The sequence below is a fragment of the Bacillus cereus group sp. BceL220 genome (genome assembly GCF_051776965.1).
Taxonomy (GTDB): Bacteria; Bacillota; Bacilli; order Bacillales; family Bacillaceae_G; genus Bacillus_A; species Bacillus_A cereus.
This window is the reverse complement of the sequence record NZ_JBPWBC010000022.1, coordinates 1-48,921: the sequence shown is the minus strand read 5'-3', so window position 1 is coordinate 48,921 and position 48,921 is coordinate 1. Positions and strand designations below refer to the sequence as shown.

Genomic DNA, 48,921 nt, shown 5'->3' with positions numbered 1-48,921 from the left:
GGTTTGTCCCGCTACCTGACATGGTACATTAATTGGACATTGTTCGCTCATGTTTTATGCTCCTCTTTTTATAAGATTTTAGAGTTTATGAAATTTTCAAACTCATAATACCTGTATATGTCTTTCTTCTATTAATGTTTGGGTTCTATAGTAGTCTCTTTAATCATTATCATGAAGTTGGTATAATCTATATCATTTTTATTGAAAATTAAGAATATTAAGAAAATTAATGTTTTTAGACAGATACTAGATTATAGTAATTAAAAAGCTGACTAAAATTATTTTCAGTTTTTTAGCTTGCGAAGCTGAAGCTTCAATGTACTTAGAAGCTTTCACCGTTTTTATCATTGACCAGGCTTTCTTTAATTCTTGCCAAGATGTTTCGATTACTTGGTTTAATTCATCATTTTTACCACTTTTCATCGTATTCCCATTTGTTGATTTTCTTTTTAAATATTCTACCGTGTTCTTTATTATGGCGATCCACACAGATTGTTTCGAGATTATCTATATCAAGTGCAAGCTCTTTGATATGATGAACAACTAGTTGTATCTTCTTACGCTGGGCACTCTCACTGTACTCATTCGTATCAAAACGAACCTGACCATTACGTTTACATTCTTGATATTCATAGTTGTCACGTTTCTTTACTTGTTCAAGTATACTCTTCCAGTCACCACTGTCATAGAACTTACGCTTCTGTTGTTTAGTTTTATATTCATTCATCTGTCTTTACCCAGAGTATTCAATTCCCTCTATCTCTTTCCAATAAATCTTTTATTGGCGTTTGTGTGAGATATTCTACAGAATAAAACATCGGCTTCTGTTCATATAACTTATAATATTTGAATTGATTAACATCAATCCCAGACTTCTTGTACGCTTTCTCATGAGGTTTAATGTATTTGATATATGTTTTTTTATCAATAGGTATAAGACCGAGTGCAGCAATCTTACCGTTTAATACACTTTCCAATTATCCTCATTCCTCTCTTAATTTTCTCCAAAATAAAAAGCATCCAATTATGGATGCTTAGATATACTTTAGACGTATATTCATTCTTTTTTATTAAATTGTGATCTATGTCTTTCAATGTCAACTCTTGGTGTTTTTACTCTTTCAGACTAACAGCACATATTAATTACATGTAACCTTTTCAAATTATAACAATGCATATTATCCTGCACTTTATTACAAAAAATTAATATCCTTAGGCTTTAGCAATTAAATAAAATTCAATTGGTCTTGGGCTCCCTGTTCCTGGCGTTGGATTAAACGTAGTAATTACCCATTGATCTATTCTTCTAGGAAAACTCTCCATTGCATACAAAGGAGCGTAGTCCTTTGGTGCCCATCCTCCATTTATAACTTTCATTCCAGGCGCATTTAAAAAAGCAACAAGATATTCGTCTGTATTAATATCATAGCCTGCCCATCTAAATGATATAAAACCATTTCCAAGGTCGGTTTGTGACGCTGAACCAGGTGATAACTGAATTTCTCTTCTTGTAGATCGTTCATCTTTATATTTAGTACCAGGATTTGAATATAGATGGTAATCCTGTTCAACAGTCGACATATCATTTTGGTAATACTGGTAATCAGAGTTCACACTTGAAACAGGGTTTTGATACAAATTATTATTAGCCCCTACAACTGGAACAGGATTTTGATTCCAATAATTATTATACATACTTAGTCACTCCCCTATTGATATTTACAATTTTCATGATATTAATTATCATTATTAATGTGCTTTATCAATGAAAAATAAGGCTTCTTTATAAGAAAACAGCCTATTTGGGGTAACCATGAATTAAATAAAGTTAGTTATTAATTTATGCCTTGATTTACGTTTTTTACGTAATAAAAAGCACTCCATAAGGAATGCTTTTATAATTTTTACTTATTTATTTGTTCACACCAAAATGATAGCTTTAGATTAACACACGTAATATATGGAGATATAAACCCTCTACTATCTATCTTATATGCATAGCCTTCAATGTATACAATTTCCCTACATCAAGAATAGGACCTCCAAAATTATCATAGACTCTTTCTTTTTCATATACTCTCGTCTTTGACATATCTAGAAATTCTAATTCCACTATCATTTTTAACCTCTCTCTTCTATCTACATATCAAAAGGCGACTAACCACCAGTGTTCCTTTCGTCAAAATTTTATATTATTTTTATAAATGCGGTAAATGAATTTTTATTCTTCTTCCAACTACTTAATGTTTTTTATATTTATTCACTTCAATAATATTAAGTAACTGGAAGAAGAGCGAAAGCACTCCTTAATAGCGGTATCATTCAGTCGCTACCATCTGCTGGTTTCGGATTTTATGTGCCGGCATTATGAAACCGTTTAGACAAAATATAAATTATAAAGGAATGTTTATGAGTTGTGTTTTCCGCCACTTCTCACAGTACAAATATATCATGTTGATTCCAAAACAATGGGCACATTTTCTGCCAAAAAGCGGCCAAAACTCTGCCAATATTATTTGAATCTTTCTATAACCCTTCTCACTAATCTATATCTCTTGTCCTTTTTCTCTGTTTAATATATATTTTCGTTCTGTAGCTTTACAAGTAGAATCATAGGATAAATTCAAATCCCTCCACTTCATTGTATTCATTTTGTATTCTTGATCAACTAATGCGGTTAGCCCATTTATCTTTTCATTATATTCTTCGAATTCACTACTCTTTATATCATTTAAAAAGTTATAACAGTCTGTACATGCTTCCATAAACTCAAGTAAACTTTCCTTACTAATTGAATCCACCTGTTTTTGATATTTATCAGCATCGGTTGGTTTGGGGTGGATAAAAGAATTTCGCAGAGTAATTATTGGACGAATTTTACCCCATCCTTTTTGCTGCAAAAACATTTCTCCACATAAAATTTGTAAAAACCAATCCAGCTTCCCTAATATATTTGTTGGACCGTGATATCTTACCTCGCTAGATGCTGTAACCTTCATCTCATGTCTAATCATCCCAAGTTGTCTATAAATAGGAACATTTTCAAGAATCTCTTCTAAACGAGTCTGCTTTGCGATCAATTTTAGGTAAAAAAGTTAATTGCGCCATATATAAAAATACCCCTTATATATTTTGTTAATAAAAACAAAATAGCGGACACCAAACTACAGAGCAATATCACTAATGCTCTTATAGTTCGATGTCCGCTGGTTCTTCCAGTAGGACTAAATGTTTAATTTGGATTATTATATCATTTTCTCATATTTTAGTAACCTTTTATTAGAAAAGGATTATTTTGTTAAAAAATTTATTTCGATTTATAATCGCTATCTTTTTCTTTAATTTTCCAGTAAAATCAAATGTAAATATTTTAATTATATAGGAGAAAGCAATGAAACATAACATCAATCTATGGTCCTTTATTTTTTCTTTTATTTGCATTGGTTTATTCCTCTTATATCTTGAAATGGGTTCGATAGCCTCATCTGAAACGAAATTGTTTATTATGAATTCGCTACCTGTCCATCCTTTATTTTTTTTACTAGTTTTAACAATAGGAACTTTTTTTGCTGGTATGAAAGGCTTTTCTAAAATAGATAATTGGGTTGCTATGCTTAGAAGCATAGCGACAGTTCTACTAACACTTTTATTATCAGTGTTTTTAACACTAACTTTGATCGTTGGCTATGCATTAAGTTAAACGTCATTCTTTGTGTTTAAAACTCAATATCTCGTCAATAATGTAGACACATGGTTATCTTTCTCCGATTTCCTTATAAGAGCAGTTAGCTTTTGCTAGCTGCTCTTTTATTTTCAAATCATTGCTGTCATTACCACTGGCGGCCCATTGGTTCCGTATTTCATAATTTTAGAGATTGATTTTAATTGCTGAATTCCTTCTTTTTCATTACGTTCACCTGGGATGATTACTGACGAACAATATAACGGTTGAACTGAGTCGCTATATGGAGACTCTTCAAATAAATAAAACTGCGAGACCATAGGAAGATCTTCTCGTTTACATATTTTTAGGATTCGTTGCAATAAAGGTGCAATTTCCTCATCGTATACTTTCTCTTTATCGTACATATCAATCCATTCCCCTTTTATACAAAATGAAATTTTTATGCTAATTTCTTTCGTCCCTCACAATCCAATTCAATTTCATAAGTACATGGTCTAAAATGCCTATTTGTTTATTAACACCCTCTCTATATTCCTCGCTATGGATTCTTGAAAGACCATTTTGGATCCGTTTTAACCTTGATTTTCTACATTCTAAATCAGTGATAAGCTGATTAACTTCTTCCGATTTCAATCTGCACATCCTTTTCTACAAAGTGAAGTTTTTGTTATACTCCCTCTCAAAACCCACAATATGTTAATATATACATAGATTAACAACACTTATCATTTAGACATATAAGAAAGGATGATAAAATGGTTATTTTTCAATGGTTAGAATCATGGTTATCTAGTGACATTCTTCATTTTAATTTATTTGTAGGTATAACAACCTTTCTTACTCTAGCATCTGTCATCTTATTCTCTATAACATTTAAGAAAATAGGTACCAACGACACAGAAAGGCTTAGAATCAAGCTCCAAATCTCTTATACAATGTGTACTTCACTACTTGTCTTATTAGCCCTCTTTATTCTGTGGATGCCTACAAATACTATCTATTCAAGACAGTATCTCATCATGATAATCTCCATCTCACTTCTTTTGGGATCAATATCTGGCCTGTACAATTATAGAAAAGAAGCACTCACACAGAGTTAAACTCTTTTTTAGAACTCGTTGCAGTTAGCGGGTTCTTTTTTTATAAAAAAGCGTTTTTGTTAGAAACTCATCTTTTTCGTTGCCATACATTGAACCTCTTATATATGGTAAAATATAGGAATAATATATTTTAAGGAGATTTTAATATGCCACACGAAGTTTGGTTTCCTATATTCCTAGCAATATTCGTCGTATTTTTCCTTGATAAAGAGGAAAAACATAAACGATAACTTTATTTGTTTGTTCCAGCTTAAATGTATGTACGCAATATTTAAGCTGGAATTTTTTCAAATAACGATTTTATTTAAAAATTGCACAGCCATAAAAAACATACATACAATACCATGAGGTATTCTTTTTCAATTTTAATGTTGACCAGAGCAACTTTTTAGGTGCTCTTTAACTTTAAAATAAGGATCTTGTTTGAAATTCATTAACATTATTGGTTCCTTTGCATACAGTATTATCCCAAGGAATTTTACGGGTTACTCTGGTCAAGTTACCTTGAATTTCTTGCACACCTTAAGGGAAGAATCCATTTATAAAAAATGGGTTCTTTTATTTTTTTCATACAATAAGAATTTTGTTCAGTTTCACTCTAAAAGTAAAATTTTCATTTTTCATTCAACCAAGTTCATAACATATTCTTTTCTTCCAATAAAATAATGATTAGAAGCCCCACACGCATTTTATCCAATGGAAATAATACCTTTTACGTACTTACGTATTAGAAACTTCATTTCTGCTTCTCCTGCAATAGCAATTTTGTTCACTTTTTTGATACATTTATGAAACATTCACATGTTATCTTCAATATGTTCTATTCTTTTTGAAAAACCATGTGAGAATACCAAAACAAGAAGCCCTATCTCTAGGGCTTCTTGTTTTTATATAACGATTTTGTTAAAAACTCTCTTTTTTTGTTTTCTTACATTTCAAAATACAAATGTAGTAGTATATAAGAACACATAGTTTAAGGAGGTGCAAAAATGTCAGTTGGAGCATGGATTCCCATTTTATTAGTATTTGCTGGGTCAATTCACTTTGCTTGCAAGAAAGCAAAAAGTAATTAATTAAAAGAAAATTGTTAATATATATCAGATGATTCACTGTTTATTTTTTAAGTACATATACTTATACAGACTATAAAAATAAACACTATAGTTCTTGGTCCAAGAGAACCATACGCCCTAATGGTTCTCTTTTCGATTAGTTGCGATAAGTAAGACTTTGAAGTTATCTCCATCTTTTCCCCCGCTTAACACTGTACGTGCGACTTTCATCGCATACAGCGTCCCATCTTATTCTTCTATACTAAAGTACCTAGATTACAAGCTTTACGGAGTTTGTTTATTTTCTTCAATTGTTTATCATTCAATTGAAGGATTTTCATATATGTTTTAATCGTCTCTTCATTTGTAGCGTGAATCAGTCTGTGAACAAATTCATATACTATGATTAGGTTATTGAACTCATCTGTTCCTTCAGTTTTAGAGCCAGTGTTAGCCTTTATACTAGGATGATCGGCAGTCTATTTTTATTTCACACTTAGCTTTTCTTTCACTTTCGCAGGTAATTCATCTTTTTTACTTCTTCCCAAAATTTCACTCCTTATCTTCAGAATAATACGCGAGAAGGAAAGCATCTTTACGAAGGTTTTTGGGGGCGAAAAATTCTAATTCCTTCTCTTTATCTTCCTTATCATAACCTACTAATTTATATGTGTAGTTTTTCCCCATCTATTGTCATTCTTATTTTTTGTTTTGGATTTGCTGTTACTACCCAAGCATTCGGTAAATAACGATCTTCATGGGATAAAGTAGAAGGTGAATTTATAACCTTTCCACCTAAATATAACGTAGCCGAAGATCCTCCATCCATTGCCATTGCATTTATAGCTCCTTTTTCATATAGAATATCTTGACACTCTTTTAACGTAGCTCCTATACTATGCGTCTGCCTACCGTCAATGACTAGAAACATAATTGTGCCATCTTCTTTTTGGGCCATAATACTTCGCGGAGCAGAACCCCAGCCACCGTCTCCTTCTGTAATCATTTTTTCTCCATTTACAATTAACTGTGGCATAAATCCTGCTGCTGAAACGACTTGTTTATCCAAAAGTTGTTGAGTAGAATAATTTCCTGTTATCATTTGTCCAAACTTTGTTAAACCTGTAATAATTGTAGGAGTATTTTTATCTATATTTGTATCAATAGCTTTTCCACTTTCTATTACTATTCCAGTTGCAACATTTCCTCCACCCCTTCCTGTTTCATCAGCAAATCCACTTGCATTTACAGCAACAAGTGAATGATTTCGTTTTGCCATTACACTAATTTTTTCTCCTCTGTTAGCACCCTGTGTTCCTTGATGGCTAACAAGTTTAACATTGAAAGGATTACTAATAGTGACTAACTTTCCCTCAAAAAGAAAACGACTATCTTTATTACTTTTAATCGTTTCTACATCAATTTCTAATGGCTGATTTTTTAATTCTTCTAATCTTTTTCCTGCTATTTTCTTATAGATATGCTCATCACTGTTTGACCATTTCGGATGATTAATTCTAGCTTGCAGTTTATCTAGTTCCTTTTGGGATAAGAATGTATATTTCGCATATTGTGGATGCTGAGAAGTTAGTATACTCCCAGCCATTGTTATACGAAGCTCTCGGCCATAGCTAGTACCAAATAATATTCCTATGCCAATAAGCATGAAAATAGACAACAGTAGCAAAATTCGTTTGAAGATTTTTCTTAGATGTTTCATAGTTTTATCCTCCAGCATTAATTACATTCAATAAATACATTAAAATATTATTTATCTCAAGACATAAGTGTTTGATTTTCTCATTCCTGAATTCTCCACTAGATTTTAGCAATCAAGGTAAAATACTTATTCCCCATTTCGCTTTTACTTCAGTGTATATTTACAAATTTAATAACGTTTTTGCAACCATGAAATAAATTACTAATCCTGTTCCATCAACAAATGTTGTAATAAATGGACCTGAAACAACTGCAGGATCTAGTTTTAATTTTCTTAGAATCAAAGGTAAAACAGCTGCTACAAGGGAGGCCCAAATAACAATAAATAATAAAGTAATTGCTACAACTTGTGCAACTTCTGTTCCAACTCCTAATATATAAGCACGAGTGAGCCCAGCTACCCCAAGTGCAAGTCCGAGAAGCATACCTATTGCAAATTCTTTTTTTATTACACGGAAAATGTCTTTAAATTTCACCTCTCCGATACCAATTGCACGAGTAATTGTTGCTACAACCTGTGTTCCTGTATTCCCACCAGTACCTACTAATAACGGAACAAAGAAAGCAAGGGCAACTACAGTTTCAATTTCATCTTCAAAATACTTTAATACTGTACCTGTATATGCCTCAGCAACAAAAAGAAGTAATAACCATGGTAGGCGTTTTAAGAAAATGCTCCAAATGCTAGCTTCAAAGTAAGATTGATTCAATGGCTCACTTCCGCCTAACTTTTGAATATCTTCTGTAGCTTCTGCTTCCATAACATTCATTACGTCATCAAAAGTGATAATACCAATCATTTTATTATTTGCTGTTGTGACAGGTATTGCTGCTAAATTATAATTCAGTAGCTTTTTTACAACTTCTTGCTGGTCAACTTCAGCGTGTACTGAAATTACCTCTGGCATCATGATAGTAGATAATATCTCTTCATCTGCTGCTAGTAATAACTCATGTATGGAAACGATTCCCTCAAGATAACCATGACTATCAAGAACATAACTATAAGATATTGATTCTACATTTTCAGAATGTTCCCTAATGTACTTCAATGTCATTTTTACTGACCAATTTCCTCTAACTGCAACAAAATCACTTGTAACAAGACTTCCTGCCGTTTCAGGTTTGAAAGTCATTAATTTTTTTACGTTATGTTTTGTAATTTTATCTAGATACGCCATTAATTTAGCCTGTTTTTCCGGATGAACCGCTAGAAGTAAATCTACTAATTCATCAATCGGTTGTAAATTTAGTAACTTTTTAGCCTTATTTTCAGATAAGTGAATTAAGATATTATATTTTTCTTCTGCACTCATATATTGAAGAACTTTAGAGCTTTTTAATACAGGAATCGTATTTAGTAATATGACTTGATCTTCAATTGAAAATCTTTTTACTTCTTGCGCAATATCATACGACGGAAGACGTAAAACTTTCTCTGCATGCAAGTTATTTTTGGTTATAAGTAATTCCTTTAATAATTTCTTCATGTTAACTCCTCCTCATATTGCTAAGGGAGACTCTAGAGTTTCATGAGTGGTTTTGTTTTATTTTATCTGTCTTAAATTTTTTATTAGAGCAATAATAGTTACATTGCAATCAATTCATTAGTTAGAATTACCTCCTTTTTGAATATAGACAAGATAAAAATAAATAACATTAAACAGAAAAACCTTTACTCAAAAAGGAGTAAAGGTTTTATCACAATACAAATAAATGATTATTAAGACAGCTCTGCCGAAATCACAGAGGTGCCTTTCTATCAAATCGTATACCACTCCCTCGTTGAGTTTTAGCACTGTATAGCATAGGTTTTTATAACCAGCTACATTAAGAAGGGCCTTAATCCGACCGTTCCTGTTGACCCATTGGCGTCTCTCGACATTTTTGGGCAGCAGCGTTTCTCTATACAGGAGCCTCACCTAACAAAGTTTATTGAATTACTTCAAAATTTAAACCAGAATTTAATATTTGTCAACTGACTTTCAATTCCATTCATAAAAAAATCTTTTATAGAAAATGAAATTATATTTTATTATAAATTTAAAATTCCCCTTAAAAAACATAGAATTCAAATAGATTTAATTCGAAGAAACGTAATAAAACATATGAAACTTATTGTTTTTAATCAAATTCCAACTTTATAACAAAAGATGAATAATTAGTCATTCTGTATATCAAAAGAACATTCACAAAAAAATCTTCTTTTATGATTAAAATCTTCTTTACTGTTTATCAAATTTATATGGTTAAACTACTTAATCAAACTATACACTACAAGTTGAAAATATATACTTATACAGAATGATTACATATATTTTCTCATATCATTTCTCAAAGGACTATAAAGCAATAAAACAGATAAAATTAGCAATATGGTTACTTGACAAGCAAAAAAAATATATTTATGCTTGCTACACGAAACAAACACATAAAATTTATATTGCTTAACCTGTTAGGTGAGGCTCCTATGCAAACACAGGCTATTGCCCAAAAATGTCGAAAGACGCCAATGGGTAGAACAGGAATTGTCGGATTAAGGCTCTTCTTAAGATAGCTAAGTAATGAATTTTCATTACTTTACGTTGTATAGTGCCAAAGCTCTACTAGGGGGAGAAAAGCTTTATTTAGTCATGCCATTTTGAATCCCTCTAGTTACATACTAGGGGGATTTTTGCGTAAAAAAAAAGGGAGTAAGCAATAGAATCTTCCTAAACAAAAGTCATATTTAATAATTGACGAGAACAAGATTCTATTCATTAGCAAATGTAATATTATGTTTTGTTTTAAATCAGGAGGATATTAAAATGAAAAAAATATTAAAACTCGATTATCTATTGCTCCTTCCTCTATTCATAACATGTACTTTAGGTATTATCATGATGTATAGTGCAAGCTCCATTGTCGCTGTCCAACATTACGGTTATAACAGTAGACATTTTGTTGATTCTCAATTAACAAAGCTACTTTTAGGAACGATAGGGTTAATAGTTTGTGCTTTACTCCCATATGAAATATGGAAAAAACGAATAATCTCAATCTCTATTATGGTTGGGGGGATTTTTTTATTAATTATGGTTTTATGGAAAGGAAAAGTGGTAAATAATGCTCAATCATGGATCTTTGGAATACAGCCAGCTGAATTTCTTAAATTAGGAACAATACTTGTAACAGCCCGTTTTTTTGCATTACGACTAGAACAAGCTAAAAATAACTGGAGTGGTATCGGAAAACTTTTATTTTTTTTAGCTACAATTTTTTTTCTTATCTTTAAACAACCAAATTTAGGATCTGCACTTTTAATATTAGGTATAGGTTTTAGCATATTTCTTTGCTCAGGAATAAATATAAATCTACTAATCAAAAGAACTACCATCGGTTTTATTTTATGGTTACCTATTTTATATTATTTGATTCAATATAGTTTATCAGAAGTTCAAAAGACACGTATTACTACGATTTTCAATCCCTTTGTTGATGCGCAAGGAAATGGATACCAGCTTGTAAATTCTTTTATTGCCATTGGCTCTGGAGGAATCACTGGTCGTGGGTTTGGAAATAGTATACAAAAAACAGGTTATCTGCCAGAACCGCACACTGATTTTATAATGGCGATAGTTTCTGAAGAACTAGGATTTATTGGTGTATTTATTATATTGGCTGGAGTTTTGACTATAGTACTTCGCTCCTTAAAAATTGCACAATTATGTGTAGATCCATTCGGCAGTTTTATAGCAATTGGTATAGGATGTATGATCGGTATGCAATCTGTTGTAAATTTAGGTGGTATTACAGGACTATTTCCTCTTACAGGTACTCCATTTCCATTTGTAAGTTTTGGTGGAAGTTCTTTAATGGTCAATTTAATAGCAATAGGAATATTAATTAACATTTCAATTTTTAATAAAATTAAGTTTGATAATATTAATATATAATTTTTATATTTTAACTTAAAATTTTTTAAATGTATGAATATAAATATTTATGTTCCTTTTAATACGAAAAAAGGCAAGCATAAACTTATGCTTGCCTTCCGTTCTCAAAATCAATTAAACCTAAAACAACGTGAGGTTAACCTAATCTAGATACTGTCTTCTACGCCCTATTTTTTACTTTTCTAAAACAATTCCTGCTATTTCATTAGCATATTTTTTAGAGTCAAATTCATCATAGTTACTTAGTACCACAACAGACAAATATTCTTTTGGAAACCGCATGAAGTGTGAGCGATAACCTGCCCAACTTCCTGAATGTTCCAAGTATCGACAGTTAAAACCTTCAACAAGCCTTAACCCAAAAGCATAATCTTCATTGTCAATAATTGTATCCCCAGTTGAAGAAATTTTCGGACCTATTTCGCTCATTCTTTTAACAAGATTTTTTCCACCAACGGTACCTGTAGTTAAATTTTCTCCCCATTTTACCAGGTCTTCAACTGTTGTATGAACTGCCCCATCCCCTGTATGTTCCCAAGGGCTTTCATAGATTTTATATGTTCCTTGCTCATTCCTCGAATATCCACTAGCAATTGAAATAGTAGTTGGATAGCAATCCACAATCGTTGTGTCTTTCATGTGTAAAGGATCAAAAATACGTTCCTTTGCAAACTGACGTAGGGACTTGCCACTTACCTTCTCTACCACTAGTGACAATAAAAAATATCCTGTATTGCTATACTCAAATTTTGTGCCAACAGGGAACCTTGCAATTTGATGACCATTTAGGTGTTTTAGTGATTGTTCCACAGTTAATGTATCAGTAAATTTAATATTTGCTGCTTCAGCCAATGCCATATAATCAACTAGCCCACCAGTATGATGAATTAGATGTCTCAATGTTACAGGTTCAGCATATGTTCCTATAAAAGGGACAAACTTTACAATTGAATCATCTAAACCCAATCTTCCCTCTTGTTCTAAGAGCAATATAGAAAACGCTGTAAATTGTTTAGAAACTGAGGCGATATTAAAAACGCTCTTTGTGGTTGTCGGCAGATTTTCCTCTATAGAAGCTAAGCCAACTGTACCTTTATACGTTACTCCGCTATCAAAACTAGCAATATATGCAAAGCCAGGAGCTTTTGGTGAAAACTTTTTTAATAATTGTTTAATCGCTGTATGCGTCTTTTCATTATATGTATTATTCATCTTAATCACGTCCCCTTTCTTTTAGATAATTAGAAATAGATTACCTTATTATCTTTCTCATATTGAGTCCAATTAACCTTCATATCCAATGTTTGATATGGGGAATATCTCAAGATATCTCTTTTTGGTTTCCAAGGAAACTAAAATGGAGTATAATTATATTTGCACAATAGATATCGTTTACAAATCCATTGTGCAAATTCTTGTATTAGCTCTTAATTACGTAAAAAAAATGGAGGGCATGACATGGAAAATTATTATGATGTAGCGGTAGTTGGCGGTGGTCCGGTTGGACTTATGACAGCATGTGAATTAGCTATTCAAGGTGTAAAAGTTGTCGTTTTAGAGAGAAGATTAAATCGGATAAGAAATTCTAGAGCACTCACACTTCACCCCCGCTCCTTAGAATTAATGGCTATGAGAGGTATTGAAAATCGCTTTTTATCTAGAGGGAAGAAATTAGATACAAGCCATTTTGCTGCCCTAAATACAAGATTAAACTTTAAAAATTTAGATACCGATTTTCCATATACACTTTTTATTCCCCAATCTATTACAGAAGAATTATTAGAAGAGCGTGCGTTAGAATTAGGTGTAGACATTAAACGTGGTCATACTTTAAAAGATTTAAAACAGTATGAAACATTCGTACAACTAGAAATAGAACAAGGAGAAACAATATATAAAATAGAAGTTCCATATGTAGTAGGCGGTGATGGCGCAAGAAGTGTAGTTCGTGAGTTATCACATATACCTTTTAATGGAACAGATACAACAACTACCGCTATATTAGGCGATGTTATTTTAGAAGATGTACCAAATAACCCATTTTTTTCTACATCTAATATAAATGGGATACTAATAATGGTACCTATTGCACCTAATGTATTTCGCTTTGCAATTGTAGATCCTAAGAATCAGACACTACCTGTTCATGTTGCTGTCACAGAAAAAGAGCTTATAGATAGTATTTATAGTATTACAGGTGAACATATTCAAATTAAAAGCTCAATATGGCTTTCTCGTTTTGGAAATGCAACCAAACTAGCAAATACTTATCAGCATAAGCGTGTATTCTTGGCAGGTGATGCAGCGCATATTCATTTCCCTGCAGGAGGACAAGGTTTGAATGTAGGCCTACAAGACGCTTTTAATTTAGGATGGAAATTGGGACTCGCTATAAAACAAAAAAAATATGAAAGCCTATTAGAAAGTTATCATATTGAACGACATGCTGTGGGAAGACAATTTTTCAGGGAAGTACAAGCACAAGAACAATTAATGATAAACTTTTCAAATGCAGGTATAGAATTAAGAGAATTATTCTCGTATTTACTCACATACCCAGAGGTGAATCAAGATTTAGCTGAAAGAGTAAGTGGCTTGGGAGTTATATATACTTCTATGTATACTAGAGAACGGCACTCATTGACAGGGAAAAGATGTACAAATTTAACTATTTCTTCTCAAAATAAGAAAACTTATAAACTCTTTGAATTGATGCAAGATGGTAAATATATTTTATTAATACATCCGTCTTATAAAGAAGAAATAAATAAAATGAACATTGATTCGCACACAAAGGTGGTTGTAGGAGAAATACAGGATTCTCAGTTGAAAAATATAGATGTCATTTTAATTCGCCCCGATGGTCATATAGCTTACATTGAGTATGACAAAAGAGATAAATGTAAAAAAACAGAAATAAAATTGAATAATTTTTAAAAAATCCTATTTATTAGCATAGATGGTTTTATACTAAACCATTTATAGCATAAATTTAGAAGTTTCTAGTATGAACTTTAAAACACTAGAATATAAAATGACCCCTACAACTATTAGCGGGGGTCATTTTATATTAAATAAAGTGCATTGAAATCACTTTCTAACTAAATCTTTCTAATTAATTCTCTATTTCGGATATTAATACTGATATCTAGCCCGAATACTACATTCATATTTTTTCAACTCTAAAGTTATCGAGAATACTACACATCGCTTTCAAAATTCTTCACACATTCCAATAATGTATAATAATGTTAATGTAGGGCATTCTCATCTGTTCCAACTGGTGATTTAAAAAAGAGTGAAAGATGTTCCATTATTTCTACTTCCCCTAACCAATTTTCAAAGTCAATCGTATCCCATACCCCTTTCCCATCTCCTCGAACAGGAAATTCATCAATTCTTACTTTATAATTTGTATGACTGTTAGCTATCAAAAGTAACGACTAATCAAGTAAGCTCGTAAGAGCTACTAAGTGGCGGGTGGTTCACTTGAATAACACTTATTAAGTTAACAGTGAGATTTAGTATGAATAATCAAATCCTCAATAAAATATAGAGGAAAAATTATAATTATATTGAATATAATAACGTGTTTTTAAGTATACCTTTAAAGGGGTGTTGTCGATGAGAAAATATTTCTATCTGATTGGGCAAAAAAACAAGAGGATAATGTTTCACTAGCCCATAAACTACGTGGTTCCTCCTCAATATTGGAAGGAGAGTATCAGATTGAAGAAACTTTATTTAAAGGCTATTGACAAAAATAATTGGGAAGAAGCAATTAGACTGTCTGTTAAAGAAGAACAACAAACATTTATTGCATCCAACCTTTATTCTATCGCAGAAGTTCAATTTCTAGATAATTTCTATGCAAAAGGGATTTATTTTGATGAGAAAATGATAGGATTTACTATGTTTGGAATAGATCCTGATGATAATAATTATTGGATTTATAGACTTATGATTGATGAAAAATTTCAAGGGAAAGGTATAGGTAAACAAGCTATATATCTGGTAATTGATGAGATAAGAAGAAATAATAATGCAAACATTTCTATAATAATGATTGGATATGCTCCTGAAAACCTTACAGCTAAATTTGTATATAAAAAAGCAGGATTTATTGAAACGGAATTATCATCTTGGGGTGAACAGTTAGCTAAGTATTCCTTGTAAGCACTTGAATCTTTTAGACTTATTAAAGAAAAGAGTCTGATAGTATAGTAATGCAGATAGGAAATAATTAAACTTTTTTCAAACACGAATTTTTCTATTCTTAATGGTTCTAATAATAAAAAGTAGGAGGAGTCTATCTTAACAGACTCCTCCTTAAAATAACCATTCTATACATGTTAGAAATGAATTTATTTTACCAATAATGAATATTCACCATTTTTATCATCAAATTTATACACATTCAGATAATATTTCCCTGGTTTTGCTACGAATTTTCCCTTTATAGTATTTCCTTCATCTTCACCACAAGCTACGTAATTTTGCATGTCTGATTCATGATAAAGTACCCATGTCATCCCAATATTTTGTTCATTTACCACAGAAATATCTACTTCTTTTGGATCTGTAACATTAAACGTATAAACATCTGTTTGATCAGGAGTAACCAGATTTCCTTTTACAAGCGTATTAAATGGGAGTACCTTCTCTTCTTCAAGGGACCCGCCTGTTTGCGGATCTTGTTTTACAGTAACTTTTGTCTGTTCTTTACTTTCTTTTCCTCTACTATCTTTCACAGTTAGTTCCACAGTATATGTTCCTTTTTCTCCATATACGTGGGTAGGATTCGCTTTTGTACTTGTTGAACCATCCCCAAAGTTCCATAGATAAGAAATAACTTTTCCATTTTCACTTGTTGTACCATCGCTATGGAATTGAATTTCTTCATTTACTATCCCGCTGTATGGTCCATTCATATTTACTATAGTAGTCGTTTTTTCTTTTTCCTCTGTCGCAACACCATGGAAAACAATATCATATTCAAACTGATTAGCTGCATTCACACGATAGTTTACAAAATAGGCTGTAACTGTTTTATAGCCGCTCCACCCTTTTTGGGATAACTGCTCTAAAGTTTGGTTTACTTTTTTACTCATCGTTTTCCAATCTTCAGACTCACCTTTTGATGTACCACCTGTGTACTTGCCTTCCACGGTAAATGTATTAAAGAATTGCGACTCGTGTTTGGTAATTTTTTCATCTTTTATATTTGCTACATCCACAATTTCGTTTTTCACTTCCGCTAACGGCTTTGGTGCGTGTTGAATTAAATAATCATTTGTTACTTGCGGTACATTATATTTATCTTGATTATCAATCAACTGTTGCATATACGTTTGATATTCTGCATTCAATTGTGTATTGTTGCTTAATGCTTCACGATACGAGTCATAATTTTTCACATCGTTTGCACGGATTAAATCTTGAAGCTTATCAAATGTTTCAAATTGATGATTATACAAATATGACTGTAGTGCAAAGGAATACTTATAAAAGTCCCATGATCCATATTTTGCGAACAAGGTTTGCTTTGCTGTATAACGGCTTGCAGGATCAGGTGACAAGCCACTTATCATACTTTTACGCGGAACAACATTATTTGTACGTGTAGATCCTGCAAAAAATTCTGCATTCCCTTCTTGGAACCAAGTTAATCGTTCATTTTGATACATTTCTCCACTTCCAAATAAACCAGGAACCTCATACCTTCCTTGTAAATAATGAGTGAATTCATGACGGAATAACTCTTCTAAACTATAGATACTCTGCTTTGGCGTACGCTCATATGTAAAGAAGGTTCCCTTCTCTTCAATGTAAATTCCACCGTTGTTTGTTTCGTATCCGTATAATTGTCTATTTAATTGATATTCATCGGGATCATTATAAATTACTATCGTCAATACATCGTCTGCATTCCCCGGTTTTAATGCTTTATCATTCCCAATTACCCGGTGATATTGTGCTTTTACTTCTTTGGCTGCCCAATATAATCTCTTAATTTTTTCTTCTGTTACTTTATCGCCCGTCTTAAAGACAATAGATCCGTCATCAAATGTATATGTTTTAGGTAAGTATTGTTGTTTCCCTTCTTCACGTATTTTCTGTAAATCTACTGTATTTCCACTATAATCTTTTCCACCATAGTTTGTTTTAATTTGTTCTACTGCTACAAAATAAGGCCCACTTAGATGAGGATACAGGCTCATCGCTTGTGTAATAACTTCCAATCCTTTGTTTGAATTACTATGAAATTTCCCTAAACGACCTGCATAATAAATGCCATTATTAATTAGCCAACTATTTTCATTTGTTATATTCCCCACGAGAGCAATTCTATTAACCTCATTTATAAAGTTATCCATCTTTCCATACCACATTGTTTCATTAGGTTTCTTATTCGTATCCTGCAAATAAGACTGTATATCATAATCAATTCCTTTTACAATTTCATATACAGCTTGTCCTTTCGCATAATCACTTACATACGTAGAAAGGTTATCATTATACTGTTTTAAAATATTTACCGCATACTGTACTGTTTCAGTATCACTAGAAGCATTACCAATTAATTTTCCATACGCAGCAACTACTCTATCTTGCTCGGCTGTACCTAATGCAAAGTTTAGATTTTTTGCAATCGCTTTTAATGCTGGTAAACATTTGTCATGGAAGCTTCTCTCTTTTAAGTAACTTAATTCATTATTATAATATCCCACATAAAAAGCAGAACGTAGTACTTCAACAAATGTTTCAATGCCCTTTGAGTCCTCTTTAGTAAACGATTTTCCTCGTTGTCCTAATTCATTAATGATAACGTTCATGCGTTCTTTATTCTGATAAAATGCTTTCGTATCTTGATTAAATTGAAATAAATCAGTAATTTGATTCCAAGAAATTTTTGAGAGTGTATCAATGAGTTCTCTATCAGGCATTTTATTTAGTTCTGCCAGAGTGTAGCTTTGCTTTAATTGACTTTCATCACGTTTCATAGCCAGAGTAGGTCGTTGCGAAAAATCACCTACCTTTAAACGCTCTTCAAAAGTCAATATTTCGTCAGTTTTTGTAGCATGTACCATTTCATCTTTTGAAGTTTCTGTCCCAATGGGTTTCATCTGTAAGATATTATAGGGTACTTTTTCTTCTGCTGATACCTGTGTTTGAATACTTCCAAATGATAATGCCACCGTACTAATCCCAATCATCATTTGATTAAATTTTAAATTCTTGTTCATGATGTTTCCTCCAATTATATATTCCATCACATAATATAACATTTCGCATACATCAATTATTTAAATATGTAATATTTCATATTATATTAAATGTATTTATAAATAATATAATTCAGAAAGTAACATTATTGAATTACTTTCTTTTTCCCATCCTTTCATATGAATTAATTAAATTTTTTTGTTTGGGATTTACATATTCGTTATACGAAACTAATATCTCTAGTAAGATCTCGCTAGATATTTGAAGATAATAGTTATAATTCATCAAATATAAATATACCTAATTAAATATCTATATAGCGAGATAATACCACATGTTTGTATACACAATTTTACAATATAAATACTACATTAAGAGTCAACCTATGACATAGAAGTCTTAGTCACTTACTCAAAAAAATCAACACTCACCCACACTTACCAATACCTCTGTAGGTGTGGGTGAGTGTTGATTTTTAACTTTATTTAGAAATGTAAAATGTTTAAAAATTCTACCTATGTAATTTATAAACTTACAAATTATAACGTAACTAATCCTATTCAACACATACATAGGGTATTAGCAGTTTTAAATTTTTTATCATCTAAAAAAAGAATTATGTACTTTTATACCGATACATTCTAAATAATGACACTTACAATTATTTAAGGATGTGAAATACCGATGGGTATAACTGCAAATATTTTTTAGTAATTTCATGAATCGGGAAATTGAATCAGTTGTAGATTCAGTTTTAAATAAGGGATATTTTATAATGTAGGATTATGTATTAATGAAGAAATAATTCTGTTTACAAGATCATCTGTTATCCACTCTGTTTGCATATCATTGGAATCTTTTTGATTCATCGAATCAATAAACTTTTTGAATTTGGGAAATAAGACAATGGAGGTAATCCAATAAATTGCATGGTTTGTCGAAAAGAAATAAAAAATCCCTTGTTCTTTCCCTTCCAATAAGATTTCTTTTAATTGTTCAAAATTCCCAATAATATATGGTTTGATTTTTTCTAATTGTGAACTTTCGTTGATAATTTCCTCATATGCAAGAGTTCCAATTTCAGGATGTTGTTTTATATGTGTAATAAAGAAAGTTAAATATTGTCTGAGAGCAGTTTTAGGATTATTTTGCGTTTCTTCAAGAAAATTGGGTAGTTTTTTTCCAAAACCATATTTTTTAAATACCTCTAAGTAAAGGTTCTCTTTTCCGTTAAAGTAATACGAAGCCATAGCAACATTCACTTTTGCTTCTTTTGCAATTTCATGGATACTTGTACCATCATAGCCACGTTCTCCAAATTTTTTCTTAGCCGCTTCTAGAATATTTTCAATTGTTTGTTCGCGAGATTTTCCCATTCTATACACCTCAAATAATAAATGATTTTAAAAAAAATATGTGATTTAAATCACATATTTTTGAAATTCAATTATATATTTAAAATGATGATTTAACAACTGATCAGATATTAAGTTCTTTTTATAAGAACCTTTTCTCTCCATTAATGAATAGAGATGGAGAGAAATAAAATTTGTCTAAAAAATATTAAACTTATCTTTAAGTATTTGATAATATTGTTTCTCTGTTATTTCTTTTTTAGATTTATTTCCATGTTGGGTTTCTGTAAAGCTTTGTTTAGTAAGTGCAATATGACCATGATCAATCAATTTACAAATAATATTCCCCTTATTTACTGGCGATTCCGGATGCTCTATAACCATATTTTGTATAGCATTCACTTTTTTTTCATTAATTGCATTTAAATAAAAAGCATAACCAATAGACCAGGTATCAGTAAGATCAGAATCCAGAAAATGAGAAGTTTCTCCATTTTTTCCTTTCTTCATTTCAAATACGTGAGTCCCTTTCTCTGTGTTTTTTTTACGAACACGATATTCTCCCGTTACAGAAGTTACACTGTCACCATGAATAGGAACAGGTTGTAAAGGAAGATACGATGCAAAACCAGCATCTATTATATAGTTTTCATTTTTGTGCTGTAAAACGATGAGTACATGGCCATCATCAGGATTCCATTTTCTTATTTTCGGATCATATAGAGTTCCAGCTACTCGATACACATTAAATCCACAATCACATAAAAAATAATATAATAAAGAATTAATCTCATAGCATAATCCACCACGATTCTTTAAAAGCAGTTTTTCTTCAATATTATTTCTAGAAAAATCTTGCATGTTTCCTTCCATGACATCTATGTTTTCATACGGTAATAAGTGCCCCATCTGTAAAAGAATTGTATGCAAATCTTCAAATTCCACATTTTCTTTTGGTTGAATTCTCAATTTTGAGAAAAACTTCTTTTGTAACTCAGTTAACATAATATATCCCCTTCCATTCATAAAAAAACATCATTATAATAATATATTAAGAATATAAATTATATATTATGCAACTAGAATAACAAATTTTGGGTAATTATGCACATCGTCAGCGTGCACAAAAAGTATATATGAATTTGATTTTCTGAAATTTCTAAGACTACATTATAGATGTGCATAGCTAAAAACTATTAACTCAAAGAATTTGAGAATATGGACATTTTAAGCGAGATTGAGATAATTATATTCACAAAAGAATTGATGCCAATTTTATGATTTTGAAAATAAAAGTCCAAACAAAAATAAAGGACGCTCAAATGAACGTCTTTTATTTTTGTATAATAAGAGTGCTCTCACATTTACGACAAGCAATTTTCTCTTCTTCAAAAATGAATAGATTCTCAGCATCACATTCTGGGCATACAACTGCAAATGGTGTTTTTATATTTTTATAGCATAGGAAAGACATAGCTGCCAGGAATAGAGCAGGTATAACAAGCATCATAAGTAAGAATAAGCCTGCAAAAACGCCTGCAATTATGGAAAGTGGTTTCATTAGTTTTCTACCCACGGAGTTTACTTGATTATCCTTCTTACGAAAAGCAGTAACAAGGTAAGTATTGGTTTCTCTTACCGGCTCAAATACTTTTATCGTATTGTAATCTTGTTCATTCATAGTGGGATAGGAAGTGTTTGGTCTTTGAAATCCTCGTTGTTTATAATAGTTATTTGACTCTGCTATTCGTGGTGTATACGAGATTCCAGTGCCAGGTACATAAGTTGTTACTCTTGATTCAGGCGGAACGGTTCTTCCTCCCGAATCAGTGTATGTAAAGTTAATTTTCACACCCGGAGAAACTTGGATAATTCTACGAAACTTATAACCCATAATATTGTATCCTCTCAATCTAATTATTAGAAATCTTTACTAATTATAACATTTTAAAATTTATCATTAATATATTAAGATTTAAATGAATAAATAAAAAAGGGGAATACTGCGCTTTACTAATTTAAGGCACCTTAGGGAGTCTTCCTCAGATTTGATAACCACTTTAACTTAATAATATGGATTTATATTAATTACCATTAGTTTAAGTATTTTTTACTTTCCAACATAACCCATAAAAAGAGAGCACTCCCTGTAAGTGCTCTCTCATAAAAAGTATCGGTAAATGGATTTTTAGCCAATTTGCACACCGTTTTTAAAATGGATTTACAAAACGGATTCTTTCTAAAATGTTTTTAATGTTTACTTTCTATATACCAAAGAAAAAACATTCATTAACGAGCATTTTGTATTACTTTTATTAAGTCATTTATATTTTCAACTTTCTGCTGAAACTGACTAAGTCTACTATGTAGTAATGAAGGATTTTTATCTTCTCTTGAAATAACTCGTTTTAATTCGTGTTCTAATTTATCATACACATCAAAGAAATTATCAAATTCTACACTTGCAAGTTCTTCATTTTCACGATAAAATCTTTTAGCTTCTAAATAAGTTATATATGATTTATTTAAAAATCCTAATGAAATTAGATATTTAGAATTGTTTTCTTGATAAATAGCAATATCACATGCTGTTTTAATATCAGAATAAGTTTTTTGAATGAATTGTTGTAATTCGTAAATATTATACTTTAGTTCGTTATTCATTTAATTCCCTTCCATCCCATCTATTCTACAAAAATTTTCACTTTGATAAAAATAAGAATATATTATTGTTACTGTATCCACATTTATTAATTTTTTTCTTGTTCCGTAATAATAAATCTTGAAAGCAATTCAGTTAATGCTTCTACCTTTTCTTTCATCCTGTTGGATTGAATTGAAATTTCTTTGATTGAAACTGCTTGTGATTGAATTGATTGTACTGTTTGAATTGTTTCTCTTTCTACTTGTGTTGCAGTATCAGATACTAGTGAAAGAGACGCATTTACTTCTTCTGTGCCGGCAGACATCTCTTCTGTTGCTGCAGAGACTTCTTGAATTTGACTTGTAATTTTATCAATATCTCTCATAATAGATGAGAATGTTTGATCCGCTTTGTGGGCCGCTTCTTTTCCTTCTGCTGCCTTTTGTTCTCCTTTTTGCATGACTTGAACTGTATCTTGAGTATCTTGTTGAATAAATTTAATTAAATGGTTAATTTCATTTGCGGACTCTTTAGACTTTTCAGCTAAATCTCTCACTTCTGCTGCAACCACTGCAAATCCTTTCCCATTCTCTCCAGCACGTGCCGCTTCAATAGCAGCATTTAGAGCAAGAAGATTCGTTTGCTCAGCAATATTAGTGATTGCATCCAGGGCTGTATCAATCTGTTGTGTACGTGTAACAAGTCTATCTATTACTTTTGATGTTTCCTCGACAACATCATGCACACTGTTCATTTGAAGAATAGAGTGCTTTATCACTTCACTACCGGTATGTATTTGTTCAGTGGTTGTTACTGCTACTTCAGCAACTACTGCTGAAGATTCAGCTACTGTTTGCACACCAATTGTTATTTCTTCCATTGAGGATGAACTCTCTTGAATGCTAGTTACCTGTCCTGCTATTTTTTCTTTTACTTCAGAAATGGTCTGAACAACCTCATTTGAAATATTAGATGCTCGCTTTGTGTCTTGTAAAACCCCCTCCGTAGAAGAGATCACCTCTTGTGTTGTCACCTTAACATTCGCAATTAATTGTTGTAGGTTATCTAACATACTATTGAACGACTGTACAATAATTCCTAACTCATTATTTGCTTTATAAGACGTACGTATTGTTAAATCACCTGCAGCTACTTTTTCCATATCATTTTGCAATAAAATAAGCGGTTTTCGTATAGTAAATTTAATAATATATCCAATAAATATAACTATGACAATTGCTAAAATTGATATAACCACAAACATTATCATTGTATTTTGAGCACTATTATTATTAACTTTCTGTAACTGGTTTGCATTGTTGCTGTTATATATAATTAGTTCACGAATTGACTGAATTGTTTTTTGCATATTAGGCTCAATTTCTTTTAGATAATAGGCATATGCTTCCTCATTATTGGATTTCCCTAATTCTTGCGCTTTTTTCATCAGAGTTCTTAATTCATTAAACGCTTCATGAAATTTGCTATATAGTTCTTTTTCTTTATTAGAAATAACTTTAGTTTCAAACTGCTTTAATAACTGATCGTTTTCCTTTCGAATTCCATCCATTTCTTTTATTAAATCGTTCATTCTTTTTTCATCTTTGGACACCATTATTTCCATAAAATTCATATTAACATGATAAAAGTTAGATTCTACAATTCCTATCCATTCAATTGGCAATAAGCTGTCCTCATACATATTAGAGGAAGCATTCTTTCCTTTTTCTAGTCCCGAAAAACCTATTAGGGATAATACTATACAAGCGATACTTGATATAGCTATTAATATGTTTAATTTTGTACCAACCCTACTGTTTCTTAATAATTCCAATTAAAACTCTCCATTCTTATATATAATTCAATTGATATATTGTATAATAATAATCTAGTATATACGATATTTATTTTTAAAATATAAAAAAATGTATAATTCTTAAAAATAATAAATATCGAATTTTTCAAGAAGTATATTCTATTGACTCGATAACTATATATTATTTAATTAATACTCCCCTAGATTTTATAGCGTTTGGCTAATCTAATCCTTCGTTTTATGTGTAATTAAAAAGACACCTTAATTTAAGGTGTCTTTCAATTTATTAAACAGCAAGAAAATAGCACAATAATCATTTTCTATCTTTTTGATATCTGTTTCATGGTTATCTTTCTTGTATTATGTAACATTAGTAATAAATAGAAATATAAAAACTATTGAATTGGTCCTAATAACCCCATAATTTCTTCAGCTTTTGGATTTTTAATGCTGTAGTAAATTTCTAACCCCTGACGATTTCCCTTTAAAACCTTCCCTCTCATTTTAGATAAATGTTGGGATACTGTTGATTGTGGAATGTTTAAAATTTCGGTCATTTGGGTTACATTTAGTGTTTTATGTTTAGAAAGCTCACTGATCAGTTTTAAACGCATTGGGTGTGCCATAACTTTTAAAAGCTCTACATCCTCTTCTAAAATTGTGTTCTCTACGTTGTGATTTACAAATCTCGTCATAGTATCTTCTCTCCCTTATTTGTTTTCTTCTGTTGTAGTGTAACTTCCGTATTACATAATATTATTATGTTTGAATGTTTATCGTTAAATATATTAAATTAATTATACAACTTTAGTTTGTGCCGTTAGTGGAGTTAATGTGTGGTTCGTATGAAGTTTTTATTTACTATTTTCTATTTAAGTGTGAATGCTCCTTTGGAGAAATTAATTATTAAGATGACAACTTTTAAAGTGACAAATGTAGCCTTTCAACACTTTGAGCGTAACTTCGGGGTGTACCCTCCTAAATGTCCAACGCTTGGACGTTCTCTTGGTACGATTGATATTTTACGCAGGAACCGAGTGGTACGGTTTTCGCACTCTATTTTCTCCCCACCACCTCCTATATCAAGTTATCAAAGAACTTCATATAGCTAGAAAAAAAGTTATGTACATTATCAAAAAAAGACAAACTCTCCAAGATGAAAAGTTTGTCCAAAACCGTGACCCCTTTGGTTCAACACTATAAAATTCAGTTCCGACAAGAATCTTTCTTTTTTCATATCCCACGATTTTTGCATCAATACTAACAATAGTGGATTAGAATAGTGACTTAATACTTGCTAGTACAGTAAGTATACCTATTATAATGACAAATACATTGCTCATCTTACCTCTATATTTAGCTAGTACAGGCACTTTACGAATTGCATACATTGGTAATAGACATAAGATAGCAGCAACTAGCGGACCGCTAAGGGCATCAATGATTCCAAGAATACTTGGATTTGTATAAGCAACATACCAACATGTTAATACAACAAAAGTAAGAATCATTGTCTTAACTGTTTTTTCTCCTATATCTTTCCCACGTTTTTTACCGGACTTGATAATCATGTCACGCATTACCTCATACGCTCCTATATAATGGCCAAGGAAAGACTTTGTAATAGCCACAAATGCAATCATAGGAGCTGCAATAGTGATTACTGGCGAATTAAGCTCATTAGCAAGGTATGATAGGATTGACAAGTTCTGTTCTTTTGCCACCTTAAGATCATCTGGAGTCAAACTTAAAGTACTGCTCCAAACAAAGAACATAACAACAGCGAATGTCATGATATAACAAACTTTTTGTATTTGGGCACATTTGGCATCAGTAGCTTCTATTCCATACGTAGCTCTCTGTTTCATAACAAATGACGAAATCATAGGCGAATGATTAAACGAAAATACGATGATTGGAAGTATCATCCATATCGTTCCTAAATATCCTGTTCCTGTTGAGGCAGTAGAAACACTTGAAAAACTAAGCATTGACGTATTCCACTGTGGAATCAAAGATATTGCGATAAAAAGTAGAGAAGCTATAAAAGGATACACTAGCATGCTCATGATCTTTACAGTTATATCTTGACCAAAATTTAGTATAGCGATAAGACCGAGTACTAAGACAAGCGATAAAATGGCCCTTGGAGGCTCCGGCATGTGCAATTGATGCACGATAAAACTACTAGCGGTATTTGTAAGTGCGACCGAGTACATCAGCACGATCGTATAAATGGAGACAAAATATACAATGTTAAAAATGATACTTGCCTTATTTCCAAAATACTCTCTTATAGTACCTGTAATCCCCTCATCAGCAGAGTTCGAAGCGTAAATCATTTTAGCAAGCGCCCTATGTGAATAATACATAATAGGATAGGCAAGTATGGTAATTAACAGCAATGATAATAAACCACCTGAACCTGCATTAATCGGTAAAAAAAGTACCCCTGCTCCAATTGCTGTTCCAAAAAGGCTCAATGCCCAGGTAGTATCCTGTTTATGCCACTTTTTAGGGTCTAGATAATTCTCATTTTTTACTGCAGTATTATCAGCTTGAAATTCTATGTTTTTTGCAGTATTCCCATTCATATAATAATTCCTCCTTGTGTCCTATTCTCAATTCTCTATTTAAGGTATAGGAATATAGACCGTTCTTGAAAAATGAATTGCTTATATAGTGCACCACAACGAATATCCCTCTTCTAAATTAATCAAAATTAAAAAATTAGCGAAGCATCAACCTGAAGGGTTTGTTACCACTTACAAAACATTTTAATTATATAGTAGTATATTTTATTGATAATTCCCCCAACATACAGGCATCCTTAAGCGAACAATAGAGTATAGAATGTTAAATATTTCACAATATAATCGATAGCTGTTTATTAATTGGATTGTTTCTCCCCAAAGATTTTATTTTTAATGGCAATCCCTGTAGGTGTAGCCGCAATTCCACCTAAACCTGTCTCTCTTAATTCGCGAGGCATCTGTCTTCCAACTCTATACATCGCTTCAATAACTTCGTCAGCATTGATGATATTGTTTACGCCAGCTAATGCGATGTCCGCTGCTGCTAAAGCATTTGTCGCTCCAATGGCGTTTCTCTTTACACAAGGAATTTCTACCAAACCAGCGACCGGATCACAAACTAAACCGAGTAAATTTTGTGATGCAGTCGAAAAAGCTTCAGAAGATTGCTGTGGCGTTCCACCCGCAGCTTCTACCGCAGCTGCAGCCGCCATCGCTGAGGCACTTCCTACTTCAGCTTGACATCCTCCGTACGCTCCTGAAATACAAGCGTTGTTTGCGACTATAGTTCCAAATAACGCTGAAGTGAATAGAAAATGAATCATATCTTCATGACTTAACTGCAACGTATCTTTAATACTAAATAAGACCCCTGGAATTGTCCCACTCGCACCTGCTGTTGGAGTTGCACAAATAGCTCCTAATGCAGCATTTACTTCATTAACACCGATAGCACTTTGGATCGCTAACACCATCAAATCTCCAGAAAGAGCTTTCCTATTTTCTCGATAGTTTTTAATTTTAACAGCATCACCTCCGGTTAAACCGGTTGGAGAAAATACACCGTCACCCTCAATACTTTTATTTATAGCATTTTGCATAGTCGTTAAATTTCGTTCCATTTTACTCCAAACTTCTTCATAAGAAGTTTTAGTTTGTTCGATTTCCTGTTCGATTGCTAATTCATAAATTGGCTTTTGGCTTTTATTAGCTGCATCCACAATTTCTTTTATGGCCATATACATATTTTTCACTCCTTAATGTAATTAAAGAATAATAAGATTAGCTATATTACTGAAATTTCCTAATTCCTTCTGAGCATTACCAGGCAATAGCGAATCTAAAGCGAATGCATATAAATATTTTGTTTTATCTTCCAAACTATGAAAGTTGTTAATTTCCACATCATATTGTTTAAAGATCCTGCGTAAGACAAATTCAAAGTCAGCTCTTTCTGAAATCGCAATAACAACTGGTAATGGCCCCTGCAGATCTAAGCTAAATCCATCAATTTCAACATGTTTGACTTCAATCAATCCACCACCGACCGAAATACCCATCGTTCTAATACTGCGACTTTCATCCTCTACATATACATCTGCCGTATTTGGATGACCGGCAGGACTATCACCCGATTTTTCAATAAAGGTAATGTCAATTCCTTTAGATTCTGCTATTTTAATAGCATCTGGCACTTTACTGTCATCGGCAGCAAAGCCTAATATACCAGCAATAATTGCAAAATCCGTTCCGTGACCTTTATGGGTTTCAGCGAATGATTCATAATACTTTACTACAACTTTTTTTGGAAGACCTTGAAATAATTTATTAGCAACTGTTCCAATAGCCAATGCACCTGCAGTATGTGAACTTGAAGGACCTATCATAATGGGTCCAATCACATCAAAACAACTTTTGTATTTAATAACCTTTTTTTCTTTAATAGATGCTACATTTATATTCATATAAGCACCCCCATAATTTATTATTTTTAATTGCAGTTGTATCTAAGTTATTAGAATGCTCAATTCAAAATAAGATCCGTTTGATAACGCTTTCTTTCTTGAGTTGAATAAACTTCCCTTCTGATCCACAACCCTCCGTATAGCAATCATATCAGTATGTCCAATTTTAGAAAATTACTGACAAGGTTTGTAGAATTTTCGAACCAAATCGAGGTTTGATTTTTTCTCTAGAGGTAATATATTATTTCTCGACGCCCTCATTATAGCTTGTATATTTATAAGTTTAATCTTTTTATATTTTTAGAAAGATCGAATAGACAGAATTTTGAATGGGTAATAAATTACACTTAGTATGTAGCAATTGTGTCCTTTGTTTGAAGCTGTATTAGTTAGTAGAAAAGCAAAAATAACACAGAGTTCCTTTCATAAACATATTGATTATATTGGAAAATCATTATAAAGATACTTATATTGTCCTTTGTCGGAACATCTTATTTCGGACAAGAAAGCTGTTGCAATAAATAATTCATGCAAATGGAAAGGAATCCATTAGTGAAATATAAATCCACTTAAGTATATTAATCATATAAAATGTATTAATATTAATTATCAGAAAAGATGAACTTTTTCTGCGGATCTTAACATAAAGAATATGTTCCAAATAAAAATGGAGATTCCTAGTAGAATCCTTTTTATGCTGTTTTTATATGAAAAATCCTCTTCAAAATGCAAATAAAAAAGGGCTATTTTAGCCCTTTTTTATTTATAAATCCTCTATATCATATTCGGTATATCCCTCATATTTTTAAACACAACTATTTCACTAATCGTATGAAAGGCTTCCTAACTATTTTTACGGCACTTCTATGTGATCAATTAATAAGGATCGGATTCATGGCTTTTCTTTACTGCATCTTTTGTTGCTTCATTTGCAGCTAATGATCCTTGACCATATTTTGATTTACTTACTTCGCGGCCAACCATGAATTAATACAACTGACTTACCTATACCATAATCTTTATAATATAACTTAATTGACGCTTAATTTTCGATTTATTATCATACCCCCAAAAGTAATTATTGGTAGCCTACCAGTTCTAGCTTTAGGAGCTGAAGGTGATAATTTTTGAATTTTATCTGTCCCATAGACAATCTTTCCACCTACTACTATCAATGCAGACTCGATATGCTTGTTTTTTACCTCCAAGACTAGGAGGTTAATAGCAGAAAGTATGGATAAATGTGCATATTGTCTCTTTTTGATGTTACCTTGTATTTCTTTTTCTGTAGAGAACCGTGTATTTCCTGCTGTATATAGGAAGACCTTGTTCTCAATTCAATCGGTTAAACATAAGATTTAAGCGATTTTCAAGATAAAACCTCATCATTACCAATATTTAAAAAACATCTCAAATTCGAGATTATTTGTATAAAAACTGAAATATTAAATCAATAATACATTTAAGTTTTAACAAACTACTAATATATTATTTCTCAACATAGGAAGTATAGAATTATAAGAAACCAATTGTTAATATATAGATATCTCAATTGCGTTATTTCTTTTTAAAGAGAGTTTGTGTTTTTACACAAGCTCTTTTTTATTGCATTTCATATATATTCAACAAGGTGAGTCTTTTCCACTTACAGCAATAGAAAATAAAAATTTGCTTCTTATACAAAAACTCAATACAATTCACAAATAATCTTTAAAACTCAGATATAACAATGAATAAGCAGTCTGTATCCTGACTGGTAAAACTAAGTTATAGAACTATTTCTCTGTAGCAAAATAAAGTAGAGCTATGGTCGGAAAAGCGATTCCTATCCATAATGCTAGATTCCACTCTCCTAAGGCATATGCCCATCCTCCAATAAAGGATCCAACTGCACCTCCTAAAAAGAAAATAGCCATAAATAGCCCATTTAATCGACTACGAATTTCTGGACTCAACGAGAAAATTAAACGTTGGCTAAGCACAAGGTTTGCAGATACTCCCATATCCAACAGAATTGCAGCAATTACTAAAACAGCTATTCCGATGGGCGAACTACTTTGAATAATAAGTGGTAATAATAAAGAAATAATAACAACAGTGAGAGCTATCCCAGTGGCGGGTCGTGTCCAGCCAAGATCAGCTAGACGACCACCTATTGGAGCGGCTATTGCACCTGTAATTCCGACAAGTGCATATAATGCTATGGCAGTCTGAGAAAAATGAAAAGCAGGACTAGATAATAATAATGGAACAGTTGTCCAGAATAAGCTGAAAGCCCCAAATACACAAGCATGATAAATGGCACGACGGCGTAAAATTGGAGTAGTTCGTAGTAGTTGCCACATTGAATTAAGTAAGGTGGTATAATTTGTTTTTGCCTTGGGTTTCCTAGTAGGGAGTACTTTCGATAATACAAATGCCAAAACAATAATTACAGTAGAAGATAAAGCAAATATTGCATTCCATCCCCACATACCGGCTACTAAACTAGATATCGGTCGCGCAAGCATAATACCTAATAACAGACCACTCATGACGTTGCCAACTACGCGACCGCGTGCATTTTCAGATGAAAGATATGATACAAGAGGTACGAGCACTTGCGCTGCGACCGAACCCAGTCCGATAAAGAATGAAGCAATTAACAACAAAGTTGCGCTTTTTACAAAAACCATAGAAATGAGTGCAAATGCACTTGAAAATAACAATATAAGTATCAATTTTTTATTCTCAACAATATCCCCCAAAGGCACAAGAAATAGTAAGCCAACAACATATCCAATTTGAGTTAGCGTTACAATTAATCCAGCGCTACTATTAGAAAGCCCAATTTCATTACTAATTACCCCAATTAAAGGCTGCGCATAATAAAGATTAGCCACGATGATACCACATGCGGTTGCCAGAAGAATGATTAAACCCGATGAAATTTCCTTATCAATTTCTTTATTTTTAAAATTAGACATAACTATTTCCTCCCATACTTTTATTTCAAAATTACTAAATTGCCTTGGCAAGAACTACTGCGATACCATTTTTTATTGTAATAAATTAAATCTGAACTACATTCTGCTTTTAAAAGATCCAATTTCACCTCTTGTTTATCCCCCTTTTCTAAATGTTTTTTAGCAATGTAATTTTTGAATTTTGGAACCTAAATGTAGCCATACCATTACAAGATGTTAGTTAATTAATAAACTGTACGTTCAGTTTATTAATTAACTAAAAATATATACTAAACGTTCAGTTTTGTAAATAGGCTATTTTGTTTTTTATTCATATTAAGTATACTAAACGTATAGTTTATATTTTTGAAAGGAATGATTAATGTGCAAGGTAAAAGAGGTCGACCACGTAATATCGAAACCCAAAAGGCCATCCTTTCTGCGTCCTATGAGTTATTATTGGAAAGTGGCTTTAAAGCAGTCACAGTCGATAAAATTGCAGACCGTGCTAAAGTCAGCAAAGCTACGATTTATAAATGGTGGCCAAATAAGGCTGCTGTGGTAATGGATGGTTTTCTTTCTGCTGCTGCTGCCAGATTGCCTGTACCTGACACAGGTTCAGCGTTGAATGATATTTTAACTCACGCTACAAGTTTAGCCAGTTTTTTGATAAGTCGGGAGGGAACTATTATCAATGAGTTAGTTGGCGAAGGGCAATTTGATTCGAAACTAGCAGAGGAATATCGTGCTCGATATTTCCAGCCACGTCGACTGCAAGCAAAGCAACTTCTGGAGAAGGGAATTAACAGAGGAGAATTAAAAGAAAACCTCGATGTTGAATTAAGCATCGATCTCATTTACGGACCAATTTTTTATCGTTTGCTAGTAACCGGTGAAAAGTTGGATGATTCCTATGTACATGACTTGGTTATAAACGCATTCGAAGGGATACGTTTGAAATGATTAACATGCAAAGAAAGATTTAAATCCCCACTACTTTCTCCTATGCGTATGTAATTTAAATTAACTTAATAAATAAAGTGTTTCATGTTTTAAACTGATGTATATGGAGTAATCTTTTATATACATCAGTTTAAGCATTGATAATTACTTTAAATGGAACATCATGCGATTAATTTTCGTTATGTGAGTATTATAATATCTTAATTTGATTGGCATATAGCATTAATCCATATAAAAAAATACATAGTTAACTCCCCTCCTATCTTGTGGTGTACACGGACATGAAAGTCTAAACTGTAATTTTTTTTATAGCTACAGATTTGTACCCGTTTAATTTTATGTTAAATCAAATAAATACATTTGAAAGAAGAAAAACCTTTAAATAAAAATCCCTCAAATTTTTATTTTTGAAGATTAGATGAATTATACGTATAAATATTTCAGTACTTGCTTCATTTATGAGTAATATGAATGAACGAATTTCTAATACTTCTTGTTCAACTTCTTCTAAATTTATATGGTAGTTTAAGCTGCAGCATCTCGCACCTTAAAATGTAAACCAAAGTGTTAAATACCAATTTATTATCATTAAACTCTTTTTCTTTATCTATAAAATTCTTTTTAATTTTGTCGATATTTATACTTTTTGATATAGCTAAAATCGTAAAAATTAATCATATCAAAAAAATACACGAACCATTGGTGTCATATTTTATTAGTCTTGATAAGGGAATTTAAATATTCTTATTGATAATAAACAATTGAGGATAAACAATTGTACAATGGAAACTCTAAAATTATAAAATATTATAATTAAAAGAGGTATATTTATGAGAATTAGAAAAAATCAAGCTAACCTAACACATAATGAAAGGTTGGCATTTACTAATGCATTATTAGAATTAAAGCGTAGACCAAGTCGTTTACCAAGCTCTTGGGGGAGTACAAGTCGCTATGATGATTATGTTTATTGGCATTTGATGTCAATGATGGATCAAACATCAACTAAACCAGGATCTGCTCATGGAGGTCCTGCATTTTTACCTTGGCATCGATATTTTATAAATCAATTGGAATTAGATTTGCAACAAATCGATTCTACTGTCACACTTCCCTATTGGGATTGGACAGTTAATAACTCTACTGATCCGTCAGCTCCAGGGAGTCCATGGACTAATGATTTTATGGGAGGTGATGGTGATCCTAATCAAGGGTATGCTGTCACAACGGGCCCATTCACAGGTGATAATTGGAAACTAACTCTTTTTGATTACCACCATTCTGACGAGCCTCAAGATATTCGATTACGCCGTCAGTTGGGTACTTTAAAAAATAGCTCGGGAGCTACTATATTGATTAATCTTCCAACAAATTCAGAGGTACAAAATTGCTTATTAGAAACACCATACTATGTTTCTCCTTGGCGTGCATTCCAGGATTTAAACAATCCTTCAAGTATGACGGTAGCGAAACCAAGTTTTTGTAACCGACTTGAAGGTTGGTATGGAGATGGAAGAATTCATAATCAAGTACATTTATGGGTAGCTGGTGCTATACAAGGGTCTATGTATTGGATGAGCTCACCGAATGATCCTGTCTTTTTCTTACATCATGCAAATGTTGATCGTCTATGGGCTCAATGGCAGGTTGCTAATCCAAATGAAGGGTATCATCCTACTGGAACTGGTAGTGAAGTAGGGCCAACAGGTCATAATTTAAATGATCCAATGAAACCTTGGGGGAACAGTGTTACTCCCAATAGTGTACTTAACCATCATAGTCTTGGCTATGCGTATGATACAGATTCAACACCTCTGTCTGAAATTTTGATGCACGCATTCAATACAGACATTACTACAGAAAAGAAAGTAAGTATTGGTAGCTTTATAACTCGAGAGGATTTAGAGAAGATGTAAAAGATTAGGGCGTGATATTAAAATTAACAAACAGAAACCTCTCATTTTTGAGAGGTTTCTGTTTTGTAGATTTTTTACAGATAAATCTCTCACCCCTTCAATGAAGTTCAGCCGAGATACATGTAATTTCGGGGCATAATCTATATTTTATTTTCATTTACAAATTAAAGTGTAACATCCAACTTCTGTACCACCATTATTGACTATGTTCTAATACAAGCGAAGAATAGCCCGTAAACCCTTCATTCATAAGCCGTTAGAACTTCAACTAGTACCATCTCCTCTAATCCATCCTGGAATACAACCGTTTTCCATCATATTCTCCAGACTACTGTTTATAATTGGATTAAAACTAGAAGATGTTTCTCTTTTTTCAAGCTATACCACTTGTCGAAACTCCACTATTTTCTACCTGAAAATAGATTTGTGATTTTCGCGTTTGCTCTGTTGTTTCAAAGGTAACTTGGCAATTTGTACAATCCTTTTCGTCCTGTACTTTATTAGATTTCAGACATACTCTATATGGTCGGTCTTATCCTCTTTTAGTAATAGAGAATAATAATTTGATTCTATACAGAAGACAGTTTAGAACTAACCTTTCAAGCTCAGATATACCAAATTTAAGCAGTCAGAATCCTGACTGCTTAAATTTGGTTATAAAACTTTTTCTCTGTAGCACAATAAAATTTCATTTTTTTATTCTACCAAAAGCATTTTTGTACTTTGCAGCCGCCTCTAGTTCCATTCCTTGTTTTTCAAGGTCACCAAAATTCCCTATAACTATATTAATTACATGTGAAATATAACCGCTAGTGTAACCCTTTCATAATCTACTGGTCCACACTATTAACTTGTTATTAAATTTCCACCTTTGATTAACTTTCCTATTCCTCATCTAATTTCTATTGTTTCTCAGCTTTTTACTCTTATTTTTTGTACTAGAATTTTCTTATCTATTATGTAGTAAACTCCAACATCTTCCTGGTACATCTGTTTCAAACGTTTGAATGTTTCCTGTATCAGCTACAGTAACATAACAGGTTTTCCCAGCAGGACCTCCAAACGTAAGATTATTGCAATTTTTTCCATTAAGTTGGATTTCACTTATAAGATTACCCTCAGGTGAAATTTTTGCTACCACACCTTTGCCAATGCGCGTTACAAACAAATTTCCGGCCAAATCACAACGCATTCCATCAAGTCCAAAATCAGTAAACTCTATTAATACGCGTTTATTACTTAACTCATAATTACTTGATAAATCATATACCCATATTTTTCTTTGTACAGTTTCATTTACATATAGTTTTTTTTCATCAGGACTCACTTCAATTCCATTAGTAGTTCCCATATTCGTTTCTAATAAATGAGTGCTCCCATTTTTATCAATACGCCATAATTGTCCTGTTGATTTTCTCCAGTTAGGATCACTAGCAAATAAAACACCTTCATCAGTTATGGCTAAATCGTTAGGCTGATTCATAGCAGGATTAAAAGCAAACACCCTTATTGCTTTTGTTTCAATATTAACTGCGAATATATTATGGTTACAATAATCAGCAATATACAATGTTCCGTAACGATCAATACGTGTCCCACTACCTATACTATTTTTAGGTAACTCAATAAAGACTTTACTATCTCCATTTGGACTTACTTTGCCAATCGTACCTTTTCTTTTAAAATTAACAGCATAAATATTCCCTTCTTTATCACATGAAGGGCCTTCTATTCCTGCAGTAAATCCATGTGGCTTAGTTAGCATTTTTCTATTTAATGATTCAAAACCCATGATTTTGAGCCTCCTTTCAAGTCACTTTTTCCAGGTTTTGCAGATATACATTTTTTTAGGAAAAGTCTGTATTTTATTTCTATTATCAGATTATGACCTGTTCAAGTAAAACTAGAACAAAATTTAGATTACACGATTGATCTTGAGTACTGATAAGGATTCATCCCATTTAAAGCAGAATATGTACGAACGGAATGATAATATGAATAAATTCAGCGATTAATTGATTATCTAGATGGCCATGTCGTCCTATTCCTAAATCTAAAGTGAATTCTATTTATCTCCCTTTACTATGAGTGTGGTTCCTATATTAATTTCTGATTCAAAATTATCGTTGAATTGCCCACCGCATCCTTCATCTAGTGAAGCAAATCCCCTTAGGGTTACATCAAAGTTGATTTTTTGCATTTCATTTGATTCATCTGCAACTAATTGAAAAAAATTCATACAACACTTTAAATTAACACCCGTTCCTTCACAATCCACAGAAAAATTATCATAAATTAAAGTGATTGCTTTTTCATCAGGGCTTATAAGCCCTGAGAAAGTACCTGCTGGACATCCATTTGGACATCCGTTTTTTTCAATTAATTCAAATTCTGTAAACTTAGCTGCTCCATTTACCACAATATCTAATGAATCTATAACAATTAACCCCGAAGAATCAGAGACACAACTTACTTGAAGTATAGTATTTACATCTATTTCAAATTGTTCATCTGGACAAATAAATTCAGGAGTAGAAAGAATATTTTTAACATTTGAGTTTTCACCTAGTATAAGCGTCTCACTTTTGTAAACCTTTTGATAACAGGGACTAGATTTACTAAACTTTCTATGTTTTTTATCCATCACTTAAATACCTCCTTGAATTTCCCCGATTTTTACTTCATCTAGAAGTCGGCAACTCCTCCACAAATAGTAGTAATTCATCTTAAATCGAAAAATTTATAAGAATACGTTATTCTTTCTAATCTAGCTTGTTTAGAAAGAATAACGTATTTAGTGTTTGGGGAGATTAAAAAATTTTAAATCAATAAACATGTACGTTCGTCTCTATCAAAATAAACTAATAATCAATTCAATAGTGCGATTTCAATTATTAATTCTACTGAATCATATTAATAAGCTGTTTTAAATCTGGTCGATTCCCAATACGTTGTGTTTTTGGTCTTGTCTGTGCATCTTGCTGTGGAGAGCCCGAATTTCTAAGCATGTTTCTTACACGTATAGGAGTCAACGGACTTTGCCCGCGAGCTTTTACAATTCCCTGAAGGCAAGCGATTGTTCCTACAACAATTGGCGAAGCACTAGACGTTCCACTAAATCTATCTGTATACCATGAATCCTCATTTACTCCACTTTGTAAATCACTGTATCCAGTAGTCGTTACTTCTCTTCCCCAGGCTTGTGTATCAACGATAGACCCATAATTTGAGAAGGGAAGTCTAGATCGATCAGGGCCATGATCGCTACCATGAGTACCTGGTGGAGGCGCTCCAGCTCCTACTAAGATAGCACCCGAATCCCTTTGACTACGGTTAAATCTGTTCTCATAAATTGGATCATCTAAATCTTCAGATCCATTGCCCGCAGCCCCTACTACAATAATCCCTTTAGCAGTAGCGAAGCGAATTGCTTCAAAATCGTCTTTCCACCACTCCATAGCAATGTATCCCTTTTGATCAGGTCTATCTTGAAAATTAAACCGTGGTCCAGGTGCATGTAATTCAATAAGAATAATATCTCCAGCACCGAGAGCATTAGCAGCTTGTAAAATTGCATTTGAAGAAGTTTGATTTTGCCCAAAAACCGAAATTGCATGTATTTTTGCGTTTGGACTAATTCCGGTCACACCTACGCCATTTTCATCACCACTAATTTCACCTATTACAGCTGTGCCGTGATTCCTCCACCCTAAATCAGAAGATGGTGTTCCTGCAATAACTCCACCTTGATTTTCTCGTAAATCTTCATGGGAAAATCTCCACGCACCTTCAATATCTACTATATTTACTCCATTACCTTTTCCTCCAGGGAAATTCCAAGCATGTCGCGCATCAATTCCGGCTGGAGCTGCATTTAGATAACCTTGTCTAAAGCTCAAGTCTGGAGTACCTTGGATTGTAACATCCGTTTTAGGTTCTACAGCTAATTTTGCAAGTTCCGGAGCTGGTTTAATGTAAGCATCTTCAACTACACTTGAATTGCGAAATTGCGCTACAAGTTCTTCCAATTTCTCATCAGGAGCAATCACTTTATAGTACTTAGAAAAATCAGGAGGTTCTATATCACTTTCAAGAGATACTGTTTTAATTGGTTGTATTTGCTCCTTCTCGAAAAGTGGCTGAATTTGAACATCCTGAGCAGCTAATAAACCTATAAAATCATCTGTTTCCTGACTGTCAGAAGAGGAGGTTCCTAATTTACTTAAATTTACATTTGATTTAGCTATTATAATCAATTGTCTAGACATAAAAAATTCTCCTTAGTATTTTTTATTTATCTACATATTGTTAGTCTTTAAACAAAAATTACATTCGGTAAAAAATACAATTTCTATATTTGAAGAATTTGTATTCAATTTCTTAAGAAAAAACTACCAGATTTGCAGAAAACTCTGTTATAACTAATCCAACCAGCAGAATTACATAAATTTCAAACTCATTGGGTATTCTCAAGTTTCAATGTTAAAACGTTCGTAACACCTGGAACTTGCGAAATTTCAAGGAGTGCACTCCCTAAATAAGAAGAAGACGTTGCATTAACCTGAAGGATTACTCCCTTAGCTGGTGTTGTAACTCCAATTACCAATTGTTTAGCATTTCCTAAAGACATACTTCTTAATGCTTCTGTACTGATGTTCTGTCCTTCAACCAAAATTAAACTTTCAATCATAATTTGTCCTCCTAACTGCTACTTACACCTTTGTTTTTTTGTGTTCGAATGATGCTTTATTAAATTTGGACCCTGTTGATTTTTTTACATTACTCCAATATCCTTTACGACCTTCAATTTATATATATTGGTCAAATTAAATCGCGATCCAAAATTAAATCACCTACACCTTGAATTAAATGATACTCAGGTGTATTGATTTCTGCACTTTCAGTTAAACTATTTGGACGAAAGAAAAGAGGATTGGTTTTATATAATAAATCATTAAACTCTAAACCAGTCAGTTGACTAACCGTATTCAAAGGAACTTGGTAACTTTCAAGTGGTTTAAACCTTCTTCCTTGATTATCAAACCAAAACTCATCTTGTTTAACTAAAAAAGCAACTGAGCGTAATTTTTTCTTAGAATCAATAAAGAACATAGTTTTCCAAAAACCCGCCGGAATTTGAATACCACAACCCAAATTACCATTTTCGCCACAATATTTTCTGTCGTTTTCAGTAAAAATTGGACCTGTAAAGATGGAAATTTTTCTTGATGGATTGTCATCATGTTCAAGAATCCATTCTTCAATATCATTCCAAATTCCTTGATTAACTTCGCAATGTTGTAAAACAATATTTCCCCAGCAAAATGAATCATCATTTCCTTTCTTTGCTTCTTCTACACTTCCCCAACCGACATCCTTTCTTCGTACCATATGTCCCCTATCCCAAGGATTGTTTCGATATAATTCATTTCCAACCTGATTTTCCTCACCTATACAAGGAGCGAAGTGCCACACATCGGTCCTTTCTATATTTTTCATTAAATTTTTATCAACATTATTAGCACCATAAATTAAAAACTTGCGCCGCTTATTCATTATTAAAGAAAAGTGTGTAAAATTAAAAACTTGTCCATTATTTAAAGTTTCTTCAGCAGATTTACCAACAAGTCTTGGCAATTCTATTACATGTTCTGCTCCTAGAAATTCAGTATTAAATCCTTCACCGATACACATCTTGACCATCCTCCTAAAGCTTAATATATACCTTCACTACTCTGCTTCAACTCTATTTGCTTTATATGAATCGAATGTCTATTAGAAGTTTCTTTATGTTCTGTACAAAAATCATTTGTTTACTAAGACTAATGCAGGTAATCTTCTATTAAAGCGTATAGTACGAAGAATAATTATTTACATAAATTTAAAACCCATTCTGTTTTTAGTATGTCTTTCTCTAATAACCATTTTTTCTCACTAAGAAACTCTTTTAATTGTTGATGTTGTTGAATTGCAACATCCTTCTCGTTGAATTTTTTCAAAGATACTTCAACAATTACTTCTGAGCAACTATCCATTGACCATATTTCTACTTTCACTTTATGTCCTTGCCATTCTCCTGTATATTTCCTTTCAAATACAGGACCATATACAATTGCTTCATTAATTTTATCCTGAGTCGTACCACCCATCTTCCAATTCCGAAACTCTTCGGGAGCATTTTGAAGGAATTTTTCACGTAACTCTTGAATTGACATTGGGTTTGAAGAATCAGGTGCTGTGTTGATCGTATCAAAAGAAAGGCTTAATGTCTTTTTTGGAAATCCCCAATCCACTTCAGGTTCAAATTTTGTACTATTTAAATCAAACCCATCTTCTTTTGCTTGTACTAACATTGCTTCAATATCATCATTGGTAATCGGGTATCTCTTTTTATATGTTAATTCTTGACCATCATCAACTTTACGGTTTCGTAAAATCCATCCCACTTGATACATTTCTTTATTTACCGTATCTATAAATTGAATGTACCGTTGCTCAGCTTTTGTAATTTTAAGTTCATTTTTTACACTTTCTTGTAATTCATGCTTTTCATTTAAAATTTGATTACTTTGAAGAAAAAATTTAACTTCATACTTAATCGGATTTAAATCTTCTGACATGTTATCATCCTTCTTATTAAAGATATTCTTAAGCCGTATTAGAAACATAAGCTGTTAATATGAAAGGAAATCAGCTAATGAATCCTTAATCAATTTAGTATTTATAGTTAACATTATTTAAAGATCTGTATTAGTTTTGAAGCTTAAAGTATTCTTTTAAAAGGGTACTTTAAGCTTCAAAGAAACTAATTCTAGAATATGCTTATAATTAACAGCCAAAAAACTTATTTGGGTTTCTGGGAATTTCTCTATCAAAAAGAACTGCTTTTTTATTTTACATTATTTGAATTTAACATTATGATGCAACGATTTTTCATCCCAATATAAAACCTTTATATATTTATCGCATTTGTAATACACGATATTTTCAGATATACCTGACACCCACTTTTTTATAAAACTTCAAACTTAACTTTTAGAATTTTTTAATGTACACACCTATTAAATCAAGCAAGCCAATACCTTCTGTTTTATTCTTTTGCTAAATCTAACAATCCATTACCTACTAAACGCTTAGAATCAACAAGAGCTGTTGTTCGTTTAATCAATTGTGCATAAATTTCATCCTCTGATAACGTTCTATCAAATTCCTTATTACTTTCACAATGTTTAATAATTAATGCTGCACCACCTGAAATATGCGGAGTTGCCATTGAAGTTCCACTTAAAGTTGCATAGCCTCCACCTTTGTAAGTTGATAAAATCCCTACTCCAGGTCCAACTAAATCTACATTTTTATTTGATTCACTGAAAACAGCTATTTTTTTATTTAAATCAACAGCACCGACCTCTACAACCTCCTGATATGCTCCTGGGTAACTTAACTCATCAGTATTTTGGTTATTATCCCCACCATTACCAGCTGCACAAACAACTAATACATCATTATTGACTGCATTTATCACAGCTTGATGTAGTTCTGGATTATCCTCTTTTCCTGATAAAGACATAGAAATAACTCTTACTTTTTCTCCATTAGGGCCTCTCCAGTTTACTGCATAATTAATCCCATTTATAATCCATTCATAAGCGCCCGATCCATTTGGACCGCCTAGCACTTTAACAATAAGTAGCTTAGCTTGTGGGGCAACTCCTAAAACACCTTGATTATTTTCTGTAGCAGCAATCGTTCCTGCTACATGTGTTCCATGACCATTCATATCAGTATAATTATTTGGATCACTATTGTTATCAGTAGTAAAATTTCTTCCTTCAATAATGCGGTCCTTTAAATCTACATGGTCAATTTGACAGCCTGTATCTAGAACAGCAACCACAACATCTTTTCCTTTTTCACTTTTTTCCCATGCTGCCGGAGCATTTATTAATTTTACACCTTCAGGTATTTCACGAACTTCACTAACAACCTCCAACACATCAAAAGGAATTAATCCTACCTCGTTTTTCTTTACTTCATTTGAATTATTTTGACTCATATCTTCACCTCATGTAATAAATTTTGATTGTTTTTACACAATCAAAATTTATTCTCTACACGTATCTCACTAAATATGTAACTTATTTTTAGATTGCTCTAAAAATCTAGAAAACGATAATCTTCAACAGAAATTCTCTTAGTTTAAAAATTAAATGTATGTCAGTTTATTTTCCCAAAAATCCTTAAGACTTAAATTAAAACTTACCAATAATCCACCGTGAACATTACTAATTTCCGTGCATTTCTAATACTTTATCAAAGAGAGAGTAAAAGTTTGAATCTAATCAAACTAAATAATTTATTTAATCTCCAAAGTAGATACAAAATTTTATCGATAAAAAATATTATCTTATTAAAAATAAGTAAACTAGTAGGTATTCTTCACTGTAATAACCGTTTTTCATATCTACATTAAATAAAAATCCTAATATATTAATTTATAGTTATAATTTCTAACTAAAATCCAAAAAGGCTTTTTCTGCAAAATTCCCCTAGTTATGTTTGCCCAATGATTTCTAATTAATTATGAAGTTTCAATATCTTTTTATAAAATTTTTACGTTCACATCACTAACTGGGGCTCCGCTCCCTCACGAAACAATTCCTGCATAAAATCTAGTTATCATATATCCCCTCGTTTAGTTTAAAAATGTTTTAAAGTAGGTGTATCCTCAATATTTTCACTTTTTATGGCATTTGTTTTTATCTTCAATTTGCTGCATTTGCAAAAGTGTTTTCTTTGCTTCTTCATTCCCCTTTTCCGCTAATTTTTCAAGCTGATATTTTGGTACAAAACCTCCACTATGAAGCTGTTTCTTGTCCATGTACTTTCCTCCTTCAACAGGATTTAATAAATTAAAGTCAATCAAAATTAGTATGAAGCAATCGTATTTCTTTATACACGCATGCACAATTTTCAATTTATCCAAAACAAATTATTTGGTTAGACTTTTTATGTAGATCAATTGAATATTTTAATATTCCAAGTTCTCTCATTTGAACTGTATAGAAATTAGGGTTTTCATTTAGAGAGTATTTCCAGACCCAAACTCAATTGCGATAGGATAACCCATATAGAAAAATTTTAAGTTTATATATTATATGTCCGGATCCTTATACGTTAAGGATCCGGTTACTTACTTACTTACTTACTTACTTACTTACTTACTTACGATCTTTTATCATTTTATCTTAAAAAAGCTTTAGATTATTAAAAATTATTTTCTCATTTAATTTCCACACATAATTAACTGTCAACGTATTATAATCTCTTCCAAATGAAGATATATGTTGTAAATATACTATTGGAATGTCAATGACTTCTACATATAAATCATCTATTACACACGAAAGATGAATTTGCAAATCATTCGCTCTATGTAATTGATCTACTTTCCCCTAATCAATTAAAATTATCTTCTTATAACTTACAGCATCAAATCTTTTTATTGCCTCTTTCACTGCGAATTCAACTACTTAATAAAAGGATTATCTTATGCACATTAATTTCGTTTCAAAGCTTCTTTCACTGCATCAAATGCGTCCACTCTACCATGTCCAAACCATGGACTCCATGTCCCATCACTGCTTCCAATATTAATAAATGTACCTTTATCAAATGGTTGAATTGGTGAAATGTCCCACGATGTATCCATATCAAATGAACTTGGTGGTGTCTTTGAATAACCCTCAAAGTTCAAATTTTTAGATGCTGTGCTTTTTAAAATAGAAATCACTTCTAAAGCTGATAAATGTGGATTCGCTGAAATAGTTAAAGCCGCAATCCCCGCTACTAAGGGAGTTGCACTGGAAGTACCACCAAAACGACTTGTTACATTTTCTGGTATACAATTCCCATGTAAAACTGGGATAGAACCAGTTGTTGTCGTAATTGGTACTCCTTTAACAGGCATTCGAAAATATTCGTGCAGATTGCTACTAGGTGCAGTTATTGAAAGTCCAAAACCATAATTTGAATAATGACTTCTTTGCGCTAGACTACTGAGTGCTCCTACAAACATAACACCAGAAATACTAACTAAAGAGTGATGAAAATTTTTAGTTTTTATTACACCTACCCATGAACCATTTTCCCATCCATCAGTATACGGTACATCAACCAAAGCATTATGCTCAATTGGACAATTCTCATTCCCTGCTGCCCACAAAAAAACAATGCCTTTACGTCTTCTTCCACCAGTTTTTGTTAATTCAGTGATTTTCTCCAAGACTTGAATAGGCCATGTTCTTTCAGGACTCCTTCCCCATGAATTTGAAAAAACATCTACCTTATCAGCAATATAGTTTAAAACAGTGATTAATTTTGAATCAGTTATAAATAAACCTTCTTCGTTTGATTCCCATTTTATAGGTAAAAGCCGACAACCTGGTGCTGCACCTACTGTAAACTGTGCATCAACTTCTGCTGCAATTACTCCAGCGCAAGAAGTACCATGATTTTTACACGTTATATACATTTGTTGTTTTTGAAAGTCACTATCCGTATTTACAAATAGTCGTTCATTTTTAAAGTATCCATAGCTAGCAAATTTGTTAGTTGAATTAAAATCTGGATGATCTACTTTACATCCATCATCTGAAAAACCTATAACAACTTCTTCACTGCCAAAATGACCAAGCAATTTCCAAGCATCTTCACATCTTGTGGAAGAACGCAAATCATATTCTGCATTTCGAAAGTGCGTATGTAAATGCCATTGCTTAGAATACGATTCATCATGCGGTATTTCCAAATCATACGTATGCATCCGATGATTTAAATCATGATCTGCTACTTCTACATTTACTTCTTCTTCCATAAGTTTAACAATTAATTTGATCGGATTCATACCAGTAGCATTAGTAAGTTGAAACAGATAATTATAATCATCATATTTCTGTAGTAATACTAATTTATAACGTGTAGTGAAAAGAATAACCTCTTCTTCAGAATATATTTTACGAAACTTTACAAATATACGATCTGTAATAAGAAATTCATCGTTTGTTTCCATACGATAATATGCATGATGTGCAGGCGCTATTTCTCGTGCAGCATTCATCAAATCCTCAAGGTTACTTTCGTCTGTTGTAATACGAAAAGATGCTGGAGATACTTGTTCAACCTCTGATTTTTTATGTACTTCCTTTAAATTATCAGGACTTGTTCTAATTACAAATTGATTTTCTCGTTTTTGAAGTAAAACCTTTTTTCCTGCACGATAAGTATATAATTCTTGTACCATAACACAGAACCTCCTGATTATAAGGAAACATTACTCAAGTTTTTATCGATTAATATATAAACTAGATTATAAATTCCCTTTATGATTATAAAAATTAGGGCTATGCATTTATTTCTTAACCCTTTTACAATTTTTTCATTTGATCAAACTTGCCTCTTTAAAAGTGTTTTCCTTTTACATTTACTTCCATCCACCGTTCTCCACAGATAAAAAACATAACTTATTTCATTAACACTTTTACAAACATTATATTTTCAAATAATTATTTCTTTATTTAATTCCTTACACGCCGTAATAATAGACCCCTTGATAGAATTACAAATATTATTTTAATTACTACTTTTACATTAGTTATATGTACATATTTTCAATCCATATATATTATGAGCTGATATTTGAATATTTTATTCATAAATTTTTCATTATAAATTCTTAATAAAAAAATACTACTTCACATTTTTACTAAAGTATTTTTAGGATAAAAAATAAGATACGGATAATACTACATTCTGATTAAACAAATTTTTAGGAGCTGATAGAATTGCCGTTAAAAAACTATGGAGTTTTAAAAGGGAAAGTTGTAGGGTATACCCCTCCTGATAATAAGGATAGGACACCCCATTTTACAGTTAATGTCTCGGATAATAATAACCGTGAATACGAAATTATTATTAATGTAAAATCAAAAAAACGACCATCCGAGTTATTATATTATGCAGGTAAAAATTTTCATTCCGAACAAATTACAAATCTACCTAACTTAAATTATGGTTTCACAAAAATCACTCGTAACAACAGAGAAATTGCATTAGATTATATTCGTGGCAATTTACTTGATCGCTGTAAATTAGTCCCTCTTCCAGTAACTGCGCCTGGAGAAGATAACGACTTACAAGACAAATTTTTAAATTACATGAAAACATCTGCAAATAATCCCAAAGTCGATATGTATGCTTACGGTGAAGAAATCCCACCTGGAATTCATGATGTTCATATGAACCAAGGAAATGTAGAACAATTCAGAGTGGATGATGGTATTTGGCAAGACGGTGGTGTACTTTTCCATTATAAAGACACTGATAAATGGGAAGCTGTATTTTTAGCTTTCCAATCACAATCATGGTGTACAGATGATGACGGACATGCAACCAAGCCTGTAGAAGAATGTAATTACAAAAGCGATTGTTAAGAATAAAGTATATAGATAGTAACGATCTTATAAAACCATTTTTGATACACATTAAAATATTAAGTTATTTCTAATACCTATCTTGGCATTAACAAAAAAAGATTAACTTTGAATTTTCCCCATCAAAAATTAAGAGACAGTGTAAACTTACACTGTCTTTTTTTAAATCCAATTAATTTAAGTTATTATGATAAACCTAAAATTCAGAATTAACGTGGTATCTAGTTATATTTATAAAGAGGTTGTCTTAACAATGAATGAATAAATAGAAACCCCATTTAATTATATAAAAAATATATAATTAAATGGGGTTATTTGCGTTATAAATTTTAAACCAACATATCAGCGAAAGAAGATCCAACATTATTTTTACGCTTCATATGCTTTTCTAAATATATTTTAGTGGTTTGTATATTTTCATGACCAAGTGTTTGCATTAAATGATATAAATCTGCATTTCCCTGTTCTACTGCCATAATGGCAAAAGCATGACGAAATGTATGCGCTGTTACTGGATTTTCACGATACAGTAGAAACTCTAAGTTTGTCTTTTTTACCATATCTGTTACTTGATTCGATAGTGTTTTAGAGTTATAAGTATTTCCTCTTTGATTTATAAATAACGGACTCTCATCCCCTTTTTCCAATACGGTTTGGCATCCTCTTCTCCGCCTCATTTCACAAATACACTGGTATAAATGTTCCGAAATGAAAAGTTCACGCACTTTATCCCCTTTTCCAGTAACTTTTAACCAGTACTTTCCGTCATAATGTAAATCCTTCACTCTCGCGTTGCACAATTCTTGAATTCTTGCACCAGTACTTGCCAGGGCAAGTAAAATTGTATAGTTTACTAAATGTCCTCTTTCTTTATAAAACCCTAAAATTTTCATAACCTCATCATAGGATAGATCCCGATTTGGCCGATCTTGTTCATTTACATTTGCGCGCTGCAGTTCTTCATGAAGAGGTTTTTCAATATAAGAAAATACATGAAGATGTTTTAGAAAAGAACGAATGAGCACTGTTTTCTTTGCAAGTGTTGCGACTGCATATGTGTCACCATTCCTACCGTTCTCTACCCGTTTCAACCAAGAATTGTATTTACGAATATGCCAAGGTTGCAATGTTTTCAATAAAGATTCCTTTTTCTGTACCTCCTCCCCATTCAATTCAAATTCTTCTGCACGCTGCACCATGCACTGACAAAATGATACGATTTCTGAGATATAACTCTTTTTTGTATCCTCTTTTCTATTCTTCTTTTCATCCATATCTTTTTGTAAATGTACGAAATGATAAATGACTTCTATATCACTTAAATACGTATATTTATTCTTCCCCTCTTTTTCTGCAACCTCCATCTTCTCTTCCACCTTATCTACATAACTATTGTTATGCAGAAATGGAACGATATCTCTTATATTCTCTACATATGTATCTATATACTCACTTTGATTGTTTATAATTGATAAATTTTCTTTTATATATTTATTATTCATATTTCGAATTAACCTCTCCTATTGAAGATTATAAATATAATTATCTTTATTACTTATAATTATTATTTTATTT

36 protein-coding genes, 5 pseudogenes and 2 riboswitches are annotated in these 48,921 nt (G+C 32.1%); of the genes and pseudogenes, 7 read left to right on the top strand and 34 right to left on the bottom strand.

The window, feature by feature from the left end:
* Positions 1–264 precede the first annotated feature (264 nt).
* The 5 genes and pseudogenes from ACS2FK_RS28325 to ACS2FK_RS28305 all read right to left on the bottom strand — a co-directional run.
* A pseudogene (locus ACS2FK_RS28325) lies at positions 265–405 on the bottom strand (phage head closure protein); the annotation flags it as partial.
* Positions 406–409: 4 nt separating this feature from the next.
* The gene (locus ACS2FK_RS28320; RefSeq protein ID WP_063550015.1) at positions 410–727 is read right to left on the bottom strand and encodes a hypothetical protein; all 318 of its coding nucleotides are present in this window, start codon (positions 725–727) and stop codon (positions 410–412) included.
* Between the two features lie 19 nt (positions 728–746).
* Positions 747–977 (bottom strand): hypothetical protein, encoded by a 231-nt coding sequence (locus ACS2FK_RS28315; protein WP_063550017.1) that lies wholly within the window; start codon positions 975–977, stop codon positions 747–749.
* A 235-nt stretch (positions 978–1,212) separates the two neighbouring features.
* On the bottom strand, positions 1,213–1,638 hold the full coding sequence (locus ACS2FK_RS28310) for a hypothetical protein (protein WP_141552633.1): 426 nt from the start codon (positions 1,636–1,638) through the stop codon (positions 1,213–1,215).
* Between the two features lie 908 nt (positions 1,639–2,546).
* On the bottom strand, positions 2,547–2,999 hold the full coding sequence (locus ACS2FK_RS28305; protein WP_063550019.1) for a hypothetical protein: 453 nt from the start codon (positions 2,997–2,999) through the stop codon (positions 2,547–2,549).
* A gap of 392 nt (positions 3,000–3,391) precedes the next feature.
* Here ACS2FK_RS28305 and ACS2FK_RS28300 point away from each other — a divergent pair, with 392 nt between their 5' ends.
* The gene (locus ACS2FK_RS28300) at positions 3,392–3,700 is read left to right on the top strand and encodes a hypothetical protein (RefSeq protein ID WP_080470023.1); all 309 of its coding nucleotides are present in this window, start codon (positions 3,392–3,394) and stop codon (positions 3,698–3,700) included.
* 113 nt (positions 3,701–3,813) lie between these two features.
* On the opposite strand, the gene ACS2FK_RS28295 is transcribed toward ACS2FK_RS28300, so the two are convergent.
* The 4 genes and pseudogenes from ACS2FK_RS28295 to mgtE all read right to left on the bottom strand — a co-directional run bounded on the left by ACS2FK_RS28295 (position 3,814) and on the right by mgtE (position 9,046).
* A complete protein-coding gene (locus ACS2FK_RS28295; protein ID WP_063550021.1) occupies positions 3,814–4,089 on the bottom strand; it encodes a hypothetical protein in 276 nt (91 codons plus the stop codon).
* A 2,233-nt stretch (positions 4,090–6,322) separates the two neighbouring features.
* A pseudogene (locus tag ACS2FK_RS28290) lies at positions 6,323–6,518 on the bottom strand (YxeA family protein); the annotation flags it as partial.
* Positions 6,502–7,557: a phosphodiester glycosidase family protein gene (locus ACS2FK_RS28285; RefSeq protein WP_063550025.1), complete on the bottom strand. Its 1,056-nt coding sequence runs from the start codon at positions 7,555–7,557 to the stop codon at positions 6,502–6,504. The pseudogene ACS2FK_RS28290 and the gene ACS2FK_RS28285, both read right to left, overlap by 17 nt.
* A 160-nt stretch (positions 7,558–7,717) precedes the next feature.
* Complete coding sequence (gene mgtE / locus ACS2FK_RS28280) at positions 7,718–9,046, bottom strand: magnesium transporter (protein ID WP_063550027.1); 1,329 nt, start codon at positions 9,044–9,046, stop codon at positions 7,718–7,720.
* A gap of 281 nt (positions 9,047–9,327) precedes the next feature.
* Positions 9,328–9,493, bottom strand: a riboswitch (M-box (ykoK) riboswitch).
* Between the two features lie 507 nt (positions 9,494–10,000).
* Positions 10,001–10,177, top strand: a riboswitch (M-box (ykoK) riboswitch).
* A gap of 186 nt (positions 10,178–10,363) precedes the next feature.
* Here mgtE and ACS2FK_RS28275 point away from each other — a divergent pair.
* Positions 10,364–11,491, top strand: coding sequence for an FtsW/RodA/SpoVE family cell cycle protein (locus ACS2FK_RS28275; RefSeq protein WP_063550029.1), 1,128 nt, complete (start codon positions 10,364–10,366; stop codon positions 11,489–11,491).
* A 174-nt stretch (positions 11,492–11,665) separates the two neighbouring features.
* Here ACS2FK_RS28275 and ACS2FK_RS28270 read toward each other — a convergent pair whose 3' ends face one another.
* Complete coding sequence (locus tag ACS2FK_RS28270) at positions 11,666–12,703, bottom strand: serine hydrolase domain-containing protein (protein ID WP_063550031.1); 1,038 nt, start codon at positions 12,701–12,703, stop codon at positions 11,666–11,668.
* A 246-nt stretch (positions 12,704–12,949) separates the two neighbouring features.
* Between ACS2FK_RS28270 and ACS2FK_RS28265 the strand changes: the two genes are divergently transcribed.
* Entirely contained in the window at positions 12,950–14,428 is a 1,479-nt protein-coding gene (locus ACS2FK_RS28265; RefSeq protein ID WP_063550033.1) for an FAD-dependent oxidoreductase, read from the top strand.
* Positions 14,429–14,742: 314 nt separating this feature from the next.
* On the opposite strand, the pseudogene ACS2FK_RS28260 reads toward ACS2FK_RS28265, so the two are convergent.
* Positions 14,743–14,913, bottom strand: a pseudogene (locus ACS2FK_RS28260) (inositol-3-phosphate synthase); the annotation flags it as partial.
* Positions 14,914–15,220: 307 nt separating this feature from the next.
* Here ACS2FK_RS28260 and ACS2FK_RS28255 point away from each other — a divergent pair.
* Positions 15,221–15,667 (top strand): GNAT family N-acetyltransferase, encoded by a 447-nt coding sequence (locus tag ACS2FK_RS28255; RefSeq protein ID WP_063550040.1) that lies wholly within the window; start codon positions 15,221–15,223, stop codon positions 15,665–15,667.
* A 188-nt stretch (positions 15,668–15,855) separates the two neighbouring features.
* Here ACS2FK_RS28255 and colA read toward each other — a convergent pair whose 3' ends face one another.
* From colA to ACS2FK_RS28195, 12 genes and pseudogenes are all read right to left on the bottom strand, one after another.
* Entirely contained in the window at positions 15,856–18,738 is a 2,883-nt protein-coding gene (colA, locus tag ACS2FK_RS28250) for a collagenase ColA (protein WP_063550042.1), read from the bottom strand.
* A 750-nt stretch (positions 18,739–19,488) separates the two neighbouring features.
* Positions 19,489–20,094 carry a TetR/AcrR family transcriptional regulator gene (locus ACS2FK_RS28245; RefSeq protein WP_023521978.1) on the bottom strand — a complete coding sequence of 202 codons (606 nt, stop codon included), beginning with the start codon at positions 20,092–20,094 and terminating at the stop codon, positions 19,489–19,491.
* 177 nt (positions 20,095–20,271) lie between these two features.
* Positions 20,272–21,078: an arylamine N-acetyltransferase family protein gene (locus ACS2FK_RS28240; RefSeq protein WP_063550044.1), complete on the bottom strand. Its 807-nt coding sequence runs from the start codon at positions 21,076–21,078 to the stop codon at positions 20,272–20,274.
* Positions 21,079–21,406: 328 nt separating this feature from the next.
* Entirely contained in the window at positions 21,407–21,967 is a 561-nt protein-coding gene (locus tag ACS2FK_RS28235) for a DUF4236 domain-containing protein (protein WP_063550046.1), read from the bottom strand.
* Positions 21,968–22,362: 395 nt separating this feature from the next.
* Positions 22,363–22,737: a hypothetical protein gene (locus ACS2FK_RS28230; protein WP_063550048.1), complete on the bottom strand. Its 375-nt coding sequence runs from the start codon at positions 22,735–22,737 to the stop codon at positions 22,363–22,365.
* Positions 22,738–22,823: 86 nt separating this feature from the next.
* Positions 22,824–24,551 carry a methyl-accepting chemotaxis protein gene (locus ACS2FK_RS28225; RefSeq protein WP_063550050.1) on the bottom strand — a complete coding sequence of 576 codons (1,728 nt, stop codon included), beginning with the start codon at positions 24,549–24,551 and terminating at the stop codon, positions 22,824–22,826.
* Between the two features lie 377 nt (positions 24,552–24,928).
* Positions 24,929–25,228, bottom strand: a complete 300-nt coding sequence (locus ACS2FK_RS28220; RefSeq protein ID WP_000196664.1) for an ArsR/SmtB family transcription factor — start codon at positions 25,226–25,228, stop codon at positions 24,929–24,931.
* Between the two features lie 579 nt (positions 25,229–25,807).
* Positions 25,808–27,127, bottom strand: coding sequence for an aromatic amino acid transport family protein (locus ACS2FK_RS28215; RefSeq protein WP_063550052.1), 1,320 nt, complete (start codon positions 27,125–27,127; stop codon positions 25,808–25,810).
* A 296-nt stretch (positions 27,128–27,423) separates the two neighbouring features.
* Complete coding sequence (gene sdaAA / locus ACS2FK_RS28210) at positions 27,424–28,311, bottom strand: L-serine ammonia-lyase, iron-sulfur-dependent, subunit alpha (RefSeq protein WP_063550054.1); 888 nt, start codon at positions 28,309–28,311, stop codon at positions 27,424–27,426.
* A gap of 21 nt (positions 28,312–28,332) precedes the next feature.
* Positions 28,333–29,031: an L-serine ammonia-lyase, iron-sulfur-dependent subunit beta gene (sdaAB, locus tag ACS2FK_RS28205; protein ID WP_063550056.1), complete on the bottom strand. Its 699-nt coding sequence runs from the start codon at positions 29,029–29,031 to the stop codon at positions 28,333–28,335.
* Positions 29,032–29,907: 876 nt separating this feature from the next.
* A pseudogene (locus ACS2FK_RS28200) lies at positions 29,908–30,015 on the bottom strand (catalase); the annotation flags it as partial.
* Between the two features lie 791 nt (positions 30,016–30,806).
* Entirely contained in the window at positions 30,807–31,997 is a 1,191-nt protein-coding gene (locus tag ACS2FK_RS28195; RefSeq protein ID WP_063550058.1) for an MFS transporter, read from the bottom strand.
* 363 nt (positions 31,998–32,360) lie between these two features.
* Between ACS2FK_RS28195 and ACS2FK_RS28190 the strand changes: the two genes are divergently transcribed.
* Both ACS2FK_RS28190 and ACS2FK_RS28185 read left to right on the top strand, forming a co-directional pair.
* A complete protein-coding gene (locus ACS2FK_RS28190; RefSeq protein ID WP_001161705.1) occupies positions 32,361–32,939 on the top strand; it encodes a TetR/AcrR family transcriptional regulator in 579 nt (192 codons plus the stop codon).
* Between the two features lie 830 nt (positions 32,940–33,769).
* Positions 33,770–34,855, top strand: coding sequence for a tyrosinase family protein (locus ACS2FK_RS28185; protein ID WP_063550060.1), 1,086 nt, complete (start codon positions 33,770–33,772; stop codon positions 34,853–34,855).
* A 199-nt stretch (positions 34,856–35,054) separates the two neighbouring features.
* Here the strand turns inward: ACS2FK_RS28185 and ACS2FK_RS28180 are convergent.
* The 10 genes and pseudogenes from ACS2FK_RS28180 to ACS2FK_RS28135 all read right to left on the bottom strand — a co-directional run.
* Positions 35,055–35,357: pseudogene (locus ACS2FK_RS28180) on the bottom strand (hypothetical protein); the annotation flags it as partial.
* Between the two features lie 447 nt (positions 35,358–35,804).
* Entirely contained in the window at positions 35,805–36,647 is an 843-nt protein-coding gene (locus ACS2FK_RS28175) for an SMP-30/gluconolactonase/LRE family protein (protein ID WP_000505353.1), read from the bottom strand.
* Between the two features lie 273 nt (positions 36,648–36,920).
* Positions 36,921–37,499, bottom strand: coding sequence for a DUF4360 domain-containing protein (locus tag ACS2FK_RS28170; RefSeq protein ID WP_230387383.1), 579 nt, complete (start codon positions 37,497–37,499; stop codon positions 36,921–36,923).
* A gap of 256 nt (positions 37,500–37,755) precedes the next feature.
* A complete protein-coding gene (locus tag ACS2FK_RS28165; RefSeq protein ID WP_063549398.1) occupies positions 37,756–39,123 on the bottom strand; it encodes a S8 family peptidase in 1,368 nt (455 codons plus the stop codon).
* A 188-nt stretch (positions 39,124–39,311) separates the two neighbouring features.
* Positions 39,312–39,545: a hypothetical protein gene (locus ACS2FK_RS28160; protein ID WP_000573034.1), complete on the bottom strand. Its 234-nt coding sequence runs from the start codon at positions 39,543–39,545 to the stop codon at positions 39,312–39,314.
* A 131-nt stretch (positions 39,546–39,676) separates the two neighbouring features.
* Positions 39,677–40,549 carry a DNA/RNA non-specific endonuclease gene (locus tag ACS2FK_RS28155; protein ID WP_063549400.1) on the bottom strand — a complete coding sequence of 291 codons (873 nt, stop codon included), beginning with the start codon at positions 40,547–40,549 and terminating at the stop codon, positions 39,677–39,679.
* A gap of 173 nt (positions 40,550–40,722) precedes the next feature.
* A complete protein-coding gene (locus ACS2FK_RS28150; protein WP_063549402.1) occupies positions 40,723–41,475 on the bottom strand; it encodes a hypothetical protein in 753 nt (250 codons plus the stop codon).
* Positions 41,476–41,945: 470 nt separating this feature from the next.
* Positions 41,946–42,911, bottom strand: a complete 966-nt coding sequence (locus tag ACS2FK_RS28145) for a S8 family peptidase (protein ID WP_000081359.1) — start codon at positions 42,909–42,911, stop codon at positions 41,946–41,948.
* Between the two features lie 681 nt (positions 42,912–43,592).
* Positions 43,593–43,736: a hypothetical protein gene (locus ACS2FK_RS28140; RefSeq protein WP_000358797.1), complete on the bottom strand. Its 144-nt coding sequence runs from the start codon at positions 43,734–43,736 to the stop codon at positions 43,593–43,595.
* A 678-nt stretch (positions 43,737–44,414) separates the two neighbouring features.
* Positions 44,415–46,157: a S8 family serine peptidase gene (locus ACS2FK_RS28135; protein WP_063549404.1), complete on the bottom strand. Its 1,743-nt coding sequence runs from the start codon at positions 46,155–46,157 to the stop codon at positions 44,415–44,417.
* Positions 46,158–46,698: 541 nt separating this feature from the next.
* Here ACS2FK_RS28135 and ACS2FK_RS28130 point away from each other — a divergent pair.
* Entirely contained in the window at positions 46,699–47,346 is a 648-nt protein-coding gene (locus ACS2FK_RS28130; protein ID WP_001128577.1) for a YukJ family protein, read from the top strand.
* A 329-nt stretch (positions 47,347–47,675) separates the two neighbouring features.
* Here the strand turns inward: ACS2FK_RS28130 and ACS2FK_RS28125 are convergent, their stop codons facing one another.
* On the bottom strand, positions 47,676–48,848 hold the full coding sequence (locus tag ACS2FK_RS28125) for a tyrosine-type recombinase/integrase (protein WP_063549406.1): 1,173 nt from the start codon (positions 48,846–48,848) through the stop codon (positions 47,676–47,678).
* Positions 48,849–48,921 lie beyond the last annotated feature (73 nt).

Bases quoted from the DNA above. Each gene is read 5' to 3' on its own strand.
- ACS2FK_RS28175 (WP_000505353.1), bottom strand. From the start codon at position 36,647: ATGGGTTTTGAATCATTAAATAGAAAAATGCTAACTAAGCCACATGGA.
- ACS2FK_RS28145 (WP_000081359.1), bottom strand. From the start codon at position 42,911: ATGAGTCAAAATAATTCAAATGAAGTAAAGAAAAACGAGGTAGGATTA.
- ACS2FK_RS28215 (WP_063550052.1), bottom strand. From the start codon at position 27,127: ATGAATGGGAATACTGCAAAAAACATAGAATTTCAAGCTGATAATACT.
- ACS2FK_RS28305 (WP_063550019.1), bottom strand. From the start codon at position 2,999: ATGAAGGTTACAGCATCTAGCGAGGTAAGATATCACGGTCCAACAAAT.
- ACS2FK_RS28320 (WP_063550015.1), bottom strand. From the start codon at position 727: ATGAATGAATATAAAACTAAACAACAGAAGCGTAAGTTCTATGACAGT.
- ACS2FK_RS28135 (WP_063549404.1), bottom strand. From the start codon at position 46,157: ATGGTACAAGAATTATATACTTATCGTGCAGGAAAAAAGGTTTTACTT.
- ACS2FK_RS28160 (WP_000573034.1), bottom strand. From the start codon at position 39,545: ATGATTGAAAGTTTAATTTTGGTTGAAGGACAGAACATCAGTACAGAA.
- ACS2FK_RS28295 (WP_063550021.1), bottom strand. From the start codon at position 4,089: ATGTACGATAAAGAGAAAGTATACGATGAGGAAATTGCACCTTTATTG.
- ACS2FK_RS28285 (WP_063550025.1), bottom strand. From the start codon at position 7,557: ATGAAACATCTAAGAAAAATCTTCAAACGAATTTTGCTACTGTTGTCT.
- mgtE (WP_063550027.1), bottom strand. From the start codon at position 9,046: ATGAAGAAATTATTAAAGGAATTACTTATAACCAAAAATAACTTGCAT.
- ACS2FK_RS28150 (WP_063549402.1), bottom strand. From the start codon at position 41,475: ATGTCAGAAGATTTAAATCCGATTAAGTATGAAGTTAAATTTTTTCTT.
- ACS2FK_RS28125 (WP_063549406.1), bottom strand. From the start codon at position 48,848: ATGAATAATAAATATATAAAAGAAAATTTATCAATTATAAACAATCAA.
- ACS2FK_RS28165 (WP_063549398.1), bottom strand. From the start codon at position 39,123: ATGTCTAGACAATTGATTATAATAGCTAAATCAAATGTAAATTTAAGT.
- ACS2FK_RS28140 (WP_000358797.1), bottom strand. From the start codon at position 43,736: ATGGACAAGAAACAGCTTCATAGTGGAGGTTTTGTACCAAAATATCAG.
- ACS2FK_RS28235 (WP_063550046.1), bottom strand. From the start codon at position 21,967: ATGGGTTATAAGTTTCGTAGAATTATCCAAGTTTCTCCGGGTGTGAAA.
- ACS2FK_RS28185 (WP_063550060.1), top strand. From the start codon at position 33,770: ATGAGAATTAGAAAAAATCAAGCTAACCTAACACATAATGAAAGGTTG.
- ACS2FK_RS28245 (WP_023521978.1), bottom strand. From the start codon at position 20,094: ATGGGAAAATCTCGCGAACAAACAATTGAAAATATTCTAGAAGCGGCT.
- colA (WP_063550042.1), bottom strand. From the start codon at position 18,738: ATGAACAAGAATTTAAAATTTAATCAAATGATGATTGGGATTAGTACG.
- ACS2FK_RS28275 (WP_063550029.1), top strand. From the start codon at position 10,364: ATGAAAAAAATATTAAAACTCGATTATCTATTGCTCCTTCCTCTATTC.
- ACS2FK_RS28240 (WP_063550044.1), bottom strand. From the start codon at position 21,078: ATGTTAACTGAGTTACAAAAGAAGTTTTTCTCAAAATTGAGAATTCAA.
- ACS2FK_RS28265 (WP_063550033.1), top strand. From the start codon at position 12,950: ATGGAAAATTATTATGATGTAGCGGTAGTTGGCGGTGGTCCGGTTGGA.
- sdaAA (WP_063550054.1), bottom strand. From the start codon at position 28,311: ATGTATATGGCCATAAAAGAAATTGTGGATGCAGCTAATAAAAGCCAA.
- ACS2FK_RS28170 (WP_230387383.1), bottom strand. From the start codon at position 37,499: ATGGATAAAAAACATAGAAAGTTTAGTAAATCTAGTCCCTGTTATCAA.
- ACS2FK_RS28230 (WP_063550048.1), bottom strand. From the start codon at position 22,737: ATGAATAACGAACTAAAGTATAATATTTACGAATTACAACAATTCATT.
- ACS2FK_RS28220 (WP_000196664.1), bottom strand. From the start codon at position 25,228: ATGACGAGATTTGTAAATCACAACGTAGAGAACACAATTTTAGAAGAG.
- ACS2FK_RS28270 (WP_063550031.1), bottom strand. From the start codon at position 12,703: ATGAATAATACATATAATGAAAAGACGCATACAGCGATTAAACAATTA.
- ACS2FK_RS28300 (WP_080470023.1), top strand. From the start codon at position 3,392: ATGAAACATAACATCAATCTATGGTCCTTTATTTTTTCTTTTATTTGC.
- sdaAB (WP_063550056.1), bottom strand. From the start codon at position 29,031: ATGAATATAAATGTAGCATCTATTAAAGAAAAAAAGGTTATTAAATAC.
- ACS2FK_RS28195 (WP_063550058.1), bottom strand. From the start codon at position 31,997: ATGTCTAATTTTAAAAATAAAGAAATTGATAAGGAAATTTCATCGGGT.
- ACS2FK_RS28155 (WP_063549400.1), bottom strand. From the start codon at position 40,549: ATGTGTATCGGTGAAGGATTTAATACTGAATTTCTAGGAGCAGAACAT.